The sequence below is a fragment of the Streptomyces sp. NPDC049813 genome (genome assembly GCF_044465085.1).
In the GTDB taxonomy this organism is placed as follows: Bacteria; Actinomycetota; Actinomycetes; order Streptomycetales; family Streptomycetaceae; genus Streptomyces.
On sequence record NZ_JBITLI010000009.1, the window covers coordinates 233539 to 291209 of the forward strand.

The 57671-nt window shown below is 73.2% G+C and carries 45 protein-coding genes (2 of these 45 only partly in view); 19 read left to right on the forward strand and 26 right to left on the reverse strand.

Annotation, left to right across the window (positions count from 1 at the left end; genetic code table 11):
• The 3 genes from ACIBW6_RS20350 to ACIBW6_RS20360 all read right to left on the reverse strand — a co-directional run.
• Window positions 1-290, reverse strand: the 5' portion of a protein-coding gene (locus tag ACIBW6_RS20350) for a hypothetical protein (protein ID WP_399061420.1). Its footprint begins 166 nt before the window's first position; the window shows 290 of its 456 coding nt (coding positions 1-290); its start codon is at window positions 288-290; its stop codon lies off the left edge, out of view.
• Window positions 291-411: 121 nt separating this feature from the next.
• Window positions 412-1011 carry a GNAT family N-acetyltransferase gene (locus tag ACIBW6_RS20355; RefSeq protein ID WP_399061421.1) on the reverse strand — a complete coding sequence of 200 codons (600 nt, stop codon included), beginning with the start codon at window positions 1009-1011 and terminating at the stop codon, window positions 412-414.
• A 139-nt stretch (window positions 1012-1150) separates the two neighbouring features.
• Window positions 1151-2425 carry an MFS transporter gene (locus ACIBW6_RS20360; RefSeq protein ID WP_399061423.1) on the reverse strand — a complete coding sequence of 425 codons (1275 nt, stop codon included), beginning with the start codon at window positions 2423-2425 and terminating at the stop codon, window positions 1151-1153.
• Window positions 2426-2739: 314 nt separating this feature from the next.
• Here ACIBW6_RS20360 and ACIBW6_RS20365 point away from each other — a divergent pair, with 314 nt between their 5' ends.
• The 7 genes from ACIBW6_RS20365 (at window position 2740) to ACIBW6_RS20395 (ending at window position 11309) form a co-directional block, all read left to right on the forward strand.
• On the forward strand, window positions 2740-3654 hold the full coding sequence (locus ACIBW6_RS20365) for a sugar kinase (protein ID WP_399061425.1): 915 nt from the start codon (window positions 2740-2742) through the stop codon (window positions 3652-3654).
• A 4-nt stretch (window positions 3655-3658) separates the two neighbouring features.
• Window positions 3659-4405: an IclR family transcriptional regulator gene (locus ACIBW6_RS20370; RefSeq protein ID WP_399061427.1), complete on the forward strand. Its 747-nt coding sequence runs from the start codon at window positions 3659-3661 to the stop codon at window positions 4403-4405.
• On the forward strand, window positions 4393-5001 hold the full coding sequence (locus ACIBW6_RS20375; protein WP_399061428.1) for a bifunctional 4-hydroxy-2-oxoglutarate aldolase/2-dehydro-3-deoxy-phosphogluconate aldolase: 609 nt from the start codon (window positions 4393-4395) through the stop codon (window positions 4999-5001). Before ACIBW6_RS20370 ends, ACIBW6_RS20375 begins: the two co-directional genes overlap by 13 nt.
• 196 nt (window positions 5002-5197) lie before the next feature.
• A complete protein-coding gene (gene dgoD, locus ACIBW6_RS20380; protein ID WP_399061430.1) occupies window positions 5198-6349 on the forward strand; it encodes a galactonate dehydratase in 1152 nt (383 codons plus the stop codon).
• Between the two features lie 219 nt (window positions 6350-6568).
• Window positions 6569-8842, forward strand: a complete 2274-nt coding sequence (locus ACIBW6_RS20385; RefSeq protein WP_399061431.1) for a tetratricopeptide repeat protein — start codon at window positions 6569-6571, stop codon at window positions 8840-8842.
• Window positions 8839-9993, forward strand: coding sequence for a hypothetical protein (locus ACIBW6_RS20390; RefSeq protein WP_399061433.1), 1155 nt, complete (start codon window positions 8839-8841; stop codon window positions 9991-9993). Before ACIBW6_RS20385 ends, ACIBW6_RS20390 begins: the two co-directional genes overlap by 4 nt.
• Window positions 9990-11309: an alpha-glucoside ABC transporter substrate-binding protein gene (locus ACIBW6_RS20395; RefSeq protein WP_399061435.1), complete on the forward strand. Its 1320-nt coding sequence runs from the start codon at window positions 9990-9992 to the stop codon at window positions 11307-11309. The genes ACIBW6_RS20390 and ACIBW6_RS20395 overlap by 4 nt, the downstream gene beginning before the upstream one ends.
• 72 nt (window positions 11310-11381) lie before the next feature.
• On the opposite strand, the gene ACIBW6_RS20400 is transcribed toward ACIBW6_RS20395, so the two are convergent.
• Both ACIBW6_RS20400 and ACIBW6_RS20405 read right to left on the reverse strand, forming a co-directional pair.
• Window positions 11382-13394, reverse strand: coding sequence for an MFS transporter (locus tag ACIBW6_RS20400; RefSeq protein WP_399061436.1), 2013 nt, complete (start codon window positions 13392-13394; stop codon window positions 11382-11384).
• Between the two features lie 136 nt (window positions 13395-13530).
• A complete protein-coding gene (locus tag ACIBW6_RS20405) occupies window positions 13531-15066 on the reverse strand; it encodes a D-alanyl-D-alanine carboxypeptidase (RefSeq protein ID WP_399061437.1) in 1536 nt (511 codons plus the stop codon).
• 2074 nt (window positions 15067-17140) lie between these two features.
• Here ACIBW6_RS20405 and ACIBW6_RS20410 point away from each other — a divergent pair.
• The 3 genes from ACIBW6_RS20410 to ACIBW6_RS20420 all read left to right on the forward strand — a co-directional run bounded on the left by ACIBW6_RS20410 (window position 17141) and on the right by ACIBW6_RS20420 (window position 19587).
• Window positions 17141-17878 (forward strand): GPP34 family phosphoprotein, encoded by a 738-nt coding sequence (locus tag ACIBW6_RS20410; RefSeq protein WP_399061439.1) that lies wholly within the window; start codon window positions 17141-17143, stop codon window positions 17876-17878.
• A 346-nt stretch (window positions 17879-18224) separates the two neighbouring features.
• Window positions 18225-19082 carry a helix-turn-helix domain-containing protein gene (locus tag ACIBW6_RS20415; RefSeq protein WP_399061441.1) on the forward strand — a complete coding sequence of 286 codons (858 nt, stop codon included), beginning with the start codon at window positions 18225-18227 and terminating at the stop codon, window positions 19080-19082.
• 304 nt (window positions 19083-19386) lie between these two features.
• Complete coding sequence (locus tag ACIBW6_RS20420) at window positions 19387-19587, forward strand: DUF397 domain-containing protein (protein WP_399061442.1); 201 nt, start codon at window positions 19387-19389, stop codon at window positions 19585-19587.
• Here the strand turns inward: ACIBW6_RS20420 and ACIBW6_RS20425 are convergent.
• Together ACIBW6_RS20425 and ACIBW6_RS20430 are read right to left on the reverse strand one after the other, a co-directional pair.
• Window positions 19584-19706, reverse strand: coding sequence for a hypothetical protein (locus tag ACIBW6_RS20425; RefSeq protein WP_399061444.1), 123 nt, complete (start codon window positions 19704-19706; stop codon window positions 19584-19586). The two genes, ACIBW6_RS20420 and ACIBW6_RS20425, sit on opposite strands and share 4 nt — an antisense overlap.
• Window positions 19707-19840: 134 nt before the next feature.
• Window positions 19841-20689, reverse strand: a complete 849-nt coding sequence (locus ACIBW6_RS20430) for a hypothetical protein (protein ID WP_399061446.1) — start codon at window positions 20687-20689, stop codon at window positions 19841-19843.
• 93 nt (window positions 20690-20782) lie between these two features.
• Between ACIBW6_RS20430 and ACIBW6_RS20435 the strand changes: the two genes are divergently transcribed.
• A complete protein-coding gene (locus tag ACIBW6_RS20435) occupies window positions 20783-21577 on the forward strand; it encodes an SDR family oxidoreductase (RefSeq protein WP_399061448.1) in 795 nt (264 codons plus the stop codon).
• Window positions 21578-21900: 323 nt separating this feature from the next.
• A complete protein-coding gene (locus ACIBW6_RS20440; RefSeq protein ID WP_399061451.1) occupies window positions 21901-23472 on the forward strand; it encodes a sodium:solute symporter family protein in 1572 nt (523 codons plus the stop codon).
• Between the two features lie 178 nt (window positions 23473-23650).
• Here ACIBW6_RS20440 and ACIBW6_RS20445 read toward each other — a convergent pair whose 3' ends face one another.
• Entirely contained in the window at window positions 23651-24772 is a 1122-nt protein-coding gene (locus ACIBW6_RS20445; protein WP_399061452.1) for an ADP-ribosylglycohydrolase family protein, read from the reverse strand.
• 356 nt (window positions 24773-25128) lie between these two features.
• Here ACIBW6_RS20445 and ACIBW6_RS20450 point away from each other — a divergent pair, with 356 nt between their 5' ends.
• Window positions 25129-26232, forward strand: a complete 1104-nt coding sequence (locus tag ACIBW6_RS20450; RefSeq protein WP_399061454.1) for a tyrosine-protein phosphatase — start codon at window positions 25129-25131, stop codon at window positions 26230-26232.
• Between the two features lie 97 nt (window positions 26233-26329).
• Here ACIBW6_RS20450 and ACIBW6_RS20455 read toward each other — a convergent pair whose 3' ends face one another.
• From ACIBW6_RS20455 to ACIBW6_RS20465, 3 genes are all read right to left on the reverse strand, one after another.
• Window positions 26330-28420, reverse strand: a complete 2091-nt coding sequence (locus ACIBW6_RS20455) for a LamG-like jellyroll fold domain-containing protein (protein ID WP_399061456.1) — start codon at window positions 28418-28420, stop codon at window positions 26330-26332.
• A gap of 92 nt (window positions 28421-28512) precedes the next feature.
• Window positions 28513-31131, reverse strand: coding sequence for a bifunctional FO biosynthesis protein CofGH (locus ACIBW6_RS20460; protein WP_399061457.1), 2619 nt, complete (start codon window positions 31129-31131; stop codon window positions 28513-28515).
• Window positions 31132-31157: 26 nt separating this feature from the next.
• Window positions 31158-31991 carry an LLM class F420-dependent oxidoreductase gene (locus tag ACIBW6_RS20465; protein ID WP_399061459.1) on the reverse strand — a complete coding sequence of 278 codons (834 nt, stop codon included), beginning with the start codon at window positions 31989-31991 and terminating at the stop codon, window positions 31158-31160.
• A 143-nt stretch (window positions 31992-32134) separates the two neighbouring features.
• On the opposite strand from ACIBW6_RS20465, the gene ACIBW6_RS20470 reads away from it, so the two are divergent.
• Window positions 32135-33667: a CehA/McbA family metallohydrolase gene (locus ACIBW6_RS20470; RefSeq protein ID WP_399061461.1), complete on the forward strand. Its 1533-nt coding sequence runs from the start codon at window positions 32135-32137 to the stop codon at window positions 33665-33667.
• Here ACIBW6_RS20470 and ACIBW6_RS20475 read toward each other — a convergent pair.
• Window positions 33639-34115: an ATP-binding protein gene (locus ACIBW6_RS20475; protein WP_399061462.1), complete on the reverse strand. Its 477-nt coding sequence runs from the start codon at window positions 34113-34115 to the stop codon at window positions 33639-33641. The genes ACIBW6_RS20470 and ACIBW6_RS20475 overlap by 29 nt on opposite strands.
• Window positions 34116-34310: 195 nt before the next feature.
• On the opposite strand from ACIBW6_RS20475, the gene ACIBW6_RS20480 reads away from it, so the two are divergent.
• Window positions 34311-35156 (forward strand): helix-turn-helix domain-containing protein, encoded by an 846-nt coding sequence (locus ACIBW6_RS20480; protein ID WP_399061463.1) that lies wholly within the window; start codon window positions 34311-34313, stop codon window positions 35154-35156.
• A gap of 10 nt (window positions 35157-35166) precedes the next feature.
• Window positions 35167-35502 (forward strand): DUF397 domain-containing protein, encoded by a 336-nt coding sequence (locus tag ACIBW6_RS20485; RefSeq protein ID WP_399061465.1) that lies wholly within the window; start codon window positions 35167-35169, stop codon window positions 35500-35502.
• 17 nt (window positions 35503-35519) lie between these two features.
• Here the strand turns inward: ACIBW6_RS20485 and ACIBW6_RS20490 are convergent, their stop codons facing one another.
• The 9 genes from ACIBW6_RS20490 to ACIBW6_RS20530 form a co-directional block, all read right to left on the reverse strand.
• A complete protein-coding gene (locus ACIBW6_RS20490) occupies window positions 35520-37067 on the reverse strand; it encodes an APC family permease (RefSeq protein WP_399061467.1) in 1548 nt (515 codons plus the stop codon).
• A gap of 254 nt (window positions 37068-37321) precedes the next feature.
• Entirely contained in the window at window positions 37322-38521 is a 1200-nt protein-coding gene (locus ACIBW6_RS20495; RefSeq protein WP_399061469.1) for a protein kinase, read from the reverse strand.
• 12 nt (window positions 38522-38533) lie between these two features.
• Entirely contained in the window at window positions 38534-38800 is a 267-nt protein-coding gene (locus ACIBW6_RS20500; protein ID WP_399061470.1) for a hypothetical protein, read from the reverse strand.
• 118 nt (window positions 38801-38918) lie between these two features.
• Window positions 38919-40391, reverse strand: coding sequence for an aldehyde dehydrogenase family protein (locus ACIBW6_RS20505; protein ID WP_399061472.1), 1473 nt, complete (start codon window positions 40389-40391; stop codon window positions 38919-38921).
• Window positions 40388-42127, reverse strand: coding sequence for an amidohydrolase family protein (locus tag ACIBW6_RS20510; protein ID WP_399061474.1), 1740 nt, complete (start codon window positions 42125-42127; stop codon window positions 40388-40390). The genes ACIBW6_RS20505 and ACIBW6_RS20510 overlap by 4 nt, the downstream gene beginning before the upstream one ends.
• Before the next feature lie 272 nt (window positions 42128-42399).
• A complete protein-coding gene (locus ACIBW6_RS20515) occupies window positions 42400-43527 on the reverse strand; it encodes an LLM class flavin-dependent oxidoreductase (RefSeq protein ID WP_399061475.1) in 1128 nt (375 codons plus the stop codon).
• A 120-nt stretch (window positions 43528-43647) separates the two neighbouring features.
• Window positions 43648-44436: an SDR family NAD(P)-dependent oxidoreductase gene (locus tag ACIBW6_RS20520; protein WP_399061476.1), complete on the reverse strand. Its 789-nt coding sequence runs from the start codon at window positions 44434-44436 to the stop codon at window positions 43648-43650.
• Between the two features lie 12 nt (window positions 44437-44448).
• Window positions 44449-45375, reverse strand: coding sequence for an LLM class F420-dependent oxidoreductase (locus tag ACIBW6_RS20525; RefSeq protein ID WP_399061477.1), 927 nt, complete (start codon window positions 45373-45375; stop codon window positions 44449-44451).
• Window positions 45376-45462: 87 nt separating this feature from the next.
• Window positions 45463-46728: an amidohydrolase family protein gene (locus ACIBW6_RS20530; RefSeq protein WP_399061479.1), complete on the reverse strand. Its 1266-nt coding sequence runs from the start codon at window positions 46726-46728 to the stop codon at window positions 45463-45465.
• 221 nt (window positions 46729-46949) lie between these two features.
• Between ACIBW6_RS20530 and ACIBW6_RS20535 the strand changes: the two genes are divergently transcribed.
• From ACIBW6_RS20535 to ACIBW6_RS20545, 3 genes are all read left to right on the forward strand, one after another.
• Window positions 46950-49940 (forward strand): BTAD domain-containing putative transcriptional regulator, encoded by a 2991-nt coding sequence (locus tag ACIBW6_RS20535; RefSeq protein WP_399061481.1) that lies wholly within the window; start codon window positions 46950-46952, stop codon window positions 49938-49940.
• 207 nt (window positions 49941-50147) lie between these two features.
• Window positions 50148-50324, forward strand: a complete 177-nt coding sequence (locus ACIBW6_RS20540) for a sigma-like protein (RefSeq protein ID WP_399061483.1) — start codon at window positions 50148-50150, stop codon at window positions 50322-50324.
• A gap of 321 nt (window positions 50325-50645) precedes the next feature.
• Complete coding sequence (locus ACIBW6_RS20545; protein WP_399061484.1) at window positions 50646-51317, forward strand: DUF4232 domain-containing protein; 672 nt, start codon at window positions 50646-50648, stop codon at window positions 51315-51317.
• 147 nt (window positions 51318-51464) lie between these two features.
• Here ACIBW6_RS20545 and ACIBW6_RS20550 read toward each other — a convergent pair whose 3' ends face one another.
• From ACIBW6_RS20550 to ACIBW6_RS20570, 5 genes are all read right to left on the reverse strand, one after another.
• Complete coding sequence (locus ACIBW6_RS20550) at window positions 51465-52658, reverse strand: winged helix DNA-binding domain-containing protein (RefSeq protein ID WP_399061486.1); 1194 nt, start codon at window positions 52656-52658, stop codon at window positions 51465-51467.
• A 30-nt stretch (window positions 52659-52688) separates the two neighbouring features.
• Window positions 52689-53681, reverse strand: a complete 993-nt coding sequence (gene hemB / locus ACIBW6_RS20555; RefSeq protein WP_399061488.1) for a porphobilinogen synthase — start codon at window positions 53679-53681, stop codon at window positions 52689-52691.
• 100 nt (window positions 53682-53781) lie between these two features.
• Window positions 53782-55458 (reverse strand): uroporphyrinogen-III synthase, encoded by a 1677-nt coding sequence (locus ACIBW6_RS20560; RefSeq protein ID WP_399061490.1) that lies wholly within the window; start codon window positions 55456-55458, stop codon window positions 53782-53784.
• Window positions 55455-56420 carry a hydroxymethylbilane synthase gene (gene hemC, locus ACIBW6_RS20565; RefSeq protein WP_399061492.1) on the reverse strand — a complete coding sequence of 322 codons (966 nt, stop codon included), beginning with the start codon at window positions 56418-56420 and terminating at the stop codon, window positions 55455-55457. The genes ACIBW6_RS20560 and hemC overlap by 4 nt, the downstream gene beginning before the upstream one ends.
• On the reverse strand, window positions 56417-57671 hold the 3' portion of the coding sequence (locus tag ACIBW6_RS20570; RefSeq protein ID WP_399061494.1) for a glutamyl-tRNA reductase. It continues 401 nt past the right edge of the window; 1255 of the gene's 1656 nt are visible here — the last part of the coding sequence; the start codon falls outside the window, past its right edge; the stop codon is at window positions 56417-56419. The genes hemC and ACIBW6_RS20570 overlap by 4 nt, the downstream gene beginning before the upstream one ends.

Genomic DNA, 57671 nt, shown 5'->3' on the forward strand with positions numbered 1-57671 from the left:
TCGATGTACGCGGCCGCGGTCAAGCCTGCCGTCGTGCCGAACACCGCGGCGGTCCGGAGGTTCCGGGAGGCCGCCCAGACCACCGGGAGCAGCAGCGTCACCGCGAGGCCGATCACCTGCCAGGCCTCGTACGGGCCGGTCGTCGAACCGTCCGGGTGGGTGTCCCGGTGTTGGTCCCAGCCCAGCCAGGCGGCCCAGGCCGCCGCGGCGATCCCGGCCATGGCCAGGAGGGACAGGAAGGACGAGAGGGAGGGGCGCTGGTGGCGGGGGGTCCCGGGGCGTTGTTCCATGCGTTCAGCGTCGCCGATCGGTCATCGCCCGGCCCAGAGCACACGTACTCAGGTGGAGTGAGTAGGTGAGTACCGGCGGTGCGTGAGTACGGGGCCGGCGCCCTTGCGGCTCCGGGCCTGCTCACCCCCGGCTTACGCCCTGCGCCGGCCCCACGCACGCGTGCACATGCATGTCGTGCCAGCCGTCCGTGTGCAGCGCCGCACTCCGCCGCGTCCCCTCCAGCACGTAGCCCGCCTTCGCCGCCACCCGGCAGGACGCCTCGTTGCGGGTCGAGTGCTGGAGTTCCAGGCGGTGGAAGCCCGCGGTGAACGCCCAGGACGTCAGCGTGGTCAGTGCGCGGGGGGCCACCGCCTGGCCTCGGGCGGGCGGCAGTACCCAGTAGCCGATCTCGGCGTGGCCCTCCAGGAGGTCCATGTCGCGCAGCGCCATCCTGCCGAGCGGTGCGTCGTCGGCGGCCCGGGTCACCAGCCACTGGGCCGCCTCCTCACGCTGCCAGCTCTGGTGCGCCGTCTCCACCCAGGCGCGGGCCTCATCGAGTGACTCCATGCTGCGGGCGTGCCAGTAGCGCACGGCCGGGTCCTGGAAAGCGGCGTGGACCGTCGGTGCGTCCTGCGGTTCGGGGGCGCGGAGGACGAGGTCGCCGTCCTGGGTGCGCAGGGTCGGTTGGGTGGTCGCGGAGAAGGTGCCGGGCTGGATGGTGTGCTTGATCTCGATCGGCATGCCCCGCATCATCGCCGGGCACCCACCGGACCCGCATCAGGGATTCCGGAGCCACCTCAACCGGCCCGCATCAGAGATTCCGCGGCCATCTCAACCCCGCCCCGGATCAGAACCCCCGCCCCGCACCGGCGCCCCCGCATCAGCGATTGCGCGGCGCCGTCTCCGGCAGCCTCCACGTGCACACCGCGCTCGCCAGCCCCGCCGCCGCCATGTACCCCGCCAGGTACCAGGGGCGGTCGCCCCCCGCGTCGACCAGGAGCGTCGCCACGAACGGGGACGTGCCCGCGAAGATGACGCCGTTGATCTCGCGGACGAAGACGAGGCCGCTGTAGCGCACCTCGGTCGGCAGCGACTCGGCGTAGAACGTGCCCGCCACCGCGAAGATCGAGTTCAGCATCAGGGCGAACGCGATGGTGATCGCCAGGTAGATGAGCCACGGCTCACGCGTGTCCACCAGCCAGAAGAACGGGTACGCGAAGAGCGTGATCGCCACCGCGCCACCGATCATCACGGGCTTGCGGCCGATCCGGTCCGAGAGTGCGCCGGCCAGCGGGATCGTGAGGATGGAGACGGCCGAGGCGATCGTGATGCCGAGGACCGAGGTGCCCGACGACAGGCCGAGCTGGTTGGTGAGGTAGCTGGGCAGGTAGCCCTGGATGGCGTACGAGGCGATGGCCGTGGCGCAGCCGGAGCCGATGAGCAGGGCGATGGCCTTGGGCCGCTCCTTGATCGCGGCGAGGACGGGGAGCTTCTCGCGGTTGCCGCTGTCGCGGGTGGCCTCGAACTGCTCCGTCTCGGGTGCCGCGTTGCGGATCAGCAGGGCGATGACCACGACGACCGCGCTGGCCAGGAACGGGATGCGCCAGCCCCACGCGAGGAAGTCGTCCTCGGGCAGCGTGGAGACGGCGGCGACCGCGCCGGAGGCGATGACGACGCCGATGAACTCGCCGGCACCGGGCAGCGATCCGTAGAAGCCGCGCTTCTCGGCCTGCGCGGCTTCCGTCGACATGACGTACGCGCCGCCGAGTTCCGCGCCGACGCCGAAGCCCTGGAGCATCCGGCAGACGACGAGCAGGACCGGGGCCCAGATGCCGATCTGGTGGTAGGTCGGCAGGAAGCCGATGGCGAGGGTGCCCGCGCCCATCAGGATCACGGTCAGGATCAGGACGGGGCGGCGGCCGATCCGGTCGCCGAGGTGGGCCAGGACGAGGCCGCCGACGGGGCGGACCGCGAAGCCCAGGCCGAACGTGGCGAAGGAGGCGAGGGTCGCCGCGAGCGGGGAGACGTCGGGGAAGAAGACCTTGTTGAAGACGAGCGCGGCGGAGGCGCCGAAGAGGAAGAAGTCGTACCACTCCAGGATCGAGCCGACGACACTCGCGGCGGCTGTGCGGCGCTGGCGCGTGCGAGCGCTCATCGTTCGTGTGCCGGCGCCCGTCTGTGTGCCGTCGCCCGTCGACCGCGTGCCGGCGCTTGTCGTGCGGGGCGGCTGTGGGCCGTTCCCGGGGGCGGTCTCCTGGTGGTGGGTGGACGCGCTCGTCTTCGGGCTCATCTCACTCCCTTTCACGCGGTGGGGGGATGCCTGGGCGATGTCTGGGGGGCGCCTCGGTGCGTGCTGTTGCAACATGTGCACGCCTGTTGCGCAAAGGCTGCTAATGTTCTTCATGGGCCCGGCGGGATGTCAATGGCATGCCGCCCGGACACCGACGAGAGGTCTGTGGAGGAGTGGTGATGACCGGTACGGCGGTCTGCATCGGCGAGACGATGGCGCAGGTCACGCCCGCCGACGGGGCGGGGCTCGAAACCAGCCGCGAGCTGCGGCTCGCCGTCGCGGGCGCCGAGTCCACCGTCGCCCAGTACCTCGCCGACCTCGGCCACCGGGCCGCCTGGGTGAGCCGCGTCGGCGACGACCCGTTCGGCCGGCGGATCGTGGCGGCGGTCGCCGCGCGCGGGGTCGACGTGCGCGGCGTACGGGCCGACCCGGACGCCCCGACCGGCGTCTACTTCAAGGACCCGGGCCCCGACGGCACCCGCGTGCACTACTACCGGGCCGGTTCCGCCGCCTCCCGGATGGGTCCCGGCGACGCCGACCGCGTCGAGCTGGCCGGCGCCCCGCTGCTGCACCTGACCGGCATCACCCCTGCCCTGTCCGAGGGGTGCGCCGCGCTCGTGCGGACCCTGCTCGACCGGGCCGCCGACACCGGCACTCCGGTCTCCTTCGACGTCAACTACCGGCCTGCCTTGTGGAGTTCGCGCGAGGAGGCCGCCTCCGTCCTGTACGAGCTAGCCCGGCGGGCCGACGTCGTCCTCGTCGGCCGGGATGAGGGCGAGGCGCTGTGGGGCACACCGTCCGCGGAGGACATCCGCGACCACCTGGCGCCGCGCGGCACCCTGGTCGTCAAGGACGGATCCGTCGGCGCCACCGAATTCGCGGACGAGACAGCGGCGTTCGTGGCGGCGCCCGCCGTGGACGTCGTCGAGGCCGTCGGCGCCGGGGACGCCTTCGCCGCCGGATACCTGAGCGCCCTGCTGAACGGCGCCCCGGCGGCCGGACGCCTCGCCCTCGGCCACCGGCTCGCCGGCCGCACCCTGCGCAGCATCGAGGACTACGTGCCCGCCACCGCGACGGCGACAGAGGGGAACTGACGTCGTGTCACAGACCGTACGGCGGGCCATCGACATCCTGGAGTTCGTCGCCCGCTCACCCCGCACCCAGACCGAGGTCGGCGAGCACCTGGGCGTGCACCGTTCGACGGCGCTGCGCATCCTGGAGTCGCTCACCGAGGGCGGGCTCGCGCGCCGGCTCCCCGACGGGCGGTACGCGGTCGGGCACCGGCTCGCCGGACTGGCCCATCTCGCCCTGGAACAGTTCGGGTTGAAGGACGTGGCCGGCGAGCACCTGCGGGCCCTCGGCGCGCGCTGCGGACACACCGTGCACCTGGCCGCGCTCGAAGGCGACCGCATCGTGTACGCGGACAAGGTCGACCCGGTGGACGGGGTGCGGCTCTACTCGCAGATCGGCCGCCCGGTGACCCTGCACACCGCCGGCGTCGCCAAGGCGATCCTGGCGCACCTGCCGCGCGAGCGCGCCGACGCGCTCCTCGCGGACTGCGACTTCGCGCCGCACACCGGCACGACGCTCACCGACCCCGCCGCCTACCGCCGGGCCCTCGACGAGACGCGGGCGCGCGGCTGGTCCGTCGACGACGGCGAGTACGAGGACTACGTGAACTGCGTCGCGGTCCCCGTCCGGGACAGCGGCGGCGAGGTGGTCGCGGCGGTGTCCGTGACCGCGCTCAAGGCGAAGGCGGACCTCGACGCGCTGCGCGCCGACGTCCTGCCCGACCTCATGACCACCGCAGAGACGATCTCCAAGGAGCTGGGATGGCGACCGTGACCACCACGTTCGACGAATTGTTCGCGGGGGTGCCCGTGATGGCGATCCTGCGGGGCATGCCCGCCGACAGATCCGTCGAACTGGCCGTACGCGCCTGGGACCTGGGCATCGAGTGCGTCGAGGTGCCCGTGCAGGACGAGGCGGCGGGGCAGGTGCTGGCCGCGGTGGTGGCGGCCGGGGCGGCGCGCGGCAAGGCGGTCGGCGCGGGCACCGTGACCTCCGTGGAGCGGCTGGAGCGGGCGGTGGCGGCGGGGGCCGCGTTCACCGTGGCGCCGGGTCTTGACGCCGGGGTGGCCCGGGCCAGTGCCGCGGCCGGGCTGCCGCATCTGCCCGGGGTGGCGACGGCCGGTGAGGTGCAGGCCGCGCGGGGGCTGGGGCTCGGGTGGCTGAAGGCGTTCCCGGCGAGTGTGCTGGGGGTGGAGTGGTTCCGGGCGATGCGGGGGCCGTTCCCGGAGGTGCCGTTCGTGGCTACGGGTGGGGTCGATGCGGGGAGCGCTGCCGCTTATCTGGAGGCCGGGGCGCGGGTGGTCGCCGTGGGGTCGGCGCTGGAAGATCCCGGGCAGCTGTCCCTGCTGGCCGAGCTGCTGGCGCACTGACACGGGGCCCCGCCCCGGACCCTGCTCCTCAAGCGCCGGAGGGGCTGGAAATGCGGGGCCCCGCCCCAGACCCGCTGCCCCCGGCCGGAAGCGGAAGCAAGCCGGCGCACTGACACGGGGCCCCGCCCCGGACCCCGCTCCTCAAGCGCCGGAGGGGCTGGATTCGGAGCCCGAATCGATGACTGGAGTCACACCCATGCAGATCACCTCCCTCACCACCTACCTCGTCGCCCCCCGCTGGCTCTTCCTGAAGATAGAGACGTCCGAGGGCGTCACCGGCTGGGGTGAACCCGTCGTCGAGGGGCGGGCCCACACCGTCGCCGCCGCCGTCGACGAGCTCTCCGACTACCTCGTGGGCAAGGACCCGCTGCGCATCGAGGACCACTGGCAGGTCATGACGAAGGGCGGCTTCTACCGTGGCGGGCCCGTCCTGTCCTCCGCCGTCTCCGGGATCGACCAGGCCCTGTGGGACATCAAGGGCAAGGTGCACGGCGTCCCCGTCCACGACCTGCTCGGCGGGGCCGTGCGCGACCGGATGCGGATGTACTCGTGGATCGGCGGCGACGACCCGGGCGAGGCCGCCGAGCACGCGCGCGAGCGGCTCGAACAGGGTTACCGGGCCGTGAAGATGAACGTCGGCGGCCGGCTCAAGCACCTGGAGACGGCGCGCGAGATCGACGCCGTCGTCGCCCGTGTCGCCTCCGTGCGCGAGGTCATGGGGCCGGACGGGGACGTCGCCGTCGACTTCCACGGGCGGACCTCACCGGCCCTCGCCAAGCAGCTCGCCCGCGCCCTTGAACCGTTGCGCCCGCTGTTCATCGAGGAGCCGCTGCTTCCCGAACTGACCGGACGGTACGGCGAGTTCACCGCCGCGACCACCATCCCCGTGGCCACCGGCGAGCGCCTCTACTCACGCTGGGACTTCGACCCCGTCCTGCGCTCGGGCATCGCCCTCGCCCAGCCCGACCTCTCGCACGCCGGCGGCATCTCCGAGGTGCGCCGGATCGCCGCGCAGGCCGAGGTGCACGGCGTGGGGCTCGCCCCGCACTGCCCGCTCGGGCCGATCGCGCTCGCCGCCTGCCTCCAGGTGGACTTCGCGAGCCCGAACGCGTTCATCCAGGAGACCAGCCTCGGCATCCACTACAACGTCGGCTCCGACCTCGGTGACTACCTCGTCGACACGTCCGTCTTTGAATTCGACTCCACGGACGGGCACATGGCGCGCCTCACCGCGCCCGGCCTCGGCATCGAGGTCGACGAACAGGCCGTCATCAGGGCCGCGGCGACCGGTCACCGCTGGCACAACCCGGTCTGGCGGCACACGGACGGTTCCTTCGCGGAGTGGTGACAGCGCCGCGGCGCCCGAGCTGACCCGGAGCGGCTTCGGCTGAGGCAGCCCGGGCACCCGTAGCACCCCCGGAGCACCCGGAGCGCCCCGTAGAGCCGGCGGAGTGGCACCCCCGCCCACCCCGCTGGCACCCCGCTAACACCCCGCCGACCCCCACGGCACAACCCACCCCTCCATACAGGGGCCGATCCCGGCCGTCCGCACCTATTCTGGGTCGCCATGGAGGGGGACTCCTCGGGGCCGTTGATCGTCATGCCCGCGTCGGACGCGCCGCGTGACGCCGATGTCGTCCTGCCCGCCGAAGGACCCGACGTGTCGGCGCTGCCGGAGATCCGGCCCCGCGAGCCCGTCGGCACCGACCCCCACGACGAGCGGCCCGGCCTGGCCCCGGGCGAGCTGCTCGCCGGGCAGTACCGGGTGGTGCGGCGGCTCGGGCTCGGCGGGATGGGGGACGTGTACCTCGCCCGCGACGAGAAGGTCGACGACCGCGAGGTCGCCGTCAAGACGCTGCGGGCCCGCCAGGCGGGGCTGTACGCGCACGCGCTGGAGGAGGAGCGGCAGGCGTTCGCCGACCTCAACCACGAGGGCATCATCCCCGTCTTCAACTACGGCACCCACGAGACGGTGGGCGACTTCCTCGTCCTGCCCTACGTCGACGGGCTCAACCTGGACGAGGTCCGCACGCTCGCCCGGCTCGCCCCGGAGCGGTTCGGCGGGCCCCGCTTCCACGAGTTCGTGCTCGCGTACGGCATCCGCGTCCTGTCCGCCCTCGACCACCTGCACGTGCGGCCGCCCGGCTCCCCGCCGCTGGTCTACGGGGACGTGAAGCCGCAGAACGTGATGCACGACGGGTCCGCCATCAAGGTCGTGGACGTCGGCTCGATCCGGCCCGCGGGCGCGCCCGGCCTGACGACGTACGGGTTCCGCGCCCCGAACGTGCGGCTGCGGCCGAACGAGGTGGCCGGTGCCAGCGAGCCCCAGGACGACCTGTTCGGACTCGGCGAGACACTGCGCACCCTGTGCGGGCTCGGCGAGCACGCCCGCGACCTCGGGCCGCTCGGCGCGCTCGACCGGCTCCGGGACGGCGACACGCTCGCGGCCCGCGCCGCGCTGCTGACCACCACCCCCGCCCCCGCCGGCCTCGGCCTGCTCTCGCTGGCCCGTGTGCTGCGCCGCGCCACCCGCTCCACGCCCGCCGACCGGTTCGCCGACGCCCGCGAGATGGAGGGGCAACTGCGGGGTGTGTGGCGGGAGTTGCGGTCGTTGCGGACCCGGGACGAGACCTTCGAGCCGTCGCCGCTCTTCCTCCAGTCGCCGTACGCCCTCGACGGCGGCCTGGGCACCGCGCCCGCCCTGCCCCGGTGGGCCGTGCCGCCCGGCGAGGACCCGCCGGGCCCGCTGCACGCGCCGCCGGCCGCCGCCGACGCCGCGGCCCGCCTGCCGGTGCCCCGGCCCGACCCGCACGACGACCACCATGAGGAGCTGAGCCGGCTCGCCGACGCCGACCCCGCCGCGCTGCTCCAGACCACCGCGGGCTGGCACGACTCCGTCGAGGTGCGCCTGCTGCGCTGCCGGCTGCGGCTGCGGGTCGCGCTGCGCGCCGAGCCCGACGACGCCGGGCTGCTCCTCGCCGAGCAGGAGCTGGGCGGCGCCGCCGACGCCCTCGGCCCCGAGCGCGCCCGCCGCGACTGGCGTATCGACTGGCACCGCGGGCTGCTCGGGCTCGCCCGCGACGACGCCGCGGGGGCCCGCGACCACTTCGACCGGGTCTACGGGGCGATCCCCGGCGAGTACGCACCCAAGCTCGCCCTCGGCCACTGCGCCGAGCGCCTCGGCCGCCACCACGAGGCGCTCACCCTCTACGAGGCGGTGCGGCTGCGCGATCCGTCGCTGGGCAGCGCCGCGTTCGGGGCCGCGCGGGCCCGGCTCGCCCTCGGCGGGCCGCGGGCCTGCGCCGCCGCGACCGAGGCGCTCGACGCGGTGCCCCAGCACTCCCGGCACCGCACCGCCGCCCGCACCGCGACCGTGCGGATCGCCGTCGAGTACGCCGCGGGCACCGAGCCGCTCGGCGCCGCCCTGACCCGGCTCGCCCGCCTCTTCACCGAGCACGGCCTCACCGACGAGCAGGCCCGCGTGCGGATGAAGGCCGAGGTGTGGGAGGCGGCCCAGCAGCTCGTGGCGGGCGGCGTCGTCACCACCGACGGGCTGCGGCGGCTGGCCCGGCAGACGGCCGCCCGCGACGGTGAGGCACGCGACGCGGGAGCACGGCTCGCCTTCCCCGGCCGGGAGCGGGCGCTCGCCGAGGACCTCTCCCGCTTCTACCTCTTCCTCGCGCGCCAGACGCGCCGCTCGGCGGAGCTGCCGGGCGCCGACGCGATCGTCGAACGCCTCCTGGACCGCGCCTACCTGGTGCGCCCGCTGGCCCTGCGCCACTACCGCGAGCGCCGACCGCTGACCGCCCTGCTCCGCCCCCGGCCGGGACGGCGGACGTGAGGCGGCCACCCCGCCCGCCGGTGCCCCGCTGGGCCCGCGTCCTGGGCCGCCTGCTGTGGCCGCCGGCCGGCCGGGTCCGCAACCGCGCCTACCTGCGCGACCGGCTGATCGCGCTGCCGCTGCTCACCGCCGTCGCCTTCGCCACGCTCGGCTGGGCCTACGCCGACGTCCGCGACGACGCGGACCACATCCGCACCCAGCTCGCCCCGGCCCTCGGCGACCTGGCCGACGCCCGGATCTCGCTGCGGATCGCCCAGCGGGAGGCCGAGGTCAGCCTCGACGCGGGGCACGCCGTCGAACTCTCCGGGCTCGGCCCCCGCTACACCGCCCGTACCGGCGCCGCCGCCCAGGACATCGCCCGGCTCTCGCGCGGCGGCGCGTTCGGCCCGGCCCAGCGCCAGGAACTCGACGTCGTCTCCGGGCTCATCGACGGCTACGAGGAGTGGATCGCCTGGGCCAGGACGAACGTGGCCGAGCCGTCGCTGCGCCGGGCCGGGCTCGCGTACGCGCAGAGCATGCTGTGCTCGCAGACCACCGCCGAACCCGCGACCGACCGCAGCGCGCCGTACCCGCCGTGCGGGGCCGCGCGGGGCGTCGACGCCACGACCGTCGTGGACCGCATCGCCGCCCTCGAACGCGAGCTGCGCGCCCGCCTCGACGCGCGCGCCGCCCTCGGCCCCGGCGTCCTGGCGGCCGCCGCGGTCTCGCTGACCGCCTTCACCCTCCTCGCGGTGGGCCTGTGGCGCACGCTCGTCTTCCTGCACCGCCGGATGCGGATACGGGTCAGCGTGCCGCTGCTGGCCGCCGCGCTGCCGCTGCTCCTGGTGCCGTGGGCGGTCGCCGACGGCGTCCGGTCGTGGAGCGCGCAGCGCGACGCGGTGCCGTACGCGGAGGTCCTCGCGGACCGGGCGGCGCCCGCCGTCGAGGTCGCCCTGGACCGGGACCCGCGGGCCGTGCCGGGCCCGGCGGCGATCCGCCCGGCGACGGCCCGGATGGAACGCACCGTGGGCCGGGGCCGGCTCGGGGACGTCGGGGCCGCCGCGGGCTGGGTGCTGCCGGTGGGCGTGCTGGCCGCCGGGGTGCTCGCGGGCACGCTGCACGCCTACCGCCGCGAGTACCTGGTGGTCGGCCGGGCCGGAGGCGCCGCGTGAGCGCCGGGTCCCGGCGCGGCCGCCGGGCGCGGCGGGCCCTGCACGGGGTGCTGGTCGCCTGCCTGGTGGGACTGGCGGCGCTCAGCGGCGGCTGCGCGGGCGGCGGCAGCACCCAGATCACCGTGCTCGGCCCGTGGACCGGCCCGGAGGGCGCCGCGTTCGAGAGCGTCCTGCACGAGCTGTCCGAGGGCTCCGGCCACCGCTACGTCTACAAGGGCACCCGCTCCCTGCGCGAGACCCTCGTCGCGCAGCTCGCCGCCGACGCGCCGCCGGACGTCGCCATCCTCAACAGCATCGGCGAGCTCACCGAGTACGCGGCCCGGGACGAGCTGAAGCCCCTCGATCCGTCCACCGCCGAGCGCGCCTACCCGCCCTGGTCCCCCACGCTCATGGTCGACGGCCGCCGCCGCACGTACTGGGTGCCGCTCAAGGTCGACCTGAAGAGCCTGATGTGGAGCAGGACGACGGCCGCGGGCGCCCGCGAACGGTGGTGCATCGGCATGGCGGCACAGGCCACGTCCGGCTGGCCCGGCACCGACTGGGTCGAGGACATCCTGCTGCACCAGGCGGGCCCGGCCACCTATACGCAGTGGGCGACGGGGCAGCTCGACTGGGCGAAGTCCCCCGCGGTGCGGCGGGCCTTCACCACCTGGGCGCAGCTGCTCGCCGCGGGCGGGCCGCGCTCCGACGCGGCGGTGGAACGCTCCCTGACCCTGTCGTTCTGGGGCACGGCCGACCCCCGCTCCCCGGCCGGCGACCCGCGGGGCCTGCTCGGCGGGTCGCTGCCCGGCTGCACGCACGAGCACCAGGGCTCGTTCGTGCGGTTCGTGTACGCGCCGCGCGACGACATCCGGGTCGAGCCGGCCGCGCGGTTCCTGCGGGGCTCGGCCGCGTACAAGAAGGCGTTCGAGGTGTCGGGCGACATGGCCGCGGTGCTGACCGACAGTGCGGGCGCGCAGGAGCTGGTGAAGCGCCTGACCAGCGAGGACGGCCGCGCCCAGTGGTCCCGGGCGGCCCGGCCGCACCTGCGGCCCTTCTTCCCCGACCGCTCGGACCCGCGGCCCGAGGACGACGCGGCGGCGCAGGAGATCGCCACCTACCTCACGGACGACACGAACACGCTGTGCTTCGACGCGTCCGACGTGATGCCGCCGGTGCTGCGCGACGCGTTCTACCGGGCGGTCCTCACGTACTTCCGCAGCCCGCAGGAGCGGACACTGACGGAACTGCTCACGCAGCTGGAGACGGTCCGCACCCAGATCGCGGCCCCCACGACCCCGGCGACGATCCGCCCGGCGACGGACATCTGCCGCTGACGGACCAAGCCCCTCCGGCGTTTGAGGAGCGGGGTCCGGGGCGGAGCCCCGTGTCCTGAGCCGGGCCCCGGGTCACTGGAGCTCCTCCGGGCAGGGCGTCCCCCGGGACCACCACTTGTAAGGCGCCGCCAGGTGATACGTGCCGGCCCGCGGCGCCACCAGCCGGGTCCACCTGTCCCCGGAGTCGTCCTCATCCGTCTCGAAGAGACACCCGTGCACGTTGGCGTACCGCTTCGGCGCCGACTCGTCCCGCTCCCGCGCCCGCTTCGACGCCTCCGTCTCCCGCGGGGCCTCCAGCGCCTTGCCGTCGGAGTCGACGACCGCGAGCCACGGCGAGTACGGCACCCGGATGAGGACCGGCCCCGGCTCGGTCACCTCGATCGTCAGCTCGGCCTGCTCGGCGGCGTCCACGACGGCGTGCGGCTCGGCCATCGGCGTCGGGTCGGTCACGGCGAACAGCTGCCAGTTGGCGTCGCCCCACACCTGCGTGAGGTAGGGCAGCCCGCGCCGGACCAGCTCCCGCTCGCGTTCGCCGCCGTCGCCGTCCGGCTCGCCCTTGGGCAGCACGACGTAGTGCACGGCCCAGCGCTTGAGCCATTCGTGGTAGTTCGCCGAGTTCAGGGTGTCGTCGTAGAAGAGCGGGTTGCGCTTCATGTCGGCCTGCCGGGTCCAGCCGCGGGCCAGGTTCACGTACGGGGCGAGCGCGGAGGCCTCGCGGTGCGAGCGCGCGGGGACGACCTCGACGCGGCCGCGCTCGGCCTTGACCCCCTGCAGTTCGTTGACGAGGGGGGCGAGTTCGCGGGCCCAGGACGCGGCGGGCGTGGTGTGGACGATGTCGTCCACCGACTTGAACCCGATCCAGAAGTTCAGCCCGGCGAAGGCGATCACGGTGACGTACCACTTGCGCGAGCGGGGCACGGTGAACGGCAGGACGGCGAGGAGCGCGACGCCCGCGAAGAGCATCGGCAGGCGCGTGATGTTGGAGCCGATCTGCGAACTGATCAGCCAGACGAGCAGCACGGACAGGGTGTAGACGGCGGAGGTGATCCGGACCGTCAGCCACTGCCTGGGCGCGAGGACGTAGAGGAGGACGCCGTAGACCATCGGCAGCAGCGCCGACCAGAACGACATCGGCTGCGTGCCGGAGAACGGGAAGAGCCACGCCGAGAGGCCGACCACGACGGCCGGCGCGATGCCGAGCGCGTACGCCCCGGGGCGCCGCTTCTGGAGGAAGAGCGCGACGGCGACGAGCCCGACGAACAGCCCTGCCACCGGGGAGCAGGCCGTCGCGATCCCGGCGAGCGACGCGGCGACGGCGGCCTTGGCCCACCGCTTGTAGCGCCAGCGGTACGGCCAGCAGAAGACCCCGGCGACCGCCGCGAGGCCGAACATTATGCCGAGCCCGAAGGTGACGCGTCCGGACGCCGCGTTGCACAGCAGGGCGAAGACCCCGGCGAGCGCGGGCCACAGCGGCTTGGCGACGATCCGGGTCCGGATCAGCAGCAGCGTCAGCAGGGCGGCGGAGAGGGTGCCCGCGACCATCATCGTCGTCCGCACGCCCAGCACGGACATCAGGTACGGCGACACCACGCTGTACGAGACGGGGTGCATGCCGCCGTACCAGGCGAGGTTGTACGCGGAGTCGGGGTGCCGGCCGACGAACTCGGCCCAGGCGTCCTGCGCGGCCAGGTCGCCGCCGCTGTTCGCGAAAGTGAAGAACCAGATGACGTGCAGGACGGCGGCGACGGCGGTGGCGACGAGGACGGGGTGCCGCTCGGCGCGCGCCACCCATCGGGGGGCGCGGCGCTGCTGGGCATCGCCGGTACGGGGCTCGTCCGCGGTCGCGTCGCCGGAACGGGGCTCGTCCGCGGCCGCGTCGCCGGTACGGGGCTCGTCCGCGGCCGCGTCGCCGGTCCCGTTCTCGCTCCCGTCGCCGGTCCCGGTCGCGGTCCCGTTCCCGGGTCCGGGTCCGGGTCCGGCAGGGTTCTGGTCCCCCGGGGTCCGGGGCTCGGCCGGGGGCCGTATTCGTACCCGCCCGGCGCCCGGCTCGGCGTCGTCGGCGCGCGTCGGCTCCGCTGTGGTCACTGCTGACACTCCCCGTACCCGTACCGTCGTCCGCGACCGAGGGAACGTCCCGGTCCTGCCCCGGTCTCGCGACGCTAGCACGGGCGCCGCGCCCGGGCGCCACGGGAGGCCGGTGCTCCGGCCTCCCGCGGACGGCCTAGGCGACGCGCTTGATCTTCGCGCCGAAGCCCGGCTCGGCGAGGTCCTTCTGGAGCGCCACGGGGACCTCGACGGCGTCGTTCTTGCCGTCGCCCACGCTCAGCACGCCGACCTCGGTGCCGGCCTTCGCGGTGTGCGGGATCGTCGCGCCCTTCTTCTGGTCGAGCGCCAGCCGGACGGTCAGGCCCGACCAGCCGACCGCGGAGACGTCCTTGGTCGCGACGACCGGGGTGGTGCCGCCCAGGCCGTCGTCGACCTCGCCGACCACGTCGCCCTTCTTCACGATGGTCTTGGCGGTGAGCGCGCTCTGCCCCGCCTGGATCAGCCGCTGGACGACGCCGGTGACCTCGTCGATGTTGGCGGTGCCGTTGCGCCCGTACTGGCCGAGGGCCGCGCCGATGATCGTCTGGGTCTTCCCGCCGACCTTCTTCTCCGCGGCGAAGAGGATGTTGCCGCCGGCCGCGGTGGTGGTGCCGGTCTTGATGCCGATGGCGACGGTGGGGACGAGCCCGAAGAAGTTGTTCTGCTTGTCGCCGTTCAGGTCCACGTAGCTGGGCTGGCGGGAGATCTCCTTGAAGACCGGGTTCTCCATCGCGGCCCGGCCGAGCTTGACCAGGTCGTCGGCGGTGGAGACGGTCGTCTTGTCCAGGCCGCTGGGGTCCGTGTAGGTGGTGTTCTTCATGCCCAGCTCCTTGGCGGTCTTGTTCATCTTGTCGACGAACTGGTCCTCCGAGGAGCTGCCGGTGTCCCAGCGGGCGAGCAGTTTGGCCACGTTGTTCGCCGACGGCAGCATGACCGCCTGCAGCGCCTCGTACTCGGGGAGCTGCTGGCCCTCGGTGACCTTCACCACCGACTCGTTCTCGGCCTTTCCGGTCTCGTAGTGCTTCTGCGCGGCCGCGTCGACCGGGATCTTCGGGCCCTTCTCGCCGGTCTTCAGCGGGTGGTCGCGCAGGATCAGGTAGACGGTCATGACCTTGGCGATGCTCGCGATCGGTACGGGCTTCTGCGTACCGGACATGCCGAACGTGCCGATGCCGTTCACGTCCATGGCCGCCTGGCCCTGGCCGGGCCACGGCACGGACGGCTTGCCGCCCTCGAACGAGACGGTCTCCTGGGCGGTGAGGTCCAGCGTCGGCGCCGGGAGCGGACGCACGGTCTGTACGACTGCGAACACCACGATGAGGAGCAGGACCAGCGGCGTCCAGATCTTGACCCGGCGCACGGTGGTGCGGACCCGGGTCTCCGGGGGCGGCGGGGTGTTGGTCAGCTCGGCCAGCAGGTCGATCGGCGGCTTCGGGGGCAGCGGCTGCTGCGTGGTCCGCTCCGGGGCGGCCGGCTCGGCGGCCCCGGTGGAACCGCCCGCACCGGTCGCGGCGGGCCCGCCGGGTGTCGCCGGCGCGGCCTTCCCGTCGAGCTGCCGCAGCGGCACGAACCGGCTGGTCCGCTCGGCATCGCTCTCGGCCCGCTGCGGAGCGGCGGGCGACTTCAGGGTGGTGGTCGGCTGATCGACGGGCGGCGCGACAGCCTTGAACACGGCGGTCGGCTGATCAACCCCTTGCGCCCCGGACCGGGGACCAGGGGTTTTGACGGACTCCGCACCCTTGGCGGGGGCGGGTTGGCCCCCCTTTGCGGGGGCGGCCTCGGAGGGCTGGGCACCCTTTGCGGGGGCGGCCTTCGAAGGCGCGGCGCCCTTGGGCTCGGCGGCCTTGGGGGCCTCGGTGCCCTTGGGGTCAGCGGCCTTGGGAGGCTCGGTGCCCTTGGGGTCGGCGCCCTTGGCGGGGGCCGTCTTGGAGGGCTCGGCGTCCTTGGGCTCGGCGTCCTCGGCCGGGACGGTGGTGGCAGGCCCGACACCCGTGGCCGGGGTCGGCTCAGCATCGGCGGGCCCGGAAGCGGGGTCGGAAACGCCCTTGGCAGGCCCGACACCCGCGGCCGGAACCGCCGCCGCAGGCCCGACACCCGTGGCCGAGGTCGGCTCAGCGTCGCCGGGTTCGGAAGCCGGGTCGGAAACGCCCTTGGCAGGCTCGGCATCCCCGGCAGGGGTCGGCTCGGCATCGACGGGCTCAGCGTCCTCAGGCTCGGAAGCCTGGGCGGACACAGCAGCACCCTCGGCCGGGACGGCCGGGGTGGATACGCCCTTGGCGGGCTCGCCGCCCTCGGCCGGGGCCGCCGTCGCGGGCCCGGCACCCTTGGCGGGCGCCGGCTCGGCATCGGCAGGCTCGGAAATCCGGGCCGACTCAGCGTCCCGCGCCGGAGCCGCCGAAGCGGGCTCAGCACCCTCAGCCGGAGCCGCCGTAACAGGCTCAGCGTCATGGGCCGGAGCCGCCGAAGCGGGCTCGGCACCCTTGGCCGGAGCCGCCGTAACAGGCTCAGCGTCCCGCGCCGGGGCCGCCGAAGCGGGCTCGGCACCCTCGGCCGGAGCCGCCGAAGCGGGCTCAGCACCCTCGGCCGGAGCCGCCGTAACAGGCTCAGCGTCCCGCGCCGGAGCCGCCGAAGCGGGCTCGGCACCCTCGGCCGGAGCCGCCGAAACGGGCTCAGCACCCTCAGCCGGAGCCGCCGTAACAGGCTCAGCGTCATGGGCCGGGGCCGCCGAAGCGGGCTCGGCACCCTCGGCCGGCGTCGGCTCCGCGTCGACAGGCTCGGCGTCCTCAGGGTCTACGGCCCTGGGCTCGGCCTTCCCCGCATCGGCGGTCTCGGCCCCACCGGGAACCTGCGCCGCGGCGCCCTTGGCAGGCTCGGCGGACTCTGCCGCGCCGGACCCCGACCCGGCGGGCTCATCGCCCCCGGCACCAGCGGACCCGGCCGCCTCGCTGCCGCCGGGCCGCACCGACCCGGCCCCAGCACCGACGGACTTCGCTCCCGCAACCTCGCCACCGGCACCGGCACCGGCACCGGCGCCGGCACCCGGCCCGCCGTCCTCGGCGTCTCCGGACACCGACCCGGCGGCCCTCGCCGAGCCACCCGGAGCCGCTCCAACGCCCTGGACGCCCTCGGCCCCCTCGGCGCCCCCGGCGTCAGACCCGCTCCCGGCGCCCTCAGCGCCTTCCGCGTCCCCGGGAGACCCCCCGGAGACCCACGCCGCCACGGCGGCCCTCAGCCGCTCGTCCCCGGGCTCCTCCGCGGAGGCAGCCCCGGCCGCACCCGCCCCTTCCGCGGAGCCGGCTTCCTCCGTGGAGGCGGAGCCACCCGCGGAACCGGAACCTTTCTCCGTCTCCGCGACGTCACGGACCGAGAAGACGGCCGTCGCCTGATCCACACCCGAGCCCGACGGGGTCTCCCGCGCCACCGCGAGGCGCGGGTCCCGTTCGTCCGGGGCCGGGCTGCCCGACGTCTTCCGCTCTTCGCCCGACCTGTCCGGGGTCCCCGCCACCGATGCCTCCTCGACCGCTCACCACTTAGCGCCGGACAGGCCGATCCTGTCCGCCCTGTCCGGCCTGTCTGGCCCTGCCTGACCCTGTCCGAACCATGTACCAGTGTCCTGTGTGGGGGCTTAACCCTCGTGGTAGACGAGAACGACATACCTACTGGTTCCCGCCCAAAGCCACCACGCACTCTCGACAGACCAATGTGAGAGGGGTCACCCTGTCATTCATCCACGCGGGGAGGCATGGATGGGCAGGAGCCGCAGAACACTTCCGGAGGAGCTTCTGCTGCTGGCGCTGGACCCGACCACGGGTACCACCGCACAGCCGCAGTCGCTCGACCTAGGTCTGGCCGGAGCACAGCTAGTAGAGCTGGCGCTGGCCGGACGGATAGCCCCAGACGGGGATCGTATCGCCGTGGTGGCACCACGGCCGACCGGAGATCCGACTCTGGACTGCGCGTTGGAGTTGCTGCGAAGGCGTGGCGCTCCCGTGCGGGCAGTCCACTGGATTGGCGGGCCGCGTCTCGGGCTGCGCCAGACCTACCTCTCGCACCTGGAGCGATGCGGCATGGTGCATGCCGTGGCGGGCCAGATGTGCGGGGTACTGCCGACGACTCGCTATCAGGCGACGGACACGGCGATCAGCCGGGAGATCAGGTCCCGGCTGGACTCAGCGATCCGGACCGGCGTCCCGCCGGACCCCCGGACCGCGGCGCTCGCCGCGCTGGCCCACGCGGTCGGACTCGGCAAGCACCTGTACCCGGGCAATGAGGGACGCTCGTCCCGCTCCCGGCTGCGGGACCTGATCAGGCACGACCCGATGGGCGGCCTCGTGGCGCACGCCGTGATGGACGTCCAGAACGGTGTGGCCGCCGCGCCGCGCCGCTCGCCCGCCGCCCCGGCGGGCCGGGGAGCACCGGAGCCCGCCAGGGGTGTTCCGATGCAGCCGCGTCACGGCTCCATGGCTCGCGCCGTGGCCCACTAGACCGGCAGCACGACCGCACCGCCAGCACCACCCGCACCCGCTACACCGCAGGCACCGCACGCACCACCCGCACCGCTCGCACAGCACCACCCGCAACAGCGCCGCGCCGCAGTCCCCAAGACCCGGTCCGGGAGCCGCTGTACCGCGCGGGGTGATGATCCGGAGGTCCGCAGGACGGCCCCGGCCATCGCCCCGCGCGGTCGCGTTTGCGCTGGCGGGCCCGCACACACATCCGGAGTTTCCCAGCGGCGGGCCGCCCTCCAGTGGCAATCTGCTGAACAGCAGATACGCAACGTAGAAATACGCAACGTACAAAAAGATGCACGCAGCCGGAGGTGCACGTCCCGTGGCGTCCAACGTCAATCCCACCGTCAGGCGACGCCGGTTGGGCCAGGAGCTGCGTCGGCTCCGCGAGCTCAAGGGCATGACCGCCGAGGAGGTCGCCGAGCGCCTGCTGGTCTCGCAGTCGAAGATCAGCCGCCTGGAGAACGGGCGGCGCAGCATCAGCCAGCGCGACGTACGCGACCTGTGCGGGGTGTACGAGGTCGAGGACCACCGGATCGTCGACTCGCTCATGCAAATGGCCAAGGACTCGCGCCAGCAGGGCTGGTGGCACTCCTTCGGCGACATCCCGTACAGCGTCTACATCGGTCTGGAGACCGACGCCGCGAGCCTGCGCGTCTACGACCCCCAGGTCGTGCCCGGCCTGCTGCAGACCCGGGGGTACGCGGAGGCGCTGATCAACGGCGCGCTGCCGGAGACCACCCCGCAGGACATCGAGAAGCGCGTCCAGGTCCGCATGCGCCGCCAGGAGCGCATCCAGGCGCCGGAGAACCCGCTGCGCCTGTGGACCGTGCTGGACGAGGCGGCGCTGCGCCGGGGCGTCGGCGGCCGGCACATCATGCGCGAGCAGCTGGACCACCTGGTCGAGCAGTCGCAGCTGCCGCACGTGACGGTGCAGGTGATCCCGTTCGAGATGGGCGCGCACCCCGGGCTCAACGGGCAGTACGCGATCCTGGAGTTCCCCGACGCGGCGGACTCCAGCGTGGTCTACATCGAGGGCGTCACCAGCGACCTGTATCTGGAGAAGGCCAACGACGTACAGAAGTACAGCGTCATGTACGAGCATCTGCGGGCCCAGGCGCTGAACGTGGAGCAGTCCCGCCAGTTCATCTCGGAGATCGCCAAGGAGTACGCCCGCTGAGTCGGCGGCGGCCGGCTCCAGGCCCCTTTCCGGAAGGTCGAATTCCGTTTTTCGGCCGCTCCGCCACCCCCGCTCGGCACCGATTTTCCTGCCTCTGAGGCAAAGGCGCGGCACGGTACACCTTCGCCTCGGAGGAATGGAAGACTCACATGGAATATGCCATCCGGTCGGGTGAATGCCCGCTTCACGCACCCACCGTGGCGAGTAGCGTCGATCACGCCATCAAGACAGCATCGTTGGCGGGAACCGCTCTGGTACCTCCGGGCGGGGATGTAATTCGACCACTGGCTAAACCGGAGCGAACATGGCAATCCAGCAGGGCGCGACCGATTCCTGGACCAAGTCCTCGTATTCCACCGGGAACGGCGCGTGCGTAGAGGTCAAGTCTCCTGAGCTGCACGCGATCGCGGTGCGGGACTCGAAGGTCACGCAGGGTCCGTCGATCGGATTCGGCCCCGAGACGTGGAACGCGTTCGTGCACGAGGTGAGCACGGGCTCGTTCTAGACACGACAGAAACGGCACAACGGACACCCATGCACCACCCGCACCACCCGCACCACCGGTGCGAGCAGCAGGACCCGCACGACCAGCACCATCAGCACGATCCGCTTCACCAGCACCATCCGCACCACCGTGGGAGCCCTCTCGACTGGCCCGCCGTCCCGGCCGAGGGGGCTCGGCATTTCCCGGCCCGCCCCTCGCGACGGCACTCCCCGCGCCGGCAGCCGCGCCCCCGGCCCTCCCCGTGCCCGCGCGCTCAGCGCAGTTGATCGACGTACCGGTCGGTCCCCGGCACCGTCGGGACGAACGGCGCCAGCAGTTCGACCCGGGCTTCGAGCCCGGCCCCCGCGACCTGCTCCCCCAGGCCCGCGAACCGCTCCGCCCAGCACGCGCGCGGATCGGCCTCCAGGAACCACAGCAGCGTCAGCCGCGTGTCCACGCCCTCCACCTGTTTCACGTACGTCATCCGGTCCCCGGGGAGCGGTGTGGGCCGGAAGACGGTGACCATCGCGGCCGGTGACCCGGCCAGCGCCGCCGGCAGGTGCCGGGAGCGCAGCCACTCCACGAGCGCGGGCCGCCGCTCGGCCCCGGCCACGTCGATGACCTCCAGGACCAGGCCCGCGTACGGGTGGTCGAGGGCGTGGTGGTCGCGGGGCCCGGCGGCGCCGTCCCGGTAGACGGTCGCCTCGTGGTCCTGGAAGGCGGTGAAGACATGCGTGCGGTCGCGGTAGACGCGGCCGTCGCGGTTGAGCCGCTTGTTGATGCCGACGGTCCACTTCATGTGGTCGTCGTAGCGCCCCTCGGTGACCCAGTACGTGGAGAGGTAGCAGCCCGCGGTGACGGGTTCGGCGACCGCCGACTTCTCGGGCAGGCGCAGCAGTTGCAGCTCCCGGGTGGCGACCCAGCGCCGCCCGGCGAACATCCAGGGCATCGCCATCGCACCGGCGTAGTAGTGATCGTCCTCGTACCACCGGTTGTACGCGTGCTCGTGCCCCGGGTGCGGCTCCACCATGGTGATGAGGGCGTGCCCCGGGCGCACCCCGTACGGGCCGAGGGCGGCCAGCTCCGCGTACGTCTCGCTGCGGGTTCCGGAATCGGGTTCCATCGCCACTCCCTGCTCGCGCGGGCTTCCAAGTGCGCTGCTCGACCCTTACTCTGACGCCCCGTCAGAAAGAAGGCCAGACCCGGGAGGCGTCCGATGGGAAACGGTGAGCTGCTCGCCGGAAGGACCGTGATCGTCTCGGGGGTCGGCGCCGGTCTCGGGTACCGGGTCGCGGCGGCCGTGGTGCGGGACGGGGGCAACGCGGTACTGGGGGCGCGCACGGAGTCGCAGCTGGCCAAGGCGGCCGCCGAGCTGGACCCGGCCGGCGCCCGGACCGCGTACCGGCCGACCGACATCGGCGACGAGGAACAGTGCGAGGCGCTGGCGGCGCTGGCGCGGGAGCGGTTCGGCGGGGTGGACGCGGTGGTCCATGTCGCCGCGTGGGACAGCTACTTCGGCGGCCTCGAGGACGCCGACTTCACGACCTGGGGCCAGGTCATCGACGTCAATCTGCTCGGCACGCTGCGGATGACGCGGGCCTGCCTGCCCGCGCTCAAGGAGCGCGGCGGGGCGGTGGTCATCATCGGGACGCAGTCGGCCGTCGCCGCGCCGTCCCAGGTGCGGCAGGCGGCGTACGCGGCGTCCAAGGGGGCGCTGACGAGCGCGATGTACTCACTGGCGCGTGAACTCGGCCCGCACCGGATCCGGGTCAACACGGTGCTGCCGGGCTGGATGTGGGGGCCGCCGGTGCAGGCCTACGTCCAGTTCACCGCGCACACCGAGGGCGTGCCGGAGGACGAGGTCCTGGGACGGCTGACCGAGCGGATGGCGCTGCCGGAGCTGGCCACCGACGGCGACGTCGCGGACGCGGCGGTGTTCCTCGCCTCGGACCGCGCCCGTGCGATCACCGGCCAGCAACTACTGGTGAACGCGGGCGAGTTGATGCGCTGAGCCAGATCCTTCCCCTCCTTCGCGCGACCGCACGGGACCCGCATCCCGTGCGGTCGTTCACGTTTTCGCGACTACTGACGAAGTGCCCGCCCATGGTGTGGCCGAGGTCACGTTCACGACAACTCCCCACCCGGTAACGAAAATGCAAAATCGTTCTGCTTTCTGATCTCGGTTCACATCCGTGACCCATGGGGCCCTTGACCGGCCGACCGAACAGGCGGTTCAATCCCGGAAGTCCCCACTCCCGCGCGGGGGCGCCCGCTGAAACGGACGTACTGACGAAGAGCCGCAACGTTCACAAGGCGGACCCCTGGAGGGGGCACATGAACAGTCTCGACTGGGCCGTGCTCATCGGCTACTTCGGCGTGATCATCGCGATCGGCATCTGGTCACACAAACGTGTGGACGATGTCTCCGACTTCTTCACGGCCGGCGGAAAGATGCCCTGGTGGCTGTCGGGCATCTCGCACCACATGTCCGGCTACAGCGCGGTGATGTTCACCGGGTACGCCGGCATCGCGTACACGTACGGCGTCACGTCCTTCATCACCTGGTCGTTCCCGATCGCGCTCGGCATCGCCATCGGCGCGCGGCTGTTCGCGCCGCGGATCAACCGGCTGCGCTCCCGGCTGCACGTGGCCTCGCCGCTGGAGTACCTCAAGAACCGCTACAACCTCGGCACGCAGCAGGCGCTCGCCTGGTCGGGCATGCTGCTCAAGATCGTGGACGTGGCCGCGAAGTGGGCGGCGATCGCCACCCTGCTCTCGGTCTTCACCGGCGTCAGCATCAATCAGGGCATCCTCATCACCGGTGTGATCACGGCGATCTACTGCACCATCGGCGGGCTGTGGGCCGACGCGCTGACCGAGCTGGGCCAGTTCATCATCCAGCTCATCGCGGGCGTCGCGATGTTCATCGCCGTCGTCTCCAAGCTCGGCCCGTTCGGCGGCGTCTTCGGCGTCTGGGACGAGCCGGAGCTGGCCGGTCACGGCAAGCCGCTCGTCGGCCCCTACGGCACGGTCTTCCTCCTCGCTTTCCTCTTCATCAAGCTCTTCGAGTACAACGGCGGCATGCTCAACCAGGCCCAGCGCTACATGGCCACCGGCAGCGCCCGCGAGGCCACGCGCTCCGCCTACCTGTCGGCGGTGCTGTGGCTGGTGTGGCCGGTCGTCCTCTTCTTCCCGATGTGGGTCTCGCCGCTGCTGGTGCAGGCGCAGAAGCCGGACGGCTCGGACTCGTACGGCCTGATGACCGAACAGCTGCTGCCGCACGGCCTGCTGGGGCTGGTCATCGTCGGCTTCTTCTCGCACACCATGGCGATGTGCTCCTCCGACGCGAACGCGATCGCCGCCGTCTTCACCCGGGACGTGGCACCCGCGATCTCCAGGAAGGCGAAGGAGCAGTGGGTGGGCAACAAGGGGCTGCTCGCCGCGCGCCTGACGACGGTGATCTTCCTCGGCCTGTCGATGGCGGTGGCCACGCAGGTCAACTCGCCGACCTTCAAGGACATCATCACGGTCGTCATCAAGTGGGTCGCCGGTCTCATGGGACCGATCGCGATCCCGATGATGCTGGGGCTGCTGCGGCCGTTCCGCAAGTCCGGGCCGACGGCCGCGCTGACCAGCTGGGGAATGGGTCTGCTCGCCTTCTGGCTGGTCAACTACCCGATCAGCTGGAACGTGGACGGCGGCGTGCCCCTCCAGTACCAGGTCTCCATCCCGCTGGCCGTCTCGCTGGTCCTGTACATCGTGATCGGCTTCGTCAAGCCGGAGGACACGCCTGAGCGGGACGCGCTGATCGAGCGGCTCAACACGGACGGGGACGGGCCCGGGGCCGCGGGAGCGGCGGCGATCCCGTCGCAGCCCACGACCCCGGACGACGTGCCGCTGCGCTGACCCGTCGATCTACGCGGCCTGCCCCGGGCCCGTCTCGTGACGGACCCGGGGCGGGCCGTACCGGTTGCGGGGCCGGGGCGGGCCGTACCGGTTGCGGGACCGGGGGCGGGTACAGGGGCGGGCGGGCCCGACCGGTGCGCCCGCGCCAGGCCCGCTTCAGACCCGCGTCAGGCCCGCTTCAGGCCCGCGGGTACCGCGCCAGCCAGCCGGGCGACGACACCCCGGGACCGTGCAGCGCGGCCCCCTGGGTCATCTCCATGGCGAAGTCGTCCGCGAGCTCCAGGATCGTCGCCCGGCCCTCCAGCTCCGCCACCCAGGCCGGCGGCAGCGCCGTCTCCCCGTGCAGCGCCCCGAGCAGGCCCCCGCACAGCGCCCCCGTCACCGCCGAGGGCCCCCCGTGGTGCACGGCGAGGCCGAGGCCGTGCCGGATGTCCTCACCGACCAGCGCGCAGTACACGGCGGCGGCGAGCGAGCCGACCGCGTCGCCCTCGCCCGCCAGCTCCGCGACCCGGGCCGCGCTCGGCATGCCCTGCCGCACCGCGCCGAGCGCGTGCTTGAGCGCCTCCACCACCGGCGGGTGCCCGGGTCTGGCGGCCAGCAGGGACATCGCCCGCTGCACGGCGGCGTCGAGCGAGTCGCCGCGCGCCAGGGCGTGCACGATCACGGCGTACGCGCCCGCGGAGAGGTACGCCCCGGGCGCGCCGTGCGTGTGGACCGCGCACTCGACGGCCAGCTGGAGCACGAGCTGCGGCTCCCAGCCCACCAGGAGCCCGAAGGGCGCGGAGCGCGTCACCGCCTCGGGCCCGGCCGCGTCCGGGTTCTTGGGGCGGTCCATGGTGCCCATCACGTCGTTGCCGAGGCCGAGCAGACAGGCCTGGGCGGCTCCGCGGCGCGAGTACAGCCACTCCTCGCGGGCCAGCCAGCCGTCCTCCTTGCGCCGCTCGTCGGGCCCCCAGTCGCGCTGGGTCGCGGCCCACCGCAGATAGGCGCGGTGCACATCGGTCGGCGGATGCCAGGCCCCGGTGTCGCGGCGGACCTGGGCGCGGATGAGGCCGTCGACGGTGAACAGGGCGAGCTGCGTGGCGGCGGTCACCGCGCCCGTGCGCCCGTAGGCGGGGACGAGTTCCTTGAGTCCGTCGTCGCCGTGCTCGGCGCGGATGCCGTCGAGGGAGAGGGCGTCGAGCGGGGCGCCGAGGGTGTCGCCGAGCGCGGTACCGAGCAGCGTGCCGCGCACCCGGCTGCGGAAGTCCTGCTGTTCGACGCGGCCCCAGACGGCCGCGGCCCCGTTCGGTGCGCCCACGGGGGACCCCTCCCTCACCACCTGTGACAACCGTCTGACGGTCAGCACTGTAATGGACCGGGAAGGCGTCAGGAACGTTCGCTTCAGCGACTTAAGCGACCTCAAATGGTATGCGGAGAGACGCCCTTGAGGTCGCTTCGGACAGGATTTGCCCACTTCGCGATGGTGTACGGGGATGTACGGGCCCGCCCCCGGGGCCACTCCCGTACGCAACCCGCACACGGCCCCCACACCCCTCCCCACACCCTTCCCCGCACCCTCCACCGCGCCCGCCGCCCCCGGTGCTCCGCGCCCCTTCGCCCCTCGTTCACCCAGGCGTCGCCCCCCGCTCCCCCGGGCCCCGAAACATCCGCCTCATGACGCACATGACTCGTGTCAGGGCCCAGCTCCCTGCCCTCGGCGCGCTCTCGGCCGCCGCGCTCCTCATCGGCCTCGCCGCCCCCGCCGCCTCGGCGCACGCCGGCCACGCGGACCACGCCGGCCACGCCGACCAGCACGCCCCGGCCCGCATACCCTTCACGCGGGCCACCGTGACGGCCGCGGAGACCGCGGGCACGTACACCATCAGCTGGACGGCCCCCGGCACGCGCCGCGTCGCCGTCAAGGCGCACGGCCGCACTCTCGCCTCGGGCGGCTCCTCCGGCACGGTCACCGTGAAGGGGCTGCCGGCGGGCGCCGACCGCCAGTGGTTCGACCTCGTGCCCGACCACGGCAAGGGCCTGCACCTCGCGGACCGCCTCATCAAGCTGGACGGCGCGGTCAACTTCCGCGACGCGGGCGGCTACCGGACCACCGACGGACACTGGGTGAAGATGGGCGAGGTCTTCCGCTCGGACGCCCTCAACGCCCTGACCGACGCGGACCTGGCGAAGCTCCGGCGCCTCGGCATCGGCACGGACTACGACCTGCGCACCGCCGCCGAGCGCAGCACCGCGCCGGACCGGGTCCCCGCGGGCACCTCGTACGTCGTGGCCGACGTGCTGGCCGGCTCCGACATGACGACGGCGATGCCGACCACCGAGGCCGGCGCCGTCGCGATGATGACCGACGGCGAGAAGTTCTTGGTCAGCGGCGCGACCGCCAGGTCCGCCTACCAGAAGGTCTTCTCCGGTGTGGTCGGCGGCGACGGCGTGCTCTTCCACTGCTCCGCGGGCAAGGACCGCACGGGCTGGGCGAACGCGGCGCTCCTGACGGCGCTCGGCGTCCCGCGCGAGACCGTGATGCGGGACTACCTCGCCTCGAACGACTACCGGGCGCAGGCCAACGCGGCGGCACTCGCCGCGATGCCCGCCGACCAGGCCAAGATCTACAAGCCGATGCTGGACGTCCGCCCCGAGTACCTGAACTCCGGCTTCGACGAGGTACGGGACGCGTTCGGCTCGTTCAGCGCGTACGAGAAGCGGGGCCTCGGCCTGGACGCGCGGGACATGGCGCGCCTGAAGCGGGACCTCCTGGTCTGAGGCCGTCCCGGGCCACCCCGCAAGCAGGGGCCGGGGCCCGGGCGGGCGCGTGCCCGCCCGGGCCGCCGGATTCACGGACCCGGGACGGTGGTCAGGCTCAGGGCTCGTAACCAAGGCCGAGCGCGGCGATCTGCGCCTGGCTCAGTACCCCTGAGAACGCGTGGACTTCATCGACCGCGCCGTGCAGGTACTCCCCCCACGCACCGTTCACATGCCCGCGACCGACCTGGAGGCCGCCGTCGCTGTGCCGGGCGCCGTGGAAGGAGGCCGTCGCGTCGGCGTTGGTCGACCCGTCCAGGTAGAGCCTGATCTGGTCGGCGGCCGCGTCGTGGATGACCGTCAGCTGGTGGCCCTGGCCCATGCCACCGTCCGGCGCGGAGATCTGACCGACGACGGTCTCCCGTCCCCCGGCGTCGTCCCCGTCGCTCATCACCAACTGCCAGGCGTAGTCGTCCGGCACGTAGCGCACCTTGAAAGCGTCACCGTCGGCGTCACCCTGGGACAACACCGTCATGGGGTGGTCCGGTGCGTCGTCGGCCAGACGTACGACGACGCCGATGGAGAAGCTGTCGGCCGTGTCGAGGACCGGCCCCGCGGTGGCCGCATGGCCGGTCACGCCGTCGAACGTGAGGTGCCCGTCACCGACGAGGGGGAAGTCGTCGCCCCCGGCGCGGAGGATCGCCGCGCCGTCCGAGAGGTTCAGCGGCGTGCCGCCGTACAGCTCAGGGCTGGTGCCGTCCGCGTCGCTCTCCAGGGACCAGTGGCCCTTCAACTGCGCTGCTCTGGTGGCCAGCTGCGCCGCCTCGGCCGGGACGACGACTCGGTCGTACACCCGCACGTCGCCGATCTCACCCCGCCAGCCGGCGGAGCTTGCCGGGGCCGTGCCAGGACGCCCGATCTGGAAGGCACCAGGGGCGGGCCCGGCCGCGTCCGTCCGCTGTGCCGTGCCCACCTCCCGGCCGTTGACGTAGAGCCGCGCCAGCCCTGTCTCGGCGTCGCGGACACCGAGGACGTACGCCCACTCCCCCGACTCCGGGGACCCGCCCGACACCCGCGCTCCCCCGGTCGCGAACGACCACTGCGGACCGGAGTCCGCGGCGCGCAGCTCCAGGGAGAATCCCCGTGCGGCGCCGCCGTCCTGGCTCGCGAGGGTCATGTCCCGGTCCGTGGCGGCCGGGCGCACCCAGCCGCCCACGGCGAACGTCTTCGCCGGGTCGAGCACGCTCGTGCCCGCGCTCAGGTAGGCGTCGGCCGTGCCGTCCAGTGTGGCCGTCGCCACCAGGGCCGTGCCCGAGGGTGCGGGGCCGCCGAAGGACACACCCGCCCCGGCCCGGGCAGCAGGACCGTGCGCCGCGGCGGCCGAGGTCGTGCCGACGGCGTCGTCGAGCTTCCACTCCGCGACAGGCGCGCGCCCCGAGCCGACCCGGAACTGGTACGTGGCCGGCGCACTGCCGTTGCCCGCCCGGTCCCGGGCGACGACCGTCAGGAAGTCGAGGCCCGTCTTCTCCGGCAGGTACCGGACAGTGACCGGCCCGCCCGGCGACTTCGGCCGGACGGTCTGCTCCCGCCCGCCCTTGAAGGAGTACACGTACGCGACGGTGTCGTCCGTCGGCGACTCCATGGTGAAGCTTCCGTAGACGCCCACCCCGTCGTGCCAGTCGACGTCGTCGTAATCGGGGGAGGAGACCACGGGGCGATCCGGGGCCTTGTCGTCGTAGACGAACTCACAGGCGTGCCCGTCGCCCGCGTCGCTCCACGCGGAGGCCCCTGCCGCGTCGGCCGCACGGACCCGCCACGCGATCACGGTGCCCGGAGGCACTTCCGGCGTCTGCCAGGAGAAGTGCGAACCGGACGACTTCGACCCGGTCAGGTACGTGTGGCGCTGCTCGGTCCCGTCCTCCCCGGTCCACCACACTTCGAGTTCCCCGTGCACGGGGCCGGCCTGCCCGGTGCTCTCGCCGGCGTCGTGCAGGACGGCGTCGAGAGTGGGCCGCGTGCGCACGTACGCACGCGCCTCGCCCGCCGCACACTCCTGGCTCCCGGTCCTCAGATCCTGGACGAGCGGCCGCAGCGGCGGCGGGTTGTCAGCCGCCAGGGCCGTCGTCGGTGCCCCGACGACCGTGGCCGTCGCCGCGCACACGACGACGGCCCGTCTGAGCCCGGACCACGTCGGATTCCTGCGTATCAAGTCGATCCCTCCCCTGTCGTACCGCTCGGTGAGCGGACCGCAGGAGGTTAACAACAGGCACCGACACCACCACGGGCCCCTGAAGGTACGCCTCAGTCCTCCAACACCGGCAGCAGCTCCGGCAGATGCCCGTCCGAGGCCGCGGCGGTCCGGATCCGCTCCTCCGGGACGGTCCCGTACAGCGTCGTGCGGGGGCGGGACGGGCGGCCCGCCGCGTCCGCCACCGCCACGAGGTCCTTGACCGACTTGTACGAGCCGTACGACGAGCCCGCCATCCGGGAGATCGTCTCCTCCATCAAGGTGCCACCCAGGTCGTTCGCCCCGGAGCGGAGCATCTCCGCGGCGCCCTCGGTGCCGAGCTTGACCCAGCTCGTCTGGATGTTGGGGATGTGCGGGTGGAGCAGGACGCGGGCCATCGCGGTGACCGCCCGGTTGTCGCGGGCCGTGGGGCCGGGGCGGGCGATGCCGGCCAGGTAGACCGGGGCGTTGGTGTGGATGAAGGGCAGCGTCACGAACTCCGTGAAGCCGCCCGTCTCCTGCTGGATCGCGGCCAGGGTGCGCAGGTGGCCGAGCCAGTGGCGGGGCTGGTCCACATGCCCGTACATCATGGTGGAGGACGAGCGGATGCCCAGCTCGTGGGCGGTCTTGATGACCTCGATCCAGGTCGCCGCGGGCAGCTTGCCCTTGGTGAGGATCCAGCGGACCTCGTCGTCGAGGATCTCGGCGGCCGTGCCGGGGATCGAGTCGAGCCCCGCCTCCTTGGCCGCCGTCAGCCACTCGCGGACGGACAGGCCGGTGCGCGTCGCGCCGTTCACCACCTCCATCGGGGAGAAGGCGTGGACGTGCATGCCGGGCACCCGTTCCTTCACCGCGCGCGCGATGTCGAAGTAGGCCGTGCCGGGCAGGTCCGGGTGGATGCCGCCCTGCATGCAGACCTCGACCGCGCCCACGTCCCACGCCTGCGCGGCGCGGTCCGCAACCTGGTCGAGGGAGAGCGTGTACGCGTCCGCGTCCGTGCGGCGCTGGGCGAACGCGCAGAACCGGCAGCCGGTGTAGCAGACGTTGGTGAAGTTGATGTTCCGGGTGACGATGTAGGTGACCTCGTCGCCCACCACGGACCTGCGGATGTCGTCCGCGATCCCGCACAGCGCGTCGAGCGCCGGGCCGTCCGCGTGCAGCAGCGCCAGCGCCTGGTCGTCCGTCAGCCGGGTGGGGTCGGCCGCCGCCACCGCGAGCGCCTCGCGTACGTCGGCGTCGATGCGGGACGGCACCATGCCGGGCGCGGCCTGTTCGCGCAGGGCCTCCCAGTCGCCGTAGACCTCGTCGAAGTCGTCGCGCCGGTCGCTCGTGCGGCCCTCGGTGTCGATGGTGCGGTGCAGGTCGGTGCGGCCGGACGCGGCGACGTACCCCTCGTCGGGTTCCTGCCAGGGGCGGCCGGTGACGGGCGCGTCCGCGATCGCCAGGCCCGTGCGCGGGTCGGCCAGGGCGCGGACGTGCGGCAGCAGCCTCGGGTCGAGCCAGGGCTCGCCACGCGTGACGAACTCCGGGTAGACGCACAGCCGTTCACGCAGCTCGAAGCCGGCCGCGCCCGACCGCTCCGCCAGCTCCTCCAGGCGGGGCCAGGGCTTCTCGGGGTTGACGTGGTCGATGGTGACCGGGGAGACCCCGCCCCAGTCGTCGATCCCGGCGCCGATGAGCCGCGCGTACTCGCCGTCGACGAGGTTCGGCGGGGCCTGGAGGTTGCCCGACGGGCCCATGATGTGCCGGGCCACGGCGACCGTGGCGACCAGGTCGTCGAGGTCGGCGTCGGGCATGCCGCGCATCGCCGTGTCCGGCTTCGCGCGGAAGTTCTGGATGATCAGTTCCTGGACGCCGTGGTAGGAGCGGGCGACGCGGCGCAGCGCGAACAGCGACTCGGCGCGCTCCTCGTACGTCTCGCCGATCCCGATGAGCAGTCCGCTGGTGAAGGGGACCGAGGAGCGGCCCGCGTCCTCCAGGACCCGCAGCCGCACCGCGGGTTCCTTGTCGGGTGAGCCGTGGTGCGGCATGCCGGGCTCGGACCACAGCCGCTCGGCGGTCGTCTCCAGCATCATCCCCATCGAGGGGGCGACCGGCTTGAGCCGCTGGAAGTCCGTCCAGGTCAGGACGCCGGGGTTGAGGTGGGGCAGCAGCCCCGTCTCTTCCAGGATGCGGATCGATATGGCCCGCACGTAGGCGATGGTGTCGTCGTAGCCGTGCGCGTCGAGCCATTCGCGGGCCTCGGGCCAGCGGTCCTCCGGCTTGTCGCCGAGGGTGATCAGGGCTTCCTTGCAGCCCAGCGCGGCGCCCTTGCGCGCGATGTCGAGGACCTCGTCCTGCGACATGAACATCCCGTGGCCCGCGCGGCGCAGCTTGCCCGGCACGGTCACGAACGTGCAGTAGTGGCACTTGTCGCGGCAGAGCCGGGTCAGCGGGATGAAGACGCTCTTGGAGTACGTGATGACGCCCGGCCGGCCCGCCGCCGCCAGGCCCGCGTCGCGCACCCGGGCCGCGGAGGCCGTCAGGTCCGCGAGGTCCTCGCCCCGGGCCTGGAGCAGGACGGCGGCCTCCGTGACGTCGAGAGCGACACCGTCCCTGGCCCGTTTGAGCGCGCGCCGCATCGCGTTGGCGGTGGGTCGCGTCTCCTGCGTCGCCTGCGTCACTGCCTTGCTGGGTGCGTCCGGATCACTCATGCAGCGAGCATACGAGTGGATGTGTCTCATACGTACGGGAGGAAGTCGTCGAGGGTCTTGAGGACGGTCATCTCGTCCCCGGGCGGCAGTTGCAGCACGACCTCCCCGATGCCCTGGTCCGCGTAGTGCGCGAGCTTGCCGGGCGTGGGCACGACCGCGTACGGCACGATCCGCAGCGTGCCGGGGGCGCGGCCCGCCGCCTCCCAGCGGGCCCGCAGCTCGGGCAGGGTCCGGCTCAGTCCCGCGCCGCCGATGGGCATCCAGCCGTCGGCGTAGGCGCAGACGTGCGCGAAGAGCTTGGGGCCCGCGGCGCCGCCGACGAGGATGCGGGGCGCGCCGCCGCGCACCGGTTTGGGGTGGGCGTGGCTGGCGCGCACGCGCTGGCCGAGCCCACCGTCGTACGCGGTCGGCCCGTCCGCCCACAGGGCACGCATCAGGCCGATCCGCTCCCGGGTCAGCTCCCTTCTCGTGCCCCAGTCGACGCCGTGGTCGGCGGCCTCCTCCTTGTTCCAGCCGAATCCGACGCCGAGGGTGAAGCGGCCGCCCGAGAGGTGGTCGAGGGTGGCGATCTGCTTGGCCAGGGCGATCGGATCGTGCTCGGCGACGAGCGTGACGCCGGTACCCAGGCCGAGACGGCTGGTCACGGCGGCGGCCTGGGCGAGCGCGACGAACGGGTCGAGGGTGCGGCCGTACTCGCGGGGCAAGTCGCCCCCGTTGGGGTAGGGGGAGGTGCGCTCGGCCGGGATGTGCGTGTGTTCGGGGAGGTAGAGCCCGGCGAACCCGCGCTGTTCGAGGGCGCGGGCCAGGCGCACCGGGGTGATGGTCTCGTCGGTCAGGAAGATCGTGGTCGAGATCCGCATGCCGCATTCGTAGCGGCGCGGCCGTGAGGAGTCCATGGCCGACCCGGAACCCGTCATCCGTCGCTCCCCTTCCCTTGGAGGGAAGTTCACGGCTCAATGCCAGGGTCGCACCCGTCCCATCCGACACCCTGGGGAGCCGAGACATGTGCACCGACGCCACACACGGACAGGAACCCGGCCACGACGGCATCGGCAGGCGGGCGTTGCTCGTGACGGGCGCCGCGGGCGCGCTTACGCTCACCACCATGAGCTTCGCCAGCGCCGCCGAGGGCTCGCGCTCCACCCGCACCCTCACGGGCACGCTGCCGCCGGGCGCGCCCGACTTCGTGTACCTGCCCGTGGAGGTGCCGCGCGGGGTACGAGAGATCAAGGTCTCCTATACGTACACGAAGGCCACCGTCCCGGCCGGCACGCAGAACAACGCGCTCGACATCGGCCTCTTCGACGAGCGTGGCACGGCGCTCGGCGGCAAGGGCTTCCGCGGCTGGTCGGGCGGCGCCCGCACGGAGTTCTTCGTGCGCGCGGACGACGCGACCCCCGGGTACATCCCTGGCCCCGTGCGCGCGGGCACCTGGCACATCGCGCTCGGCCCCTACACGGTGGCGCCGGACGGGCTGCCGTACGAGGTGACGGTGACGCTCACCCACGGCGCGCCCGGCACAGCGCCCGCCCGCACCTACCCGCCCGAGCGGGCCCGCGGCCGGGGCCGTGCCTGGTACCGCGGCGACTGCCACGTCCACTCCTGGTACTCGGACGGCCGCCGCACCCCGGCCGAGATCGGCGCGCTCGCCCGCGCGGCCGGCCTTGACTTCATCAACACCTCCGACCACAACACGCACTCCTCCCACGCGCACTGGGCGGACGTGGCGGGCGACGACCTGCTCGTGATGCTCGGCGAGGAGGTCACGACGCGCAACGGCCACGTCCTGGCGCTCGGCACCGCGCCGGAGACGTTCATCGACTGGCGCTACCGGGCGCGCGACAACCGCTGGGCGAAGTACGCCCAGGAGATCCGCCGCGCGGGCGGCCTCGTCGTCCCCGCGCACCCGCACGCGACGTGCATCGGCTGCGGCTGGAAGTTCGGCTTCGGCGAGGCGGACGCGGTGGAGGTGTGGAACGGCCCGTACACCCCCGACGACGAGATCTCGCTGGCCGACTGGGACAACACCCTGGTCTCCTACGCCCGTTCGGGCCGCCGGAGCGGATGGATTCCGGCGATGGGCAACAGCGACGCCCACCGCGACCCGGACCGGATCGGCGGCCCGCAGACGGTGGTCCTGGCCGACGACCTGACCCGCTCCGCCCTCCAGGCGGGCATCAAGGCGGGCCGCTCCTACGTGGCCGAGTCCAAGGACGTCGAGGTCGCCTTCACGGCGAGCGGCGGCAAGGGCGCGCACGCGGGCATCGGCGAGCGCCTCGCGGTGGACCCCGACACCCCGGTCACCGTGGACCTCCGGGTCGAGGGAGCGCCCGGATGCACGCTCCATCTCGTCACGGACGAGGGCACGTTGTTCACGTCGGCACCCCTGCCCGACTCCGGCACGGGTACGGCGACCTGGCGCACGACCCCGTCGTACGCGGCGTACGTCCGCGCGGAGGTCCGCCATGCGGCGTCGGTCCCGGGGCTGCCCGGGGCACTGGCGGCGTTCACGAACCCGGTGTTCCTCGGGGCGTGACGGACGGGCCGCCGCACTCCGCCCACAGCAGCTTCCCGCTCGCCGGTGCGGGGAGGGCGTACGCGCCCCAGTCGTCCGCGTACGCCCGGACGAGGAACAGCCCGCGCCCACCCTCGGCGGCGACGTCCGCCGAGGGCAGGCACCGGCCGAATCCCGGCGGGACCTTGGGGTCCCCGTCCCACACGGCGACCCGCAGGCGATGCGCGTCCATGGCCCCGGGGCCGATGCTGAGCGCATAGGAACCGGCCGTGTGCCGGTGGGCGTTGGTGAGCAGCTCCGTCGCCAACAGGGCGGCGGTGTCGCCCAGTTCGGCCCAGCCGTAGGCCTCCAGAACCGACCGCAACGCGGCGCGGGCGATGCCGGGCGCCCGGGGGTCGTGGGGCAGCTGGAAGGTGTACGTGCCGGGAACGGGGTCGGGCGTGGACCCGGGCGGCGATACGGTTGACATGGAAGTCTCCGTTCAGCGGGCGGACTTGGCGTTGCGGACGGTGTGTTGCCCAGTGACCCGGCCGCTCCGTCGAGCGGGGTACTTCTGGGCGGGGCGCCGAGTACTAAAGTAGCGACGCCCAGTTAATGTGTTCACCGAATCCCGGTGATCGCACTAACTGCCACCCGTGTGAGTGAGGGGACGGAAGCACACCTCGTGAGAAGCAACCCGACGGGTCGGCAACTCCGATTCGGCGCCGAGCTGCGCAAACTCCGCGAGCGAGCCGGCCTGACCGCGACCCAGGCCGGTCAACTCATGGGGATCAAGCAGACCCAGGTCAGCAACATGGAGGCCGGACGCGTCGGAGTCAGCCCGGAGCGCGTACGCGTGCTCGCCTGCCACTACGACTGCGCCGATCAGGCGCTGGTGAACGCCCTCGCCGACATGGCGGCCGAACGCGCCCGCGGCTGGTGGGAGGAGTACCGGTCGATCCTCCCCGTGGGCCTCCTCGACCTGGCCGAACTCGAACACTCGGCAGCCCGGTTGCGCACCGCCGTCACGCTGCACATCCCCGGCCTCTTCCAGACCGCGGAGTATGCCCGCGAGGTCTTCCGCCAGGCCGTCCCGGAACTACCGGCGCCGGACGTCGAGCACCGGGTGTCGTTCCGCGTGAAGCGCCAGGCCGTCCTCTTCCGGGAGCCTCCCACCTCGCAGCAGGTCATCATCCACGAGGCGGCCCTGCGCATGCGATTCGGCGGCCCACACGTGACGAGCGCACAGCTCAAGTACCTGCTGAGCCTGAACGAGCGCGAACACGTCACCGTCCGGGTACTCCCGTTCGCCGCCGAGGCCTTGCCCGGATCGGGCCATTCCGTCTTCTACTTCGAGGGGCCCTTGCCCCAGCTCGACACCGTGAACCTGGATCAGTCGCACGGCCCCGTATTCCTCCACGCTGAGGCGCAGTTGCACAGATATCGGGTACAGCTCGATCTTCTGGAAGCGGCGTCCCTTCCGCCCGGGAAGTCGCAGGACCTCATCAACAGCATCATCCGAGAGCTGTAAGGAGCCCACGATGCGGGATTCGAGCTGGCAGAGGTCGTCCTACTGCCCCGAGGGCAACTCCTGCATCCACGTCTCCGGCGACGCCACCCGCGTCCGCCTCACCGAGTCCGGCGACCCCCGCGGCACGATCCTCACCACCACCCCGACCGCGTTCGCCGCACTGCTCGACTCGCTGAAGTCCGGCAGCCCCCGGGCCACCGGGATCGAGGTCGCGCACGGCGACGGGGACCTCGTCCAGGTGTGGGAGGCGGGCGCTCCCGGCGCCGCCATCACCACCACCCGCACCAAGTGGAACGCCTTCGTGCTCGGCGTACGGGCCGGCGAGTTCGACCACTTCGCCGGGTGAGCCCCGGGGCGGGGGGCTCAGTCCTCGACCACGAGGACCGGGGTCTGCCGGTTCAGGATCTCGCCGCGGAAGAACGCCGGGCTGCGGCGGCCCATCACCAGCATGATGACGACGCCGACGAGCAGCAGGCCCACGCCGATCACGAAGACCGAGCCGACGCCGAGAACGGACGAGCCGCTTCCGTAGGCCGGGTTCCACATGTCGGTCAGGGTCTTCACGAAGACGGCCGCCAGGAGCACGCCGCCGAGCAGCGGGAAAAGGCCCTTGAAGGCGAAGTCCCGCACCGAGCGGCGCAGCTCCCCGCGGAAGTACCAGGCGCAGGCGAACGCCGTGAGCGCGTAGTAAAAGCAGATCATGAGGCCGAGCGCGTAGATCGTGTCGACCAGGACGTGCTCGGAGACCAGCGTCATCACGGTGTAGAAGACGGCGGTGGCCATGCCCGCCGTGACCGTCGCGCGGCCCGGTGTGCGAAAGCGCGGGTGGACGCGGGCGTAGGAGGCGGGCAGTGCCTCGTACGTGGACATGGCGAGGACCGTGCGGGCCACGGGGATGAACGTGGTCTGGAGGCTGGCGGCGGCCGAGGCGAGGACCGCGACGAAGAGCAGGATGCCGAGCGTGGGGCCCATGACGGGGCCCGCGAGGGCGGCGAAGACGTTGTCGGAGGTGGCCGGGTTGGCGAGGCCGAGGCCGGTGCCGCCGGAGCCGACGACCATCTGCGCGGCGACACCCGTCGCCAGGTAGGAGCCGACCAGGACGACCATGGCGATGAGCGCGGCGCGCCCGGGGGTGCGGTCGCTGCCGATGGTCTCCTCGTTGGCGGTCAGGCAGGTGTCCCAGCCCCAGTACATGAAGATCGACAGGGAGAGCCCCGCGGTGAACGCGCCGAAGGAGTGCACCGCGAACGGGTTCAGCCACGACCAGGAGAACGGCGCCGCCGTGGGGAAGTCCACCGCTCCGCCCGCCCCGGGACCCGCCTTGGCCAGCGCCATCACGACGAAGACGGCGAGCACGGCCAGCTGGAGCCCGACCAGCGTGTACTGGACGCCCTTCGTGGCGGTCATGCCGCGGTAGCTGATCGCGGTCGCCGCCCCGATGAGGACGAGGCAGGTGAGGATGTGGACGAGTTTGTCGTGGTCCAGGTCCGCCACCCCGGCACTGTTCGTGATCTCGCCGGCGAGCAGCCAGAAGTACGAGGTCGCGACCCCGGCCAGGTTCGACAGGACGATGATCGTGGCGATCACCAGGCCCCAGCCGCACATCCAGCCCACGCGCGGCCCGAACGCCTTCACGGTCCAGGTGAACGAGGTGCCGCAGTCCGGCATCACCTTGTTCAGCTCGCGGTACGCGAAGGCGACGAGCAGCATCGGCAGGAAGCCCGCGAGGAAGACGGCGGGCATCTGGAGGCCGACCTCCCCGGCCGTGGAGCCGAGCGTGGAGGTCAGGCAGTAGACGGGCGCGACCGTGGAGACGCCGATGACGGCGCTGCCGAGCAGCCCGACGGAGTTCCCGCCCAGGCCCTTGCCCTTCTTGGCGCCCTCCTGGGGCCGCACGTCCAGCTGAGTCATGAACAGGACGTTAAATCCTGCGGTTTCCACATCTGGCATGATTCGCCCGAGCTGCCCCACTTAATGAATCGCGGGCGATCGGGCACGCAAGCAGCACCTTCCATGGAAGATTGCCCGTAGCAACCAAAGAAAGCAAGGCGAACGGTCCGGCGTCCGATATTCGGTAATCGCAGCACCGTCCGTTTTGGCCCGTTTCCAAATTTTCCCGTGGCGATTTCGTGCAGGCCGGACCGGGCCGGACCGGTCGCGCCCGCTCACCCCTGCTTGCGGAACCGGCCGATCGCCGCGGGCACGACGTAGACGCAGACGAGCGAGCCGACGGCGGGGAAGAGGATCAGCACCTCGTTCAGGCCGTCCATCAGCCTCTGGTAGGTGGTGGGGTACCGCATGACGTCGGTGTCGTACTGGAACATCCCCCACCACGTCTGGAGCGTCAGCGCCGACAGACCCACCCAGAAGCCCAGCGCCGCCCCCGCGTCACCGCGCCCCGTCATCAGCCGGACACCGAGGACGAGCAGCGCCGGTATCGCCAGCGCCCGCACCACCCCGAAGAACGTCGTGTCGGCGAAGAGCAGCAAGTACGTGCAGAGCGCCATCGGAACCAGCCACAGCACCCCGAGGAGCGGCCGGCCGAGCAGCCCGCCCCCGGCGTCGAAGGTCCCGGGGCGCGGCGGTGCGCCAAAGGGCGCGTAGCCGTACGAGTGCGGCGGCGCTCCGCCGGCCGGGGTGGCCTGCGGGTACCCGTAGGAGTACGCGGCCAAGCCGAACGGCGGCGGCGTGGTCCCCGCCTCCGGCCCCTGGGTCGGCGCCCCGTGGAACCCCCCGGCGGGCCCCGCGTCCGGCGCGGTGAAGCCGGGGCCCGCCGGGCCGGCCGTCTCCTCCCGCGCCTCCAGGTTCAGCAGCTGCTCGGACGTGCGGGCGATCAGGGACGCGATCCGCACCGGCAGCCAGTCCTCCCCGGAGGCGTCCTCGGCCCGCGCCCGGGCGGCGAGCTGCTCCGCGGTGAGCCGCTCCCCCGGCTCGTCCTTCAGGCACGCCCGGATCAGCGCGGCGAACTCCGGGTCCACCCCTTCGTGGGCCTCCGCGGCCGTGCCCCGGCGAGGCTGCACCCCGGTCGCGGCGAACGCGAGGGTGAGGCCGAGGCTGTAGACGTCACTGGCGGCGGTGACGGGCTCGCCGTAGGCCTGTTCGGGCGACATGTAGGCCGGGGTGCCGATCCGCGCGCCGCTCTGCGTGAGCATCGTGTCGAGCGCGGCGTGCACGATCCCGAAGTCGATGAGGCGCGGGCCCGCGGCGGAGAGCAGCACGTTCGACGGCTTGAGGTCGCGGTGGACGAGCCGCTGCCCGTGCACGTGGTGCAGGGTCCCGGCCAGGTCGGCCGCGAGCCGCCAGAGCGCGGCGGTGGGCAGCGGCCCGTACGCGTCGACGGCCGCCTGGAGGGAAGGGCCCGGCACGTACTCCGAGGCCTACCAGGGGTGTTGCTCGTCCACGCCCGCGTCGACGACCGGCACCGTGCCCGCGCCCGCGACCCGCCGCACCACCTCCACCTCGCGCCGGAACCGCTGCCGGAACCCCGGCACCGCCGCCATGTCCGCGTGGATGAACTTCAGCGCGACGGCCCGGCCGCCCGCGTTGCGCGCGAGGTAGACCCGGCCCATCCCGCCCTCGCCGATCCGCCCGAGCACCCGGTACGTACCGACCGTACGCGGGTCCTGAGTGTCCAGCGCTTCCATACCGACTCCCGGCGTCCCGTCCCCGTCGACCTGCAACTGAGATCTTCACACGCGGAGTTGACGGCGCGCAGCCGAGAAACGGAGGCGTGCCGGGACCGGGACACGGCGGACGCGCGGCTCAGCCCGGCCAGACGATCGACTGCGTCTCGCTGTAGGCGTGCAGCGCGTACGAGCCGACGTCCCGGCCGACCCCGCTGCGCTTGAACCCGCCGAAGGGCGCCTCCATGTTGCGGCCGACGGTGTTCACGCCGACCCCGCCTGCCCGCAGGCGCCGCGCGATCCGGAAGGCGCGGGCGACGTCCCCGGACCAGACGTAGTCGATGAGGCCGTAGTCGGAGTCGTTGGCGAGCGCCACCGCCTCGTCCTCGTCGCCGTCGAAGGGCACCACCGTGACGACGGGCCCGAAGATCTCCTCGCGGGCCACCGGCATGTCGTTGGTGCAGTCGGCGAGCAGCGTGGGCGCCACGTAGAAGCCCGTGCCGGACGCGGGACGCTCCCCGCCCGCCACCACCGTCGCTCCTTCCTTGCGGCCCGACTCCACGTAGGACTCCACGCGTTCGCGGTGCGCGGCGGAGATGACCGGTCCGACGACCGTGTCCCGCGCCCGCGGATCGCCGACCTTGAGCCGGCCCGCGTAGGCGGCCAGCTTGCCGACGAACTCGTCGTAGACGGAGCGGTGGACGAGGGCCCGCGTCGGCGCGGTGCAGATCTGCCCGCTGTAGAAGGCGTACGTGGTGCCGATCCCGGCGACGGCCGCGTCGAGGTCGGCGTCGCCGAGGACGATCGCCGCGCCCTTGCCGCCCAGCTCCATCAACTGGCGTTTCACGGCCCGCCCGCACACCTCGCCGATGCGCCGGCCGACGGCCGTGGAGCCGGTGAAGCTGACCATGTCGACGTCCGGCGCGTCGACGGCGGCCTCGCCCACCGCCACGGCGGTGCCGCTGACGACGTTCACGACACCGGGCGGCGCGCCCGCCTCTTGCAGGGCGTCCGCCATCCGGAACACGGACAGCGGGTCCTGCGGCGCGGGCTTCACGACGACGGTGTTGCCCATGGCGAGAGCCGGGGCGATCTTGCCCGCCGGGTTGGCCCACGGATTGTTGTACGAGGTGACGCAGGTGACGACCCCGACGGGCTGCCGGACGGCCAGCGCGCCGATGACGGCGGCCCGGCCCATCGGCCCGGCCTCGGTGACCTGGGGCGGCAGCCCCTCCTCCACGGGCTCCAGGGCTCCCCGGGCGTAACGCCGGAAGCGGGCGACGCCGACGGCGACCTGCATGCCGCGCGCGGTGCCGGTGGTGGCCCCGCTCTCGGCCTGCGCCAGCTCGGCGGCGGCGGCGAAGTCCCGCTGCATCAGGTCGGCGGCCCGGTCCAGGAGCGCGGCGCGCTCGCCCGGCGTGGTGCGCGACCAGCTCGCGAACGCGGCGCGGGCGGCGCGCGCCGCGTCGTGCACCTGCTGCCGGGACGCCTCGGGCGCGAGCCCGACGACGCTCTCCCGCGCCGGGTCGAGGACCTCGTAGTACCCGCCGTCCGGCTCGGTCCACTCCCCGCCGACGAGCAGCTTGCGGGGGCCGCGCGCGGTGTCCTTCACCGGGTGCTCACCGTCCGTGTGTCCCGGCCCGACCTGAGCACCTTGCCGGGCACCGCGCCGGTGACCCGGTCGTGCCGGATCGCCTCGACGCCGTTGACCCAGACGGCCGTGACGCCGAGGGCCCTGGAGTCCAGGCGCGGGCTGTCGCCGGGCAGGTCGTGGACGAGGGTCGCCTTGCCCGCGTCGATCGTCGCGGGATCGAAGAGGACCAGGTCGGCGTGGTAGCCCTCACGGACCCGGCCCCGCTCGCGCAGCCCGAACAGCCGCGCCGGGTCGTCGGTCAGCATCTTCACGGCCGCTTCCAGGCCCACCAGCTTCCGGCCGCGCAGACAGTCCCCGAGGAAGCGCGTCGTGTACGGCGCCCCGCACATCCGGTCCAGGTGCGCGCCCGCGTCGGAGCCGCCGAGCAGCACGTCCTCGTGCTGCCAGGTCTCGGCGCGCAGGGCCCAGGAGTCCGGGTCGTTGTCGGTCGGCATCGGCCACAGCACGGTCCGCAGCCGGTCGGCGGCGCAGATCTCGACGAGGCACTCGAAGGGCTCCTGCCCGCGCTCGGCGGCGATGTCCCGCACCACGCGTCCGGTCAGGCCCTCGTTGGCCTGCGCGTACGTGTCCCCGATGACGTACCGGCCGAAGTCGGCGAGCCGGCGGAAGACCCCGGCCTCCTTGCTGTCGGCGCGGCGCAGCAGCCCGGCCCGCACATCCGGGTCGCGCAGCCGCGCGATCCGCTCGTCGACGGGCAGGCCGAGGACCTCGCCCCAGCCCGGGATGAGGTTGAGCGCGCAGAAGGTGCCGAGCGACATGTTCATCGGGGTCAGGATGGGCATGGTCAGGGCCACGATCCGGCCGCCCGCCTTGCGCGCGCGTTCGCTCGCGGCGAGCTGGCGGGGGACGCGGGCGGGCACGGCGGCGTCGACGGTGAGCACGTTCCAGTTGAGCGGGCGCCCCGCCGCCGCGCTCATCTCCACGAACAGCTCGATCTCGGCGTCGCTGAACTGGTCCAGGCACCCGGCGACGATCGCCTCGATCTGCGTCCCCTCGTGCTCCCCCACCGCCTCGCTGAGCGCGATGAGTTCGGCGGGCAGCGCGTGCCGGGAGGCGACCGGCCTGCCGTCCCCGTCGGAGTGCGTGGAGGACTGGGTGGTGGACAGCCCCCAGGCCCCGGCGTCCATCGCGTCGTGGAACAGCCCGACCATGGCCCGCAGCTGCTCCGGACTCGGCTGCCCGCCCACGGCGTCGGGCCCCATCACGTACCGGCGCAGCGCGCAATGGCCCACCATGAAACCGGCGTTGACGGCGATGCGCCCGTCGAGCGCGTCCAGGTACTCCCCGAACGAGTGCCACGTCCAGGGCGCCCCTTCCTCCAGGGCGACCAGCGACATCCCCTCGACCTTGGACATCATGCGCCGCGTGTAGTCGGCGTCCTCGGGCCGCTCCGGGTGCAGCGGGGCGAGCGTGAACCCGCAGTTGCCCCCGGCGACGGTCGTCACGCCGTGGTTGAGGGAGGGCGTCGCGTACGGGTCCCAGAACAGCTGCGCGTCGTAGTGCGTGTGCGGGTCGACGAACCCGGGGGCCAGCACCTGCCCGGTGGCGTCCTCGCGGCTCCGCGCCTCCTCGGCGACCCGGCCCGGCTCGGCGACGACAGCGATCCGCCCGTCCCGGATCCCGACATCGGCCACGAACCCCGGCGCACCGGTCCCGTCGACGACGGTGGCACCCGCAATGAGGTGATCAAGCACGCCCTCCCCCTCTCCCGTCCCAACCAGCAGCGCTCAGCAACTCTCAACAGATCCAGCCCCCAAGGCTGGTTCAAGCCCGTCACGTCCCAATCAAGCCCGTCACGGCCAAATCAAGCCCCTCCGGCGCTTGAGGAGCGGGGTATGGGGCAGAGCCCCAAAATCAAGCCCCTCCGGCGCTTGAGGAGCGGGGCCCGGGGCAGAGCCCCGCGACCTCAGCACAAAGAGACCCGGCCCCCGGTCCGGGAGGAGGAGAGCCGGGCCGGCTCAGCACCTCAACCCCGCCCCCCATCCCCCCGCAACCGAGAGGTCCGATGCTCAGGATCCACATCGATCTCCGGAATCACGTGCTCCCCGATCAGCCGAATGGAATTCAGCGTGTCCTCGTGCGACACCCCGATCGGCAGCCCGAACGACAACTGGTCGGCCCCGGCCCGCTCCCACCGCCGGCACTGCCCCAGCACCTCCCCCGGATCCCCGCAGATCATCAGCTCCTCCGCGATGAGCAGCTCGATGATCTCCGCGCTGTACTCGGGCAGCACCTCCGGCCACTCCGGAATCCCCTCGGGCCGCGGGAACGTGTCGTGGTACCGGAAGACCAGCGACTGCAAGTAGTTGAGGCCGCCGTTCACGGCGATCTCCACGGCCTTGTCGTGCGTCTCGGCGCAGATGGCGGTCGACGTCACCATGACGTTGTCGTTGACGAAGTCGCCGATGGGCTCCGCGTCCTGGATCGCGGTCTTGTACTGCTCCAGGACCCACTCCATGTCGGAGACCTTCTGCACGCTGAAGCCCAGCACACCGAGCCCCTTGCGGGCCGCCATGGCGTACGAGGGCGGGGACCCGGCCGCGTACCACATGGCCGGGTGCGAGGCCCCGTACGGCTTGGGGAAGATCTTGCGCGGCGGCAGCGACCAGTGCTTGCCCTGGAACCCCGGGTACTCGTCCTGGAGCCACATCTTGGGGAACTCGGCGATGGTCTCTTCCCAGATCTCCTTGGTGTAGTTCATGTCGGTGACGCCCGGGATGAACCCGAGGATCTCGTGGCTGCCCGCCCCGCGCCCGCTGCCGAACTCGAATCGCCCCTCGCTGAGGTGGTCGAGCATGGCGACCTTCTCGGCGACCTTCACGGGGTGGTTGACCTGGGCGAGCGGGTTGAAGATGCCGGACCCGAGGTGGATGCGCTCGGTCGCGTGCGCGAGGTACCCGAGGAACACGTCGTTGGCCGACAGGTGCGAGTACTCCTCCAGGAAGTGGTGCTCGGACGCCCAGGCGTACTTGAAGCCGGACTTGTCGGCCTGGATGACGTACTCGGTCTCGTTCATGAGCGCACGGTGCTCGGCGGTCGGGTCGGTCAGCGCCTGCTTGCCCACGTATCCCTGTACAAAGAGTCCGAATTCCACGGAGGTTCACCGTCCCCATCTGTTTCTGACGGTTCGTCAGATCGGCTGCACCGACTGTTCCATCGGACCCCTGGAGGGTCAATACCTGATGCACCGTCAGCTCATCGCCCGACACGCCCGTCAGGGCACCGAGACCCCGGCCAGCCACCCGCCGTCGATCACGAACGGCTGCCCGGTGATGTACGCCGAGTCCTCCTCGGCGGTGAGGAAGAGGGCGAGCCGGGCGACCTCCTGCGGCCGCCCGACCCGGCCGAGCGGCACGAGCTTGCGGTAGAGCGCTTCCAGACCCCCGGCGGCCTCCGTGGCGTCGCCGTCCGGGTCGAGCTGGGCCGGGTTGCTCATGGCGGTGTCGACGGCGCCCGGGCAGACGGCGTTGACGCGGATCCGGCGCGCGGCGAGTTCCAGGGCGGCGACCCTGGTCAGCCCGATGACGGCGTGCTTGCTGGCGGCGTAGGCGCCCACGTACGCCATCCCCGTCACCCCGGTGCAGGAGGCGGTGTTGACGATGGACCCGCCGCCCGCCGCGGCGATCTCGGGGGCGACGGACTTGATCCCGAGGAACGTCCCGACCTGGTTGACCCGCACGATCTGCTGGAACTCGGCGAGCGGGGTGGAGACCAGCTCGTTGAAGCGCAGCATGCCCGCGTTGTTGACCAGCCCGTCGATCTTCCCGAAGGCGTCCCGGGCGGCGGCGACGGCGGCGCCCCACTCCTCCTCCCGGCCCACGTCGAGGTGGGTGTACAGGGCCCGGCCGGCGCCGATGTCCTTGGCGACGGCCTCCCCCTGGTCGTCGAGCACGTCGGCGACGACGACCCGCGCCCCTTCGGCCGCGAAGAGCCGCGCCTCCTGCTCGCCCTGCCCGCGCGCCGCCCCGGTGATGAGGACGACGCGCCCGTCGAGCTTGCCCATGTCCGGTGCTCCTCAGCTCAGTAGGGGTGCCACGTCGGCGGCGAACGCCGCCATCTGGTCGACGAGTTCGGCCCGCCCCCGGCTGCGGAAGCGGACCTGGATCTGGTGGACGCCCATGGCGGCGTACGCGCGCAGGGACGCGGCGATCTCCTCCGGCGCCCCGGACAGGGTCCGGCGCCCCACGTCCCAGCCGGGCGCCCCCACATGGAGCGGTTCGGTGATGGCGCCGACGGTGAGGGGCGCGTCGACGCCCGCCTCGGCGCGCAGCCGGCGCAGGGTCGCGATCTTCGCGGGGAGCCGGTCGCGCGGATCGCCCTGCGGCAGCCAGCCGTCGCCCTTGAGCGCGGCGCGGCGCACGGCGGGGGCCGACGAGCCGCCCACCCACACCGGGACCCGCGCCTGTGCGGGCCGGGGCCGCTGCCCGAGCCCCTCAAAGGCGTACAGCTCCCCCTTGTGCACGGGGAACTCCTCGGGTCCGAGGGCGGCCCGCAGCGCGTCGACGCTCTCGTCCAGGACCGCCCCGCGCCGCGCGAAGTCGGCCCCGAGCGCCTCGAACTCCTCCTGTACGTGCCCGGCCCCGACCCCGAGGATCAGCCGTCCGCCGCTGAGGTGGTCCACGGTGGCGTACTGCTTGGCGGTGGCGAGCGGGTGGCGCAGCCCGACGACGGCGACGTGGCTGAGCAGCCGGACGCGCGTGGTGAGGGCGGCGAGGTAGGAGAGCGTGGCGACGGGGTCGTACCAGGTCGTCGACATGGCGCCGGCGAGCCGCCGCGGGATGGCGACGTGGTCGCAGCAGGCGACGTAGTCGAAGCCGCACCGGTCGGCGGTGCGGGCGATCTCGGCGAGGTCGCCGGCGCCGGCCGCCGCCTCCCAGGGTTCGGCGTAGAGGGTGCTCTGGGACTGGATCGGGAGCTGTATGCCGTACGCGAGCCGCGCCATGCCAGGACCCCTGTCTGACGGAGCGTCAATAATGGACCGCGGCCCATCCTCGTACCTGACGTTCCGTCAGACAAGGGTCGTGCGGCGTCACGCGGACGGACTCCACAGCCCTTCGGGGGTGAGCCCGAGCAGCTCGATCGCGTTCCCGCGGACGATCCGCTCCAGGGTCGCGGGGTCCAGGTGGCCCATCTGCTCCTCGCCCACCTCCCGGGACCTGGGCCAGGTGGAGTCGGAGTGCGGGTAGTCGGTCTCGTAGAGCACGTTGGCCGGGCCGATCGCGTCGAGGTTGCGCAGCCCGAAGGCGTCGTCGAAGAAGCAGCCGAAGACGTGGTCGGCGAAGTACTCGCTCGGCGGCCTGCGGACCTTGTCGGCGACGCCGCCCCAGCCGCGGTTCTCCTCCCACACCACGTCGGCGCGCTCCAGGATGTACGGGATCCAGCCGATCTGCCCCTCGGCGTACATCACCTTCAGCCCCGGGAAGCGCTCGAACTTGCCGCTCATCAGCCAGTCCACCATCGAGAAGCAGCAGTTGGCGAAGGTGATGGTGGACCCGACCGCGGGCGGCGCGTCGGCGGAGGTGGAGGGCATCCTGCTGCTGGAGCCGATGTGCATGGCGACGACCGTGCCGGTCTCGTCGCAGGCGGCCAGGAACGGGTCCCAGTCGTCGCCGTGGATGCTGGGCAGCCCCAGGTGCGGCGGTATCTCGGAGAAGGCGACGGCGCGCACGCCGCGCGCGGCGTTCCTGCGCACCTCGGCGGCGGCCAGCCCGGCGTCCCACAGCGGCACGAGCGTCAGCGGCACGAGCCGGCCGTGCGCCTGGGGCCCGCACCACTCGTCCACCATCCAGTCGTTGTAGGCCCGCACGCCCAGCAGCCCCAGCTCCCGGTCCTTGGCCTCGGTGAAGGTCTGGCCGCAGAAGCGCGGGAAGGTGGGGAAGCAGAGCGCGGACTGGACGTGGTTCACGTCCATGTCGGCGAGGCGGGACGGCACGTCGTAGGAGCCCGCGCGCATCTGCTCGTAGGTGATGACCTCCAGCTTGATCTCGTCGCGGTCGTATCCGACGGCGGTGTCGAGCCGGGTCAGCGGCCGGTGCAGGTCCTCGTAGACCCACCAGTCGCCGATCGGCCCGTCGTCGCCGGGCGCCCCCATGACCGGTGCGAACTTGCCGCCCAGGAAGGTCATCTCCTTCAGGGGCGCCCGCACGACCCGGGGCCCGGTGTCCAGGTACTTCTTCGGGAGGCGGTCGGACCAGACGGTCGGCGGCTCGACGGTGTGGTCATCGACGGAAATTATCCGGGGGAACTCACCGGATTTCAGGGCATCTTCGGTCTTTCCGGTCTCCGTGGTCTCCATGGGCTCACGGTAGCGCTGATCTGACGACCCGTCAGCTGCCGCGAGGGGGGTCCGCACGCGTGAGGTGTCTGTGATGGCTGTCTCCCACGGCTGACGTATCCGCCATGAACAAGGCAAACTGGCGGGGTCGTCCCCGACGGACCGTCCCCGCGACGGCGCGCCGCCTGGACGACACGGAGAACACGATGTGACCGGTGCTGGTGCGGCGGCAGGGGGCAGCGATGGACGGTGGAGCGCGGGTACCGGAGCAGCGGCGGCCCGGCACGGCCGGGGCGGGCCCGGACGTGCCTTCCGCCGCCGGCTCCGGCCTGCGCTTCAGCGTCCTGGGCCCGGTGCGGGCCTGGCGCGGCGGCGAGCCGCTGGCGACGGGCTCGCCCCAGCAGCGGGCGCTGCTCGCCGCCCTGCTGCTGCGCGAGGGCCGCACGGCGACGGCGGGCGAGCTGATCGACGCGGTCTGGGGCGGGGAGCCCCCGCAGCAGGCGCTGGCCGCGATCCGCACGTACGCCTCACGGCTGCGCAAGATCCTCGGCGCGGGGGTCCTGGTCAGCGAGGCGGGCGGGTACGCGATCCGCTCGTCGAGCCCCGACGCGCTGGACCTGACCGCCGCCGAGTCACTCGCCGCGGACGCCGAGAAGGCCCGCCAGGCCGACGGACCCGGCCGCGCGCGCGGCCTGATGAGCGAGGCCCTCGGCCTGTGGGACGGCGAACCCCTGGCCAACGTGCCGGGGCCGTACGCGGAGACCCAGCGCGCCCGCCTCCAGGAGTGGCGGCTGCAACTCCTGGAGTCCCGCCTCGACATGGACCTGGAGCAGGGCTGCCACGCGGAGGCCGTCTCCGAACTGACGGCCCTGACCGCTGCCCACCCGCTGCGCGAGCGGCTGCGCGAACTGCTGATGCTGGCGCTCTACCGCTCCGGCCGGCAGGCCGAGGCCCTCGCCGTCTACGCGGACACCCGCCGGCTGCTCGCGGACGAGCTGGGCGTCGACCCCCGTCCGGGCCTCTCCGAGCTCCAGCAGCGCATCCTGCGGGCCGACCCGGCGCTGGCCGAGCCCGCGGCGCCGGCCGCCGAACCCGCCGCGACCTCCGTGCGCCCGGCCCAGCTGCCCGCCACGGTCCCCGACTTCACCGGCCGGGCCTCCTTCGTCACCGAGCTGAGCGACGTGCTGTCCGCCGCGTCCGCCGAGACGGGCAGCGGCCCGGTCATGGCGGTCTCGGCGGTGGCGGGCATCGGCGGCGTCGGCAAGACGACGCTGGCCGTGCACGTCGCGCACGCCGCCCGGTCCGCCTTCCCCGACGGCCAGTTGTACGTCGACCTCCAGGGCGCCGGGGCGCGCGCGGCCGAGCCGGTGACGGTCCTCGGCTCCTTCCTGCGCGCCCTGGGCACCGCCGACACGGCGATCCCGGACACCCTGGAGGAGCGGGCGGCGCTGTACCGCTCGACCCTCGACGGCCGCCGCGTCCTGGTCCTGCTGGACAACGCGCGGGACGCGGCGCAGGTCAGGCCGCTGCTCCCCGGCACCGAAGGGTGCGCGGCGCTGATCACGGGCCGGGTGCGGATGGTGGACCTGGTCGGGGCGCACCTGGTGGACCTGGACGTGATGTCGCCGGAGGAGGCGCTGCTGCTCTTCACCCGCATCGTGGGCCGCGAGCGGGTGGCCGCCGAGCGGGAGGCGGCGCTCGACGTGGTCGCGGCCTGCGGTTTCCTGCCGCTGGCCATCCGGATCGCGGCGTCCCGGCTCGCGGCCCGCCGCACCTGGACGGTCTCGGTCCTCGCGGCCAAGCTGGCGGACGAGCGGCGCCGCCTGGACGAACTGCAGGCCGGCGACCTGGCCGTGAAGGCCACCTTCGAGCTGGGCTACGGACATCTGGAGCCCGGCCAGGCACGGGCGTTCTGCCTGCTCGGCCTGGCGGACGGCCCCGACATCTCGCTGGCGGCGGCCGCCGCCGTCCTGGACCTGGACGTCGAGGAGACCGAGGACCTCCTGGAGTCCCTGGTCGACACCTCCCTGCTGGAATCGGCGGCGCCCGGCCGCTACCGCTACCACGACCTGGTCCGGCTCTACGCGCGTGCGTGCGCCCAGCGCGACGACCTGCCGCCGGCGCAGCGGGACGCGGCGATGTCGCGGCTGCTCGACTTCTACCTGGCGACCGCCTCGCGCTCCTACACGGCCGAGCGGCCCGGGGACCGCACGGTGACGCACCTCGAACCGGTCGGCGTCCCCGGGCGCACCTTCGCCGACGTCACCGAGGCGCTCGACTGGCTGCACACCGAGGCCGAGTGCCTGCTCGCCTGCGTGTCGCAGTGCCTCGGCCCGGCGACCCTGCGCCGCGCCGTCGACCTGCTGCTGACCGCCATCGACCTCGCCGAGTCCGGGGCGGGCTCCCGCCGGTACGAGACCGTCGCCCTCGCGGCCAGGGACGCCGCGGCGCGGCTGGGCGACGCCCACGCCGAGCGGCGCGCGCGCATCATACTGGCCCAGGTCCTCAGCCACGCCGGGCTCTTCGAGGAGGCCGAGCAGGAGGCCGCGCAGGCCGACGTCCTGTGCCAGGACGCCACCGCGGACCCCTGGAGCAGCAGCAGCGCCCCCAACCAGCGGGGCATCATCGCCAACTGCACCGGCCGGTACGCCGACGCCGAGATCTATCTGCTCCGGGCCATCGAGGCCTTCCGCTCCGACGCGAACCGGCCCGGCGAGGCCAGCGCGGTCTGCAACCTCTCGCGCGTCCTCGGCTCGATGGGCCGCAGCGACGAGGCGGTCGAGCTGGTGCGGCGCGGCATCGAGATCTACGACGACCTCGGCCTGACGGTGCGGCTCGCCAACGCCCGCTATGCCTCGGGGATCGTGCTGACCCAGGCCGACCGGACCACCGAGGCGCTGGAGGAGCTGCACGAGGCACTGAAGATCTTCGTGGAGAGCCGGCAGCGGCTCTGGGAGGGCACGACCCACTTCCGCATCGCCCAGGCCCACCTCACGGCCCGGCGCCCGGCCCAGGCCGCCCAGCACGCCGAACAGGCCCTGGCGACCGGGTGCATAGGCGGAGAGTGGATGCGGGCCAACGCCCTCTCCCTGCTGGGCACGGCGCTCGCGGCACTGGGCCAGTCCGACCGGGCCCGCGCCTGCTGGGTCGACGCCCTCGCCATCCACGAGGCGGCCGGCGCCCCGGAGGCCGACGAGGTGCGCTGCCTGCTCACGCCGGTCGCCGCGGCCTAGAGCGCCTGTGGCGTGGGGGCGTTCATCGTTTGTTTATGGCTCTCTGCGACTCTCTGAACACACGATCCGTCGCGTCGGGGGGCAGACGGATCTCCCGGGCCTCACAGCTAATCTGAGGCCCCCCGGAACGCCCGTTCGGCGACCCTCGGGGGAGTCGCCGAGCGGGCGCTTCCACTGGAGCGCCGATCAACTCAGGGAGTTCGGAAGATGAGCGGTATCAACAAGGAAACCGACGCCACGACGCAGGACCAGCACTCGCCCGCGCCGCCCGCGGTCACCGAGATCACCACCATGGACCAGCACTCGCCCGCGCCGCCCGCGGACACCGAGATCACCACCATGGACCAGCACTCGCCCGCGCCGCCGGCCATCGGCACCAACTGAGACTTCCTTTCCCGACGGGGATCGGCCGCGGCGGCGCGGAGGGGGATCCGCCGCGGCCGGGACATCACGGAGGGGCCGGGCCACGAGCCCGGCCCCTCTCGCGTGCCCGGGCACTTTTCGGTGACCGAGATGTGCGGGCTCCGTGGTGACGGCCGCGCGCAAGGCCCGCCCGGTAACAGAACCGTCCCCGCGCCAAGTCCCGTGTAACAGCCATGTATGAGGGCAGTCCGACAAGGAACGGCCGCCCGGCACGAGCGGGTCCTAGGAAGCAGTACCGACCGCTCCGCCGAGCCCACGGCACCGACCGCAAGGACGTCTCTCATGCGCGCTCACCAGCTCACCCTCGCCGGCCTCGCCCTCGTCGCCGGGCTGTCCCTCACCGCCTGTCAGGGCGACGACGACGCAGCCGCGGGCGCGGACGCCTCCGGGTCCTCCACGGCCTCCGCCTCCCGCAGCGCCAGCTCCGGCTCCGGCTCCGACGACGCAGGCGGCGGCTCCGACGACGGCGCGACGGCGGACGGCACGACGGCCGACGGCACCGCCGCGACGACCGCCGACCCGGCTGAGGGCAGCGGGGGCGGCCAGATCAACACCGGCCCCTGCAAGACCGCGAACCTCGCCTTCGCCACCGCCCACGGCATGGGCGAGGGCGACCTCCTGGTCAGCCTCCGCAACACCGGCGACGCCTGCTCCCTCAAGGGCTTCCCGGGCGTCGACCTCAAGGCCGACGGCGGCCCGGGCGGCATCAGCGCCGAGCGCACCGACGTCGCCGCCCCCACCGTCGTCCTCAAGAACGGCGAGACGACCCGCTTCACCCTGCACAGCCCGCGCAACGACACCGGCGGCTCCGGCCTGAAGATCACCCGGATCGTCGTCACACCGCCGAACGAGACGCACTCCAAGACCCTGCCGGTCACCCTGAACCTCCCCGTCACCGACTCCCCCTCCGACGCGGGCGTCACGGTCGACCCGATCGGCACGGGCAAGCAGTAGCGCCCCCGGCGCACCGGGTCGCGGGCCACAGGCCGCGCCCGGCCGCACCACGCTTCTGGCCGCGCCCGGCCGCACCAGGGCCGGACGCCGGACCGCACCGCACCGCACCGCACCGCACCGCACCGCACCGCACCGACCGCACCGCAGCTAGGCCGAATCCGCCGGGCCCCGCCCGAAGACCCGTGTCTCCACCACCGGGAGCCCCTTCACCCACCAGTGGTCGTACCGGCGGTACGCCGCCGCGTCCCGCTCCGTCAGGAACCGCTCAAGTCCCAGCGCCTCCGCCTCCAGCGCCTCCCAGACCTCCCCGGGCAGCGGCCGGAACGCGCCCACCTCGACGCCGGTCCCGTCCGGTGCCGTCCGCCACACCCCGGCCACATAGCCGTCCACGAGGACCGTCGGCAGCACGTCCCCGTTCACCCGAGTCACGTGCTTGCGGTACTCGGGGGCCAGGACCCGGCCCCGGTCGGCGTAGGCCAGCAGCACGCTGTCCCACATGGCCATCAGGCGCGGCGGCGCGGGCACGTCCTCCGCCGGCCGCGGCCCGCCCGGCACGTCGTACAGCACCGTCCCGCCGGGCCCCGCGCACTCCTCCAGGTCGTCGCCGAGCGCCGCCCGTACCCGCCCCTTCTGCACGAGCGCGAACTGCGCCATGTCCGCCACGGACGCCGGACCGAACCCCGCCAAGTACCGGCGGACCAGCACCCGCAGCCCCTCCGCCACCGCCTCGGGATCCCGCAGCCTCGGCACGTGCGCCGGGTCCGCCGCCACGTACCGCTGCCCGCTCCCGGCCACGTACGACCAGGGCGCCGCCGCGTCCGGCGCGTGCCACAGCGGCGCGTACTGCCGAAGCATCCGCCAGGCCGTCGGCGCCGCGGCGCTCCCGACGCCCGCGTGCGCGCGCAGCCACTCCGCGAACTCCGGCGCACCGGACGCCTCTTCGGCCCGCTCCAGCAGCGCTGGCAGCAGGGCGTCCGCGTCCGCCTCGGTCAGCCCCGACGCCGTGAACCGCGCGTCCCGCAGCCGCGCCCCCCGCACCGTCGGCTCGACGGCAGCCCGAAAGGCGGCGTAGTCGTCGACGTGCACCGCGTGCAGCGTGATCCGCATCAGGGTCGACCTGACCACCCGGAATCCGGTCAGGGCCGCGTCCAGCCGGTCCGCCCGGAACTCCGCCACCCGGTTCCACAGCGCCACGTACGGCGAAGCGGGCTGCTGCGCCTGGAGCGCGACAACCCGCCGTACCGCATCCTCCACCCCGAGCGGCCGCCGTTCGAGCAGCAACTGCCGGGCGAGGGTGGACCTGTTGAGGGCGCGCTCCGAGATCGCTGTCATGCCGCGCATTGTCCGGCACGCCCCGCCGGGTCCGAAGGCTCAGCCCAGGCGCCGCGCCACCTCGGTCGCCCAGTACGTGAGGATCATGCTCGCGCCGGCCCGCTTGATCCCGGTCAGCGACTCCATGATCGCCTGGTCCCGGTCGATCCAGCCGCGCTCCGCCGCCGCCTCGATCATCGCGTACTCGCCGCTGATCTGGTACGCGGCCACCGGCACGTCCGAGGCGTCGGCGACCCGCGCCAGGATGTCCAGGTAGGGGCCGGCGGGCTTGACCATGACCATGTCGGCGCCCTCCTCCAGGTCGAGCGCCAGCTCGCGCAGCGCCTCCCGGGTGTTGGCCGGGTCCTGCTGGTACGTCTTGCGGTCACCCTTCAGCGAGGAGGCCACCGCCTCGCGGAACGGGCCGAAGAACGCCGAGGAGTACTTCGCCGTGTACGCGAGGATCGCCACGTCCTCCCGGCCGATCTGGTCCAACGCGTCCCGGACGACCCCGATCTGACCGTCCATCATCCCGGACGGGCCGACGACGTGCGCGCCCGCGTCCGCCTGGACCTGCGCCATCTCGGCGTACCGCTCCAGCGTCGCGTCGTTGTCGACCCGGCCCTGCTCGTCCAGGACACCGCAGTGACCGTGGTCGGTGAACTCGTCCAGGCACAGGTCGGACATGACCAGCAGGTCGTCGCCGACCTCGGCCCGCACGTCCCGCAGCGCCACCTGGAGGATGCCGTCCGGGTCGGTGCCGACCGTGCCCGCGCCGTCCTTCTTCTCCTCCAGCGGCACGCCGAACAGCATGATGCCGGAGACGCCCGCCTCGGCCGCCTCGGCCGCCGCCTTCTTCAGGGAGTCCCGGGTGTGCTGGTACACGCCGGGCATCGAGCCGATCTCCGCCGGCGCGTCGATCCCCTCGCGGACGAAGGCGGGCAGGATCAGGTCGGCCGGATGCAGCCGCGTCTCGGCGACCATCCGCCGCATGGTGGGAGTCGTCCGCAGCCGCCTGGGCCGCGCACCGGGGAAAGAGCCGTACCGCGTCACTGGTCTGTCACCTCGTACCTACGTGTACCAACGCACATCTACGTCAACGAAACGGGGGCGGGCACCCGGCCGAAAGCCGGACACCCGCCCCCACTGTCCCCTATGGGGCGGCGCGCCTGCGCCGCGCCCCGGGCCGCCGCTCGCTCGGCCGCGTCACCGGGTCACCGGCCTCGACGGCGGCGTCCCGGCGCCGGGCGCCGAACTCCGCGAGGGCCGCGGCCAGCTTGTGCACCGACGGCTCCGGAGCCATCACGTCGACCCGCAGGCCGTGCTCCTCGGCGGTCTTGGCGGTGGCCGGGCCGATGCAGGCGATCACCGTCACGTTGTGCGGCTTGCCCGCGATGCCGACCAGGTTGCGCACGGTCGAGGACGACGTGAAGAGCACGGCGTCGAAGCCGCCGCCCTTGATCGCCTCCCGCGTCTCGGCGGGCGGCGGCGAGGCGCGCACGGTCCGGTAGGCCGTGACGTCGTCGACCTCCCAGCCCAGCTCGATCAGGCCGGCGACCAGCGTCTCGGTGGCGATGTCCGCGCGCGGCAGGAAGACGCGGTCGATCGGGTCGAAGACCGGGTCGTAGGGCGGCCAGTCCTCCAGGAGACCGGCGGCGGACTGCTCGCCGCTCGGCACCAGGTCCGGCTTGACGCCGAACGCGATCAGCGCGTTCGCCGTCTGCTCGCCGACCGCGGCGACCTTGATCCCGGCGAAGGCACGCGCGTCGAGCCCGTACTCCTCGAACTTCTCGCGCACCGCCTTGACCGCGTTGACCGAGGTGAAGGCGATCCACTCGTAGCGGCCGGTGACCAGGCCCTTGACCGCGCGCTCCATCTGCTGCGGGGTGCGCGGCGGCTCGACGGCGATGGTCGGCACCTCGTGCGGCACCGCACCGGCCGAGCGAAGCTGGTCGGAGAGCGAGGCCGCCTGCTCCTTCGTGCGCGGCACGAGCACCTTCCAGCCGAACAGCGGCTTGGACTCGAACCACGACAACTGCTCGCGCCGGGCGGCGGCGGAACGCTCCCCGACCACGGCTATCACCGGGCGGTTGCCCTCCGGCGACGGCAGCACCTTGGCCTGCTTCAGCGTCTGCGCGATCGTGCCGAGCGTCGCCGACCAGGTCTTCTGGCGCGTCGTCGTCCCGGCGACGGTGACGGTCAGCGGGGTGTCCGGCTTGCGGCCGGCCGCGACCAGCTCCCCGGCGGCGGCCGCCACCGAGTCGAGCGTCGTCGACACGACGACCGTGCCGTCGGACGCGCCGACCTCGGTCCAGCAGCGCTCGGAGGCGGTGCGGGCGTCGACGAAGCGGACGTCGGCGCCCTGCGCGTCCCGCAGCGGGACACCGGCGTACGCGGCGACGCCGACGGCCGCCGCGACACCGGGCACGACCTCGAAGTCGATGCCCGCGCCGGCGCAGGCGAGCATCTCCTCGGCCGCGTACGTGTCGAGGCCGGGGTCGCCCGGGACCGCACGCACGACCCGCTTGCCGCTCCGTGCGGCCTCCATGACAAGATTGGCCCAGTCCCTCAGAGCCGGGACCACGACGGCAGTTGACGCCCCGTCAGCAGGAGCCGTGCGCCCCGGCGTGCCCGCGTCGAGCACGGTGACGCCCGCCCCGGCGTGCGTGCGCACGACGTCGAGCACTTCGGGCTCGGCGATCAGCACATCCGCCCGGGCCAGGGCCTCCACGGCCCGTAGTGTCAGCAGTCCTGGGTCACCGGGACCGGCACCCAGGAAGGTGACGTGCCCCGGTGCGCAGGCGGTCGATTGAGGCGTGGTGGGGCTCAAAGTGCTCGCTCCCCCATCAGACCGGCCGCACCCTTGGCCAGCATCTCGGCGGCGAGTTCCCGCCCGAGCGCCAGCGCCTCGTCCTCGGACGAGGGCACGGGACCGGTGGTGGACAGCTGCACCAGCTCGGTGCCGTCGGGGGTACCGACGACGCCGCGCAGGCGCATTTCGTTGGCAATCTGCCCGTCGGCCAGGAGGTCGGCCAGCGCACCCACAGGTGCGCTGCAACCGGCTTCCAGGGCGGCGAGCAGGGCTCGCTCGGCGGTCACGGCGGCCCGGGTGAGCGGGTCGTCCAACTCGGCGAGCGCGGCGGCGAGTTCACCGTTCGTGGCGGTGCACTCGACTGCCAGTGCCCCCTGGCCGGGGGCGGGCAGGACGATGTCGGTCGCGAGGAAGTCGGTGACCTCCCCGGTGCGGCCGATGCGGCTGAGCCCGGCCGCCGCCAGGACGACGGCGTCGAGCTCTCCCTTCTCGACGTAGCCGATGCGGGTGTCGATGTTCCCGCGGATCGGCACGGTCTCGACGGTCAGTCCGTGGCTACGGGCGTACGCGTTGAGCTGCGCCATGCGGCGCGGCGAGCCGGTGCCGATCCGGGACCCGGCCGGCAGCTCGGTGAAGGTCAGCCCGGACCGCGCGATCAGCACGTCCCGCGGGTCCTCGCGCACCGGCACGGCGGCCAGCGTGAGCTCCTCGGGCTGCGCCGTCGGCAAATCCTTCAGCGAGTGCACGGCGAAGTCGATCTCGCCGCGCACCAGCGCGTCCCGCAGGGCGGTGACGAAGACACCCGTCCCGCCGATCTGCGCGAGGTGCTCACGGGAGGTGTCCCCGTACGTGGTGATCTCCACCAGCTCGACCTCACGGCCGGTCAACTGGCGTACGGCTTCGGCGACATGCCCGGACTGGGACATGGCCAGCTTGCTGCGCCGGGTCCCCAGCCTCAGTGCTTTGTCGGCGGCGGTCATGCCGGGCCTCGATTCTTGCCTACCGTGCCGGTAGCGGATTCACGGTCTCGGGGGGTGGCCCGGGAGACGGCAGCCACCGTCTCCTGGTCCAGGTCGAACAGGGTCCGCAGCGCGTCCGCGTACCCGGCACCGCCGGGCTCGGCGGCCAGCTGCTTGACCCGTACGGTCGGCGCGTGCAGCAGTTTGTCCACCACGCGCCGCACGGTCTGGGTGATCTCCGCCCGCTGCTTGTCGTCCAGGCCGGGCAGCCGGCCGTCGAGCCGGGCGATCTCGTTCGTGACGACGTCCGCGGCCATCGCGCGCAGCGCGACGACGGTCGGCGTGATGTGCGCGGCCCGCTGGGCGGCACCGAACGCGGCGACCTCGTCGGCCACGAGCGTGCGGACCTGCTCCACGTCGGCGGCCATCGGGGCGTCGGCGGAGGCGTCGGCGAGCGACTCGATGTCGACGAGGCGGACCCCGTCGATCCGGTGCGCGGCGCCGTCGATGTCGCGCGGCATCGCCAGGTCGAGCAGGGCGAGCGCGACCGGCCGCACGGCCTCCGGCTGCCGCTCGCGGCGCATCTCCGGCACCCGGCCGGCGGCGGCGAGGGCGGCGATGGCGTCGGCCTCGGAGGGCCGCACCCGCTCGCCCGGCGCGTTGTCGACCCAGACGCCGTGCTGCTCCAGCTCGGCCGCGTCGAGCCCGGCCACCGCCGCCTCGCCCTCGACGGAGAACCCGCCGCGCACCGGGGCGCCCGGGTCGGCGGGGCAGCCCTCGGGGGCGGTCCGCGCGCCGGCCGGGCCCGCCTGGGCCGGGACGTCGGCGCCCGCGGTCGGCGTGCGGCCCGCGACGGCCGCGCGCACGGCGTCGGCGGTCAGGACGAGTCCGGTCGCGCCGGTGCAGGAGATGGCGACGTCGGCACGTGTCAGCTCGTCCGCCACGGCGCCCATCGGCACGGCGCGGGCGGTGGTGCCGCCCTCGCCCAGGATCTCCACCAGCCGCTCGGCGCGCTCCGGCGTCCGGTTGGCCACGACGACCTCGGCCACTCCGGCCCGCGCCAGCGTCGCCGCGGCCAGCGACGACATGGAGCCCGCGCCGATCACCAGGGCGCGCTTGCCCTGCGCCCAGCCGGCCACCGGCTCCCCGGCGGCGAGCTGTTCGAGTCCGAAGGTGACCAGGGACTGCCCCGCGCGGTCGATCCCGGTCTCGGAGTGCGCGCGCTTGCCGACCCGCAGGGCCTGCTGGAACAGGTCGTTGAGGAGTTTGCCC

What these genes read in the sequence shown, in the direction of transcription:
- ACIBW6_RS20540 (WP_399061483.1), top strand. Translation starts at nt 50,148, where the DNA reads ATGAGCGGTATCAACAAGGAAACCGACGCCACGACGCAGGACCAGCAC.
- ACIBW6_RS20465 (WP_399061459.1), bottom strand. Translation starts at nt 31,991, where the DNA reads ATGCGGATCTCGACCACGATCTTCCTGACCGACGAGACCATCACCCCG.
- ACIBW6_RS20520 (WP_399061476.1), bottom strand. Translation starts at nt 44,436, where the DNA reads ATGGGCAAGCTCGACGGGCGCGTCGTCCTCATCACCGGGGCGGCGCGC.
- ACIBW6_RS20385 (WP_399061431.1), top strand. Translation starts at nt 6,569, where the DNA reads ATGGAGGGGGACTCCTCGGGGCCGTTGATCGTCATGCCCGCGTCGGAC.
- ACIBW6_RS20420 (WP_399061442.1), top strand. Translation starts at nt 19,387, where the DNA reads ATGGCAATCCAGCAGGGCGCGACCGATTCCTGGACCAAGTCCTCGTAT.
- ACIBW6_RS20430 (WP_399061446.1), bottom strand. Translation starts at nt 20,689, where the DNA reads ATGGAACCCGATTCCGGAACCCGCAGCGAGACGTACGCGGAGCTGGCC.
- ACIBW6_RS20360 (WP_399061423.1), bottom strand. Translation starts at nt 2,425, where the DNA reads ATGAGCGCTCGCACGCGCCAGCGCCGCACAGCCGCCGCGAGTGTCGTC.
- ACIBW6_RS20490 (WP_399061467.1), bottom strand. Translation starts at nt 37,067, where the DNA reads ATGACTCAGCTGGACGTGCGGCCCCAGGAGGGCGCCAAGAAGGGCAAG.
- ACIBW6_RS20410 (WP_399061439.1), top strand. Translation starts at nt 17,141, where the DNA reads ATGGGCAGGAGCCGCAGAACACTTCCGGAGGAGCTTCTGCTGCTGGCG.
- ACIBW6_RS20530 (WP_399061479.1), bottom strand. Translation starts at nt 46,728, where the DNA reads ATGGAGACCACGGAGACCGGAAAGACCGAAGATGCCCTGAAATCCGGT.
- ACIBW6_RS20550 (WP_399061486.1), bottom strand. Translation starts at nt 52,658, where the DNA reads ATGCGCGGCATGACAGCGATCTCGGAGCGCGCCCTCAACAGGTCCACC.
- hemC (WP_399061492.1), bottom strand. Translation starts at nt 56,420, where the DNA reads ATGACCGCCGCCGACAAAGCACTGAGGCTGGGGACCCGGCGCAGCAAG.
- ACIBW6_RS20500 (WP_399061470.1), bottom strand. Translation starts at nt 38,800, where the DNA reads ATGGAAGCGCTGGACACTCAGGACCCGCGTACGGTCGGTACGTACCGG.
- ACIBW6_RS20470 (WP_399061461.1), top strand. Translation starts at nt 32,135, where the DNA reads ATGTGCACCGACGCCACACACGGACAGGAACCCGGCCACGACGGCATC.
- ACIBW6_RS20545 (WP_399061484.1), top strand. Translation starts at nt 50,646, where the DNA reads ATGCGCGCTCACCAGCTCACCCTCGCCGGCCTCGCCCTCGTCGCCGGG.
- ACIBW6_RS20375 (WP_399061428.1), top strand. Translation starts at nt 4,393, where the DNA reads ATGGCGACCGTGACCACCACGTTCGACGAATTGTTCGCGGGGGTGCCC.
- ACIBW6_RS20450 (WP_399061454.1), top strand. Translation starts at nt 25,129, where the DNA reads ATGACGCACATGACTCGTGTCAGGGCCCAGCTCCCTGCCCTCGGCGCG.
- ACIBW6_RS20485 (WP_399061465.1), top strand. Translation starts at nt 35,167, where the DNA reads ATGCGGGATTCGAGCTGGCAGAGGTCGTCCTACTGCCCCGAGGGCAAC.
- ACIBW6_RS20525 (WP_399061477.1), bottom strand. Translation starts at nt 45,375, where the DNA reads ATGGCGCGGCTCGCGTACGGCATACAGCTCCCGATCCAGTCCCAGAGC.
- ACIBW6_RS20535 (WP_399061481.1), top strand. Translation starts at nt 46,950, where the DNA reads ATGGACGGTGGAGCGCGGGTACCGGAGCAGCGGCGGCCCGGCACGGCC.
- ACIBW6_RS20460 (WP_399061457.1), bottom strand. Translation starts at nt 31,131, where the DNA reads ATGAGTGATCCGGACGCACCCAGCAAGGCAGTGACGCAGGCGACGCAG.
- ACIBW6_RS20440 (WP_399061451.1), top strand. Translation starts at nt 21,901, where the DNA reads ATGAACAGTCTCGACTGGGCCGTGCTCATCGGCTACTTCGGCGTGATC.
- ACIBW6_RS20435 (WP_399061448.1), top strand. Translation starts at nt 20,783, where the DNA reads ATGGGAAACGGTGAGCTGCTCGCCGGAAGGACCGTGATCGTCTCGGGG.
- ACIBW6_RS20365 (WP_399061425.1), top strand. Translation starts at nt 2,740, where the DNA reads ATGACCGGTACGGCGGTCTGCATCGGCGAGACGATGGCGCAGGTCACG.
- dgoD (WP_399061430.1), top strand. Translation starts at nt 5,198, where the DNA reads ATGCAGATCACCTCCCTCACCACCTACCTCGTCGCCCCCCGCTGGCTC.
- ACIBW6_RS20475 (WP_399061462.1), bottom strand. Translation starts at nt 34,115, where the DNA reads ATGTCAACCGTATCGCCGCCCGGGTCCACGCCCGACCCCGTTCCCGGC.
- ACIBW6_RS20425 (WP_399061444.1), bottom strand. Translation starts at nt 19,706, where the DNA reads ATGGTGCTGGTGAAGCGGATCGTGCTGATGGTGCTGGTCGTGCGGGTC.
- ACIBW6_RS20355 (WP_399061421.1), bottom strand. Translation starts at nt 1,011, where the DNA reads ATGCCGATCGAGATCAAGCACACCATCCAGCCCGGCACCTTCTCCGCG.